The 45,382-nt window shown below is 59.9% G+C and carries 39 protein-coding genes; 14 read left to right on the top strand and 25 right to left on the bottom strand.

Features of this window, described 5'->3' with window-relative positions:
- Nucleotides 1-104 precede the first annotated feature (104 nt).
- The 3 genes from ACTO5E_RS01970 to ACTO5E_RS01960 are packed head-to-tail and all read right to left on the bottom strand — an operon-like array spanning nt 105 to nt 2,236.
- Complete coding sequence (locus ACTO5E_RS01970) at nt 105-1,430, bottom strand: PFL family protein (RefSeq protein ID WP_482301112.1); 1,326 nt, start codon at nt 1,428-1,430, stop codon at nt 105-107.
- A gap of 19 nt (nt 1,431-1,449) precedes the next feature.
- Nucleotides 1,450-1,947 carry a GNAT family N-acetyltransferase gene (locus ACTO5E_RS01965; protein WP_482301109.1) on the bottom strand — a complete coding sequence of 166 codons (498 nt, stop codon included), beginning with the start codon at nt 1,945-1,947 and terminating at the stop codon, nt 1,450-1,452.
- Between the two features lie 7 nt (nt 1,948-1,954).
- Nucleotides 1,955-2,236, bottom strand: coding sequence for an ACT domain-containing protein (locus ACTO5E_RS01960; RefSeq protein ID WP_482301107.1), 282 nt, complete (start codon nt 2,234-2,236; stop codon nt 1,955-1,957).
- Nucleotides 2,237-2,785: 549 nt separating this feature from the next.
- Between ACTO5E_RS01960 and ACTO5E_RS01955 the strand changes: the two genes are divergently transcribed.
- The 5 genes from ACTO5E_RS01955 to ACTO5E_RS01935 all read left to right on the top strand — a co-directional run bounded on the left by ACTO5E_RS01955 (nt 2,786) and on the right by ACTO5E_RS01935 (nt 8,373).
- Entirely contained in the window at nt 2,786-3,661 is an 876-nt protein-coding gene (locus ACTO5E_RS01955; RefSeq protein ID WP_482301105.1) for an aldose 1-epimerase family protein, read from the top strand.
- Nucleotides 3,661-3,975: a MazG-like family protein gene (locus tag ACTO5E_RS01950; RefSeq protein ID WP_482301104.1), complete on the top strand. Its 315-nt coding sequence runs from the start codon at nt 3,661-3,663 to the stop codon at nt 3,973-3,975. The genes ACTO5E_RS01955 and ACTO5E_RS01950 overlap by 1 nt, the downstream gene beginning before the upstream one ends.
- Entirely contained in the window at nt 3,975-4,820 is an 846-nt protein-coding gene (locus ACTO5E_RS01945; RefSeq protein WP_482301102.1) for an HAD family hydrolase, read from the top strand. The genes ACTO5E_RS01950 and ACTO5E_RS01945 overlap by 1 nt, the downstream gene beginning before the upstream one ends.
- A gap of 72 nt (nt 4,821-4,892) precedes the next feature.
- The gene (locus ACTO5E_RS01940; protein WP_482301100.1) at nt 4,893-5,624 is read left to right on the top strand and encodes a PilZ domain-containing protein; all 732 of its coding nucleotides are present in this window, start codon (nt 4,893-4,895) and stop codon (nt 5,622-5,624) included.
- A gap of 565 nt (nt 5,625-6,189) precedes the next feature.
- Complete coding sequence (locus ACTO5E_RS01935) at nt 6,190-8,373, top strand: glycoside hydrolase family 3 N-terminal domain-containing protein (RefSeq protein WP_482301098.1); 2,184 nt, start codon at nt 6,190-6,192, stop codon at nt 8,371-8,373.
- A gap of 216 nt (nt 8,374-8,589) precedes the next feature.
- On the opposite strand, the gene pduL is transcribed toward ACTO5E_RS01935, so the two are convergent.
- The 5 genes from pduL to ACTO5E_RS01910 form a co-directional block, all read right to left on the bottom strand.
- Complete coding sequence (gene pduL, locus ACTO5E_RS01930) at nt 8,590-9,156, bottom strand: phosphate propanoyltransferase (RefSeq protein ID WP_482301096.1); 567 nt, start codon at nt 9,154-9,156, stop codon at nt 8,590-8,592.
- 68 nt (nt 9,157-9,224) lie between these two features.
- A complete protein-coding gene (locus tag ACTO5E_RS01925; protein WP_482301110.1) occupies nt 9,225-9,815 on the bottom strand; it encodes a uracil-DNA glycosylase in 591 nt (196 codons plus the stop codon).
- Nucleotides 9,815-10,894, bottom strand: coding sequence for a lysylphosphatidylglycerol synthase transmembrane domain-containing protein (locus tag ACTO5E_RS01920; RefSeq protein ID WP_482301094.1), 1,080 nt, complete (start codon nt 10,892-10,894; stop codon nt 9,815-9,817). Before ACTO5E_RS01920 ends, ACTO5E_RS01925 begins: the two co-directional genes overlap by 1 nt.
- A 212-nt stretch (nt 10,895-11,106) precedes the next feature.
- On the bottom strand, nt 11,107-12,129 hold the full coding sequence (locus tag ACTO5E_RS01915; RefSeq protein WP_482301092.1) for a rod shape-determining protein: 1,023 nt from the start codon (nt 12,127-12,129) through the stop codon (nt 11,107-11,109).
- A 125-nt stretch (nt 12,130-12,254) separates the two neighbouring features.
- Entirely contained in the window at nt 12,255-13,997 is a 1,743-nt protein-coding gene (locus tag ACTO5E_RS01910) for a leucine-rich repeat protein (protein ID WP_482301090.1), read from the bottom strand.
- A 372-nt stretch (nt 13,998-14,369) separates the two neighbouring features.
- On the opposite strand from ACTO5E_RS01910, the gene ACTO5E_RS01905 reads away from it, so the two are divergent.
- On the top strand, nt 14,370-14,738 hold the full coding sequence (locus ACTO5E_RS01905) for a hypothetical protein (RefSeq protein ID WP_482301088.1): 369 nt from the start codon (nt 14,370-14,372) through the stop codon (nt 14,736-14,738).
- Here the strand turns inward: ACTO5E_RS01905 and ACTO5E_RS01900 are convergent.
- Nucleotides 14,675-16,360 (bottom strand): sensor histidine kinase, encoded by a 1,686-nt coding sequence (locus ACTO5E_RS01900; protein ID WP_482301086.1) that lies wholly within the window; start codon nt 16,358-16,360, stop codon nt 14,675-14,677. The genes ACTO5E_RS01905 and ACTO5E_RS01900 overlap by 64 nt on opposite strands.
- Nucleotides 16,361-16,572: 212 nt before the next feature.
- On the opposite strand from ACTO5E_RS01900, the gene ACTO5E_RS01895 reads away from it, so the two are divergent.
- From ACTO5E_RS01895 to ACTO5E_RS01880, 4 genes are read left to right on the top strand one after another with little or no spacing between them, the layout of a single operon-like run.
- Nucleotides 16,573-18,159, top strand: a complete 1,587-nt coding sequence (locus ACTO5E_RS01895; RefSeq protein WP_482301084.1) for an ABC transporter substrate-binding protein — start codon at nt 16,573-16,575, stop codon at nt 18,157-18,159.
- A gap of 34 nt (nt 18,160-18,193) precedes the next feature.
- Nucleotides 18,194-19,120 carry an ABC transporter permease gene (locus ACTO5E_RS01890; protein ID WP_482301082.1) on the top strand — a complete coding sequence of 309 codons (927 nt, stop codon included), beginning with the start codon at nt 18,194-18,196 and terminating at the stop codon, nt 19,118-19,120.
- Between the two features lie 14 nt (nt 19,121-19,134).
- Nucleotides 19,135-20,022 carry a carbohydrate ABC transporter permease gene (locus ACTO5E_RS01885; protein ID WP_482301080.1) on the top strand — a complete coding sequence of 296 codons (888 nt, stop codon included), beginning with the start codon at nt 19,135-19,137 and terminating at the stop codon, nt 20,020-20,022.
- Nucleotides 20,023-20,044: 22 nt separating this feature from the next.
- On the top strand, nt 20,045-20,851 hold the full coding sequence (locus ACTO5E_RS01880; protein WP_482301078.1) for an alpha/beta hydrolase: 807 nt from the start codon (nt 20,045-20,047) through the stop codon (nt 20,849-20,851).
- A gap of 67 nt (nt 20,852-20,918) precedes the next feature.
- On the opposite strand, the gene ACTO5E_RS01875 is transcribed toward ACTO5E_RS01880, so the two are convergent.
- Nucleotides 20,919-22,469: a response regulator transcription factor gene (locus ACTO5E_RS01875; protein WP_482301077.1), complete on the bottom strand. Its 1,551-nt coding sequence runs from the start codon at nt 22,467-22,469 to the stop codon at nt 20,919-20,921.
- 621 nt (nt 22,470-23,090) lie between these two features.
- Here ACTO5E_RS01875 and ACTO5E_RS01870 point away from each other — a divergent pair.
- Nucleotides 23,091-23,921 (top strand): MBL fold metallo-hydrolase, encoded by an 831-nt coding sequence (locus ACTO5E_RS01870; RefSeq protein WP_482301076.1) that lies wholly within the window; start codon nt 23,091-23,093, stop codon nt 23,919-23,921.
- 166 nt (nt 23,922-24,087) lie between these two features.
- Nucleotides 24,088-25,449, top strand: a complete 1,362-nt coding sequence (locus tag ACTO5E_RS01865; protein WP_482301074.1) for a CitMHS family transporter — start codon at nt 24,088-24,090, stop codon at nt 25,447-25,449.
- A 262-nt stretch (nt 25,450-25,711) separates the two neighbouring features.
- Here ACTO5E_RS01865 and ACTO5E_RS01860 read toward each other — a convergent pair whose 3' ends face one another.
- Nucleotides 25,712-26,413: a CatB-related O-acetyltransferase gene (locus ACTO5E_RS01860; protein WP_482301072.1), complete on the bottom strand. Its 702-nt coding sequence runs from the start codon at nt 26,411-26,413 to the stop codon at nt 25,712-25,714.
- A gap of 622 nt (nt 26,414-27,035) precedes the next feature.
- Here ACTO5E_RS01860 and ACTO5E_RS01855 point away from each other — a divergent pair.
- Nucleotides 27,036-27,404: a GIY-YIG nuclease family protein gene (locus ACTO5E_RS01855; protein ID WP_482301071.1), complete on the top strand. Its 369-nt coding sequence runs from the start codon at nt 27,036-27,038 to the stop codon at nt 27,402-27,404.
- A gap of 44 nt (nt 27,405-27,448) precedes the next feature.
- Here ACTO5E_RS01855 and ACTO5E_RS01850 read toward each other — a convergent pair whose 3' ends face one another.
- The 9 genes from ACTO5E_RS01850 to ACTO5E_RS01810 form a co-directional block, all read right to left on the bottom strand.
- Nucleotides 27,449-27,901 carry a DUF3879 family protein gene (locus ACTO5E_RS01850; RefSeq protein ID WP_482301069.1) on the bottom strand — a complete coding sequence of 151 codons (453 nt, stop codon included), beginning with the start codon at nt 27,899-27,901 and terminating at the stop codon, nt 27,449-27,451.
- Between the two features lie 240 nt (nt 27,902-28,141).
- Nucleotides 28,142-28,798: a hypothetical protein gene (locus ACTO5E_RS01845; protein WP_482301068.1), complete on the bottom strand. Its 657-nt coding sequence runs from the start codon at nt 28,796-28,798 to the stop codon at nt 28,142-28,144.
- Nucleotides 28,795-30,396 carry a helix-turn-helix domain-containing protein gene (locus ACTO5E_RS01840; protein WP_482301066.1) on the bottom strand — a complete coding sequence of 534 codons (1,602 nt, stop codon included), beginning with the start codon at nt 30,394-30,396 and terminating at the stop codon, nt 28,795-28,797. The genes ACTO5E_RS01845 and ACTO5E_RS01840 overlap by 4 nt, the downstream gene beginning before the upstream one ends.
- A 92-nt stretch (nt 30,397-30,488) precedes the next feature.
- Nucleotides 30,489-32,207, bottom strand: coding sequence for a sensor histidine kinase (locus ACTO5E_RS01835; protein ID WP_482301064.1), 1,719 nt, complete (start codon nt 32,205-32,207; stop codon nt 30,489-30,491).
- A 338-nt stretch (nt 32,208-32,545) separates the two neighbouring features.
- The gene (locus ACTO5E_RS01830) at nt 32,546-34,129 is read right to left on the bottom strand and encodes an alpha-amylase family protein (protein WP_482301063.1); all 1,584 of its coding nucleotides are present in this window, start codon (nt 34,127-34,129) and stop codon (nt 32,546-32,548) included.
- A complete protein-coding gene (locus tag ACTO5E_RS01825) occupies nt 34,092-35,042 on the bottom strand; it encodes an adenylyl-sulfate kinase (protein WP_482301062.1) in 951 nt (316 codons plus the stop codon). Before ACTO5E_RS01825 ends, ACTO5E_RS01830 begins: the two co-directional genes overlap by 38 nt.
- Before the next feature lie 182 nt (nt 35,043-35,224).
- Entirely contained in the window at nt 35,225-36,322 is a 1,098-nt protein-coding gene (locus tag ACTO5E_RS01820) for an SGNH/GDSL hydrolase family protein (protein WP_482301060.1), read from the bottom strand.
- Nucleotides 36,319-37,866, bottom strand: a complete 1,548-nt coding sequence (locus ACTO5E_RS01815; RefSeq protein WP_482301058.1) for a sialate O-acetylesterase — start codon at nt 37,864-37,866, stop codon at nt 36,319-36,321. The genes ACTO5E_RS01820 and ACTO5E_RS01815 overlap by 4 nt, the downstream gene beginning before the upstream one ends.
- 13 nt (nt 37,867-37,879) lie before the next feature.
- Nucleotides 37,880-38,734, bottom strand: coding sequence for an alpha/beta fold hydrolase (locus ACTO5E_RS01810; RefSeq protein WP_482301057.1), 855 nt, complete (start codon nt 38,732-38,734; stop codon nt 37,880-37,882).
- A 255-nt stretch (nt 38,735-38,989) separates the two neighbouring features.
- On the opposite strand from ACTO5E_RS01810, the gene ACTO5E_RS01805 reads away from it, so the two are divergent.
- The gene (locus ACTO5E_RS01805; RefSeq protein WP_482301055.1) at nt 38,990-40,204 is read left to right on the top strand and encodes a CE1 family esterase; all 1,215 of its coding nucleotides are present in this window, start codon (nt 38,990-38,992) and stop codon (nt 40,202-40,204) included.
- A gap of 65 nt (nt 40,205-40,269) precedes the next feature.
- On the opposite strand, the gene ACTO5E_RS01800 is transcribed toward ACTO5E_RS01805, so the two are convergent.
- From ACTO5E_RS01800 to ACTO5E_RS01780, 5 genes are all read right to left on the bottom strand, one after another.
- Entirely contained in the window at nt 40,270-41,448 is a 1,179-nt protein-coding gene (locus tag ACTO5E_RS01800) for an ABC transporter ATP-binding protein (RefSeq protein WP_482301053.1), read from the bottom strand.
- Complete coding sequence (locus tag ACTO5E_RS01795) at nt 41,441-42,172, bottom strand: DUF624 domain-containing protein (RefSeq protein WP_482301052.1); 732 nt, start codon at nt 42,170-42,172, stop codon at nt 41,441-41,443. The genes ACTO5E_RS01800 and ACTO5E_RS01795 overlap by 8 nt, the downstream gene beginning before the upstream one ends.
- A gap of 19 nt (nt 42,173-42,191) precedes the next feature.
- Nucleotides 42,192-43,049: a polysaccharide deacetylase family protein gene (locus ACTO5E_RS01790; protein ID WP_482301050.1), complete on the bottom strand. Its 858-nt coding sequence runs from the start codon at nt 43,047-43,049 to the stop codon at nt 42,192-42,194.
- Between the two features lie 203 nt (nt 43,050-43,252).
- A complete protein-coding gene (locus ACTO5E_RS01785; protein ID WP_482301048.1) occupies nt 43,253-44,749 on the bottom strand; it encodes a serine hydrolase domain-containing protein in 1,497 nt (498 codons plus the stop codon).
- Between the two features lie 48 nt (nt 44,750-44,797).
- Nucleotides 44,798-45,382 (bottom strand): carbohydrate ABC transporter permease (locus tag ACTO5E_RS01780; RefSeq protein ID WP_482301046.1); only part of this gene is annotated, 585 nt, incomplete at its 5' end.

Raw genomic sequence — 45,382 nt, 5'->3', positions numbered from 1 at the left:
GGGGAAAGGGCCGAGCCTGTTGGCAAACGCCGTCCCTGGGTGCGGGCAGACGCTTGGGGCTCCCTCTGTTTTCAAACGGCTCCGGCCCGCCCTTCTCCCCCGGGTCAGTTTTTCAGGCTTTGCAGGGGCGCGGGAATTTTGCCCCCCCGGTGAATAAACGCCGCCGGGCTGGCGGTGTTGACAGGCATCACCGGCCCCTGGCCCAGCAGCCCCCCAAAGTCCAGCTCCTCCCCGGCCTGCTTGCCAATGGCGGGGATCACCCGCACGGCGGTGGTTTTGCTGTTCACCATGCCAATCGCCGCCTCGTCGGCAATAATGCCGGAAATGATCTCCGCCGTGGCGTCCCCGGGAATCACGATCATGTCCAGCCCCACCGAGCACACCGCGGTCATGGCCTCCAGCTTGGAGAGGGTCAGACAGCCGCTGCGGGCGGCGGCGATCATGCCCGCGTCCTCTGTCACAGGGATAAACGCCCCGGAGAGCCCCCCCACACTGGACGAGGCCATGACCCCGCCCTTTTTCACCGCGTCGTTCAGCAGGGCCAGGGCCGCTGTGGTGCCGTGGGCCCCGCACTGTTCCAGGCCCATGGCCTCCAAAATGTAGGCGACGCTGTCTCCAATCGCCGGGGTAGGGGCCAGGGACAGGTCTACAATGCCAAAGGGCACGCTCAGCCGCCGGGAGGCCTCCTGGGCCACCAGCTGGCCCATGCGGGTGATTTTGAAGGCCGTGCGCTTGACGAGCTCCGCAATCTCAGTCAGGCTCAGGCCCGCCCCGCTTTTTTTGATGGCCGCCCGCACCACGCCCGGGCCCGAGACCCCTACGTTGACAACGCAGTCCGGCTCGCCCGGACCGTGGAAGGCCCCGGCCATAAAGGGGTTGTCCTCCGGCGCGTTGCAGAACACCACCAGCTTGGCCGCGCCAATGCAATCCCGGTCCGCGGTGAGCTCTGCGGTCTGCCGGACGATTCTGCCCATTTTTTCCACAGCGTCCATGTTGATGCCCGCCTTCGTGCTGCCCACATTGACCGAGGAGCACACCAGCTCCGTCTGGCTCAGGGCCTCCGGGATGCTCTCAATCAGAGCGTAGTCCCCAGGGCCAAAGCCCTTTTGCACCAGAGCCGAGTAGCCGCCGATAAAGTTGACCCCCACCGTGTGGGCGGCCCGGTCCAGGGCCTTGGCAAAGCGAACAGGCGAAGCCCCCGGGCAGGCCCCTGCCACCAGGGCGATGGGCGTGACGGAAATGCGCTTGTTGATAATAGGGATGCCATACTGGCGGCTGATGTCCTCCCCGGTCCTCACCAGGTTTTCGGCATAGCGGCATATTTTGTCATAGACCCGGCCGGCCGCGGCGTCCGGGTCCGGCCCGGCGCAGTCCAGCAGGGAGACGCCCATGGTGATGGTGCGCACGTCCAGGTCCTCGTTGTCTATCATCTCAATGGTCTCTAATATTTCATTGGCGTTCAATTCTTGATTCCCCCTTGATAGGTTGTTTGTCCCAGGCCTTTTCCATCACGTCCCAGCAGAGCACGTCCCCGCTGGGCTGCTTTTCGGTGAGCATATCCGCCACCCGGTATCCCCGCTTCCAGTACAGCGCGGCGGCAGGCAGAGAGGCCTCCAGGCGGATTTTGCCAAATTCTTCCCCAATGGCCCTCTCCGCGAAGTCCAGCAAAGCCCGGCCATAGCCCCTGCCCTGGCGCGCCCGGGGCACATACAGCCGGGTGATTTCATCCTTATGGAGGGTGACGGTGCCCACAGCCTCGGAACCCGCCCACAGCAGATAGACCTCTCCGGCCTGGATGTCAGGCAGGATGGCCTCATCCCTATGCCAGTCCAGGAAGAAATCTACCACGCCTGCCGGGTAATAGCTGGGGTAGACCACCTGAATGGTGCGCCGGGTGATGTCCCCCACAACGGGAAGGTCTTCGGGCAGTGCTTTCCTTATTTCCATAAACGCCTCAAATCCGATGCATCGAGTTGAAAATGTCCTCATGCATCACATGTATCTTTAAGCCCAGCTCCGCCCCCAGAGCATCCATCTGCTCAGAAAGAGCCGCCACGTCCGTTTTGGCTCCCGCCATATCCACCAGCATCACCATAGCAAACAAATCCTGCAAAATCGACTGGGTTACCTCCAGCACATTCACACCGCTCTGGGCGCACATATGGGATACTCTGGCCAGAATGCCTACCATGTCTTTGCCAATGACCGTGATCACCGCTTTTTCACCTTTTATCATAGCTTACAACTTCCTTTCCTGATTCTGTGGAGCAAGGACATTGTTCACGCACCGGCAGCTGCGCCGCCTGGTTCGCAAAAACACAAACCGCGTTCATGATACTATTATGAGGGACAGGAGGAGAGATGTCAAGGGAAGTTTTTTGCCCGGGCTTCGGAAGGCAGGCTGCCGGCCTGGGGTTCTCCCCAAGTCTGCTGCAAAAAACGACAGAATAAGGCGCGGAGAGGCAAATGGAAAACTGCGGCGAAAGGTTGTCAGAAGCAAAGCCCCGCAAGCTACGCGGAGCATGATTGGGGGATACCCATATCGTCGTATGCGGAGCGGAAGGAAACCAACCGTTTGCAGACACTGGCAAAGCACCGGAACAAATCAAAAAGAGAGCCCACCGCAAACCCAGAATGTCTCTTGGTTGAACAAACGCGGACGGCCCGGCCTGCGGAAGCCCGCTATTCTTTTTTTAAGCCGGACGCTCCCCTCCCCCTTCCTCCCCTTGCATCTCCCGGCCCCCTCTGTTATAATGGTAGAAAACTGCCGAAAGGTGTGGTCAACATGATCTATGAACGAAGCAACCGCCGCTTTACCGCCCGGGTGGACTCTCTGGGCGCTCAGCTCCTCTCCCTTCAGGACGCCTCTGGCTTTGAGTATATCTGGCGCGGAGACGAGGCCTATTGGCGGGAGCACGCCCCGGTGCTGTTCCCCATTGTGGGCGCGCTCCGGCAGGGGAAAAGCCGCATCAACGGCCAGTGGTATGAGATGGCCCGCCACGGCTTTGCCAAGCGCTGCCAGTTTGCCCTGGCCGGTCAAACCGAGGACAGTATCAGCCTGCGCCTGACCCCCAGCCAGGAGACCCGGGCCCAGTACCCCTTTGATTTTGCTTTTACCGTGGACTATACGCTGACCGAAGAGGGCGTTTCCACCCGGTTCACGGTGGAAAACCCCGGCAGCCGCCCCCTGCCCTTTGCCGTGGGGGGACACCCGGGCTTTTCTGTGCCGGTCAACGAGGACGCTGCCTTTGAGGACTACATCATCCGCTTCGACAGCCCCGAGGATCAGGCCTGCCCGGTGATTGACCTGCAGGCCGGCCTGATCGACTGGGACAAGGAGGGCTTCCGGCTGACAGGAAGCGAAATCCCTCTGCGCCACTCCCTGTTCTATCAGGACGCGCTGGTGTTCGAGGGCCTGCGCTCCCATACCGTGCAGATTGTCAACCCCAAAACCGGCAAGGGCGTGGAGATGGACTTCTCCGGCTTCCCCATGCTGGGCGTCTGGTCCGCGGTGAACGACGGCCCCTATGTGTGCCTGGAGCCCTGGACCGGCTGCGCCACCCTGACCAGCGAGGGGGACGAATTCACAGAGAAAAAGGGCATGACCATGCTCCCGCCCGGAGAGCGGGCAGTCTATGGCTTTGCCGTGAGGGTGCTGTAATGGCGGCGGACTGGAAGCTTTTGCAGAAGCAGGCCTACCAGAACAAGCTGGACCACCATTTTAATGTGACAGACGTGAACCTGGAATTCTGCTACCTCTACGGGGAGATGGCTGAGGCCCACCACGCCTGGATGGACCAGAAGCCCGACCTGGGGGAGGAGCTGGCGGACATTGCCATCTACCTTTTGGGTCTGGCGGAAATTCTGGGGGTAGACCTGGAGGACGAGGTTGTGAGAAAAATGGATATCAACCGCCGCCGTCGCTATGAAAAAACAGCGGAGGGCTGGCGGAAATACATGGTGGAGGACGAATAATGGAGATCAGGCTGCTGGCATTTGACCTGGACGGCACCACCATTGTCAACCACCGGGAGCTGCCCGAAAGAAACCGCCAGGCGCTGCTGGCCGCGGCGGAGCAGGGGGTGGTTCTGGCGCCCGCCACAGGCCGTATGCGGGACTTTCTGCCGGAATCCATCCGGGCGCTGCCGGTGCGGTACGCCATCACCTCCAACGGGGGCGCGGTGTATGACCTGCAAACCGGGGAGGCTCTGGCGGAGGAGCTCATACCCAGCGGGCAGGCCCTGGCAATTCATCAGATTCTCAAAGAATACGACATTTTTATCGAATATTACACCCGGGGCCACGCGGTCACCAGCCGGGCCCTGTGGGAGCGGGCCCTGACCGAGCTGCTGCCCCCCCGCAAGCACTGGCTGGCAAAGGGAAAAAACTATGAGCTGGCGGAGGACCTGGAAGCCCTGTTTCGGCAGGGGCTGTGCCCGGAGAAGGTGAACCTGCCCTGTCTGACAGAGGACCAGAGCCGGGAAATCCGGCGGAGGCTGGCGGCTTTGGGAGGGCTGCGGCCCACCTCCTCCATTCCGGACAATCTGGAAATCAACAGCGAGAGAGCCCACAAGGGCCGGGCCCTGCTGATGCTGGCCGGCCGGCTGGGCCTTTGCCCGGACCAGCTGATGGCTGTGGGCGACAACGGCAACGATGTGACCATGCTGGAGGCTGCGGCATATTCTGTGGCAGTAGAGAACGGGTCGGCCCAGGCAAAGGCAGCGGCAAAAATGATAACCGCCCCCCACGACCAGAACGGCCTGGCCCAGGCGGTGGAGAGGCTCATCCTCCGCGGGGGCGCCCCACTGGCTGGGGCTTGACTTTTCCAGGGGGATTTCGTATAATATTCCTAACGAAGTTTATGGTCCGCACAGGCGGAAAAGGTGGTATTTATGGGCTTTTTTCAAAAACTCTTTGGCAAAGAAAAGGAGGCCCCGGAGGTCAAGGCCCCTGCGGCCGGCTCCGGGGTGGCCGAGCAGCTCCCCGAGCTCACCGAGGGTCTGTCTTTGGACGTAGTCACGGAAGACGGCAAGCTGATGCTCACCGGCCGGGTCTCCAACGTCAACGGCGCCAGCCTGACATTGGAGCGCCTGCCCGGCTGGCTCTCTTTTGAGACCTGCCCTGTGGGAGACCGGGTGGCCATCCGGGGGTTCAGCAGGCAGATGGTCGCGTTCAATCTCAGCGGCGTGGTGGCCGAGTCCAACCGCATTGTCTTTCGGGTGAAGAACCTGAAGGTAGAGCATGTCATCAACCAGCGCATGAGCTTCCGCCTGCCGGTGAACACCCACGCCTCCCTGTACCGGGCGGACGACGAGCGCTTCAACCGGCCGGAGGAGTGCGTTCTGGTGGACGTGAGCACCGGCGGGGCCTGTGTGGAGACCGAGTACATACACCCCGAGGAGGAGGTTTTGCAGCTGCGCTTCAAGCTGGAGGACTATCCTGTCATGACCTTCCGGGGGCAGATTGTCCGGGGCGCGGAGTACACGGCGGGCCGCTACCGCTACGGCGTGCTGTTTGCCCAGCTGAAGCCCGAGGAGCTTACCACCCTCACCCGCACCCTCTACAACATACAAACCGGCAACCGCCGGGAATGGAGCCGCGGCATGGAGGGCACCTGGTCCTAGCGGGGAGCCCCCGCCGGCAATTCGCGAAGCGCGTCGCGGGGAGCCCCCGCTGGCAATTCGCGAAGCGCGTCGGCTGGCCGATGCTGCAGTTTGCAAGCGGGAAGGCTCGTAATCGCGGTTTGTAGCGGCCGTTTACCGATGGTCCTGGCGGGGAGCCCCGCTGGCAATTCGCGAAGCGCGTCGGCTGGCCGACGCTGCAGTTTGCAGGCGGGAAGGCTCGTAATCGCGGTTTGTAGCGGCCGTTTGCCGATAGCTTTTTGGGGCTCGCTGGTTTGACTATATTACATTTCTGTTGACGCGGCCCCCGCCGTTGATTAAGTTGCGTTCTGTTGGCGCGGCCGCGTTCCCATTTCACGGCTTCCATGCTGGCTGACGCGACTATAACTTTCCTAGAAGTTCGCACTTTGTTGATGCTGTGTACACAATTCCACAATCGAATTCCAGTCTTATTTGACGCAGACGCGCTCTGCGTCACTGTTTTTTGCGTCAAAAACGTCCCAAAAGGCACACGGCTCGGCATGGTTTCAGGGCCTTGACCATAAAAAATCGGAAGGCAGGCTAAAAAATGAAGTACCAAGATCCAAGTTTGACCCCGGCTCAACGGGCTGCAGACCTGCTCCCCCGCCTCAGTCTGCGGGAGAAGGTGGGCCAGCTGAATCAACGGCTTACCGGCTTTGCCTGCTATCAGGTGGAGCGGGGCCGTGTCCGGCTGAGCCAGGAATTGATAGACGAGGTGCAGCGTTTTCACGGCCTGGGCTGTCTTTACGGCCTGTACCGGGCCGACCCCTGGTCCCGCCGGGACTTCTCCAACGGCCTTGCCGGCCCGCTGATGAAGCAGGCCTACAACGCCGTCCAGCGCCTGGTGCTGGAGCACTCCCCCCACCGCATCCCCATGCTTATGAGCAGCGAATGTCCCCACGGCCACCAGGCGTTGAACGGCTACCTGCTGCCGGTCAACCTGGCCTGCGGCGCGGCCTGGGACCCGGAGCTGGTGAAAAGGGCTTACGCTGTCTGCGGGGCTCAGCTGCGGGAGCTGGGGGTGGACCTGGCCCTGGTCTCCATGCTGGACGTGCTGCGGGACCCCCGCTGGGGCCGCAGCGAGGAGTGCTACAGCGAGGACCCCTTTCTCTGCGCCGCCCTGGCCCGGGCGGCGGTGGCCGGGTGCCGCACCGGGGGCACAGAGGTAGTGGCCAAGCATTTCTGCGCCCAGGGAGAGACCACCGGCGGAGTCAACGCCAGCGCCGCCCGCATTGGCCCCCGGGAGCTCCGGGAGGTCCACCTGCCCCCTGCCCGGGCCGCTGTTGAGGCAGGAGCCCAGGGGATTATGGCCGCGTATAATGAGATTGACGGGGTGTTCTGCCATGCCAACCGGGAGCTGCTCACAGGCATTCTCCGGGAGGAGCTGGGCTTCACCGGCCTGGTGATGGCAGACGGCGTGGCGGTGGACCGGCTGACGGAGTTCACCGGAAGCCCTGCCGCGTCTGCCGCCCTGGCCCTTAACGCCGGTGTGCAGATGAGCCTGTGGGACCGGGCTTTCTCCGCCCTGGAGGAGGCGGTGGAGCAGGGGCTGGCGTCTGAGGAGGCTGTAGACCGGGCCGTGCTGGCGGTGCTGGAGCTGAAATTCCGGCGGGGCCTGTTCGAGCGCCCCTTTCTGGAGGAGGAGCCACCCAAGCTCTACGCCTATTCCCAGCATCCCGAGAGCCTGCAGCTGGCCCGGGAGAGCGTGGTCCTGCTGAAAAACCAGGGGGTTCTGCCCCTGAAGGGCGCGCCAAGCATCGCGGTGCTGGGCCCCAACGGCAACGCCCTGTACAACCAGCTGGGGGACTACACCCCGCCCCAGCCCCAAGGGAGCGGGGTCACGGTGTACCAGGGCCTGCGCGCCCTTTTGGGAGACCGGGTGGGTTATGCCCAGGGCTGCTCTCTGTGCGGAGAGGACGAGAGCGGCTTTGCCCCGGCCCTGGCTCTGGCGGAAAGCAGCGACCTGATACTGCTGGTACTGGGCGGCTCCTCCAGCCGGTTTGGCCATGTGCGGTTTGACGCCAACGGCGCCGCCTTAGTTGACCATAATGACAGCTCGGTTGACGGTAACCCCTCTCAGGACACGTTGGAAATGGACTGTGGGGAGGGCGTGGACTGCCCCTCTCTCCGTCTGCCGGGGGTGCAGGAAAAGCTGGCTGAGGCTGTCTTCTCCCTGGGCAAGCCTGTGGTGACCTTGATCATTGCCGGACGCCCCTACGCCATCCCCCGGCTGGCGGAGAGGTCAGAGGCTCTGCTGTACAGCTTTTACCCCGGCCCTATGGGAGGCCAGGCGTTGGCGGAGATTCTCACCGGGCGGATCGACCCCAGCGGCCGCCTGCCTGTCACCCTGCCCCAAAGCGTGGGGGGCCTGCCCTGCGCCTATAATCACAAGGCCTCCTATCAGCCTGCCCAGGCCCCTTTATACCCCTTTGGCTTTGGGCTGAGCTATACCCAGTTTCAGGCAGAGGGCCTGGCTCTTGAGGAGGAGCCTCTTCAGGTTAAGTTTACCATAACAAATACCGGCGAGAGAGTAGGCACAGCGGCGCCTCAAATCTATTTCCGGCGGCTGGCCGGTCCCACTGTCCCCCGGGTGAAGGAGCTGGCGGGCTTTTGCCGGGTAGAGCTGGCCCCGGGGGAGAGCCGGGCCTGCGCCATCCCTCTGGGGCCTCTCCCCCGCCCGGCCCGTATATGGTTGGAGCTGGGCCCCCACGCCAAGCTTGAGCTGAAATAAAAGCCCGGCAGCATGGGTGTCCTGTCTGTGATTCCCCAGAAATCTCACCGGTAAGAAAAACTGTGCGGGATGCACGGCCTTGCCGCAGGGCGCGTCCTGTAAGCCACAGACCGCGCCCCATTTAACCATTCACTTCCAGAGCAATCGCTGAAAACAGCCGCAAAAAGCCCCAGGACCGCTTCATCCGCAGTCCCGGGGCCTGTTTGTTATGTTCTTTTACAGAATAATCTCTCCGTCCACCGTGCCGGGCAGAGCGGCGGCGTTGGACTCATCCGTGTCCACATGCATGGCCAGGGCATAGTTGGGGCTGACCCGGCACACCACGTCGCCAAAAACCAAAGCACGGCCATTGTAGTCCACCTTCACCGACACAATCTGCTTGTCGGCGACCCCGGCCTCCTGGGCCTCCTGGGGGTTGAAGTGGATGTGGCGTTTGGCGGCAATCACGCCCTTTTCAATGGCGACCTCGCCGGCAGGGCCCTTCAGGGTGCAGCCGGGGGTGCCCTCCAGGTCTCCGGACTCCCGGATGGGGGCGGTGACCCCCAGCTTGCGGGCGTCGGTGAGGGAAATCTCCACCTGGGTCTCAGAGCGGGTGGGGCCCAGAATGGACATGGACATGGAGCCCTTGGGGCCAATGACCTCCACCTTTTCGGCGCAGGCAAACTGACCCGGCTGAGACAGGTCCTTCTTATTGGTAAGGGCAGCGTCCGGCCCAAACAGGGCGGCAAGGTCCGCCTGGGACACATGCACATGGTGGGCGGAAGTTTCAACCATAACCTTCATAGCAACGTCCTCCAGTCAAATAATTTCTGTGACTATTATACTACCCGCAGGGCAAAAAAGCAACCGCTTTATCCCATATTTTGCAATTTTGCCACATCGCAGCCCAGCTGGTCAATCTTCTCACGCAGCTTCAAAAAGTCCTCCAGCGCGGCGGGCTTCTGGCCGGGGTTGCGCAGCAGGGCGGCGGGGTGCAGAGTCGCCATCATCAGCACCCCGTTTTTTTCCACAAAAATGCCGTGCTCCTTTGTAATCTTGATGTCCGGCTTCATCAGGCGCATGGCCGCAACCCTGCCCAGGCACACCACAATTTGGGGCCGCAGCAGGGCAAACTGGTTGCGCAGCCAGGGAATACAGGCCTCCTGCTCCTCAGGCAGGGGGTCCCGGTTCTGGGGCGGGCGGCACTTGACAATGTTGGCAATGTACACATTGGTCCTCCGGTCCAGGTCCACCGCGGCCAGATACTTATCCAGCAGCTGCCCGCCCCGGCCCACAAAGGGCTCGCCCAGCAGGTCCTCGTTTTCTCCTGGACCCTCCCCCACAAACATCACCCGGGCACGGGGGTTCCCCACCCCGAACACCACCTGCCGCCGCCCCTGGCACAGGCCGCATTTCTGGCAGCTCAGGCAGGCTGTCTCCAAATCCTGCCAGTTCTGGAACATCATCCTCCATTCCTCCCCTCCGCCTGGCAGGCAGACTCGCCGGCGTTCTCCCTGCGCTTGTACAAAAACTGGTCCGCCACCACCAGCAGGGCCCCGGCGATCACCACCAGATAGTAGGTGAAGAACCGCCAGACCATCACAGCCGCGTACAGGTCGTTGTTGACAAAATAGGGCCGCAGAAAGCTGGAAAAGCCGATCTCCTGAGCCCCGGAGGCCCCCGGCATGGGCATAAAGGACACCGAGGCCTGCAGCAGGCTCTGGATGGCCACCAGCTCCACATATCCCGCCTGACCGTAGCCAAAGGCCCGGTAGACAAAATAGAGCACGCTCATTTGCAGAATGAACTGGGGGATGGACAGCAGAATGCCCCAGACCACCGCCTTTTTCTTCTCTTTGAAATCGTCGGTGTAGCTGTCAAAGTCGGCCTGAAATTTGTCAATGGTCTCGAGAATATGAAAGCGTTGGGACAGCCTTTGAAACCTGCCTGCCAGAAATTTCACAAACCGGCACAGGGCCCCCAGCACAGGGCGGCAGAACATGGACCCGAAAAACACAATAGACCCGCCGTTGATGCACAGCCCCACAATAATGATGGGGAGGATGCCCGGGTTTTCCCGGGAAATTTTGCCATACAACAGCAGAAGGCTCACCAGCGAGCACAGCACAAAGGCGCATTGGTAGCAGAAAAATTTCATGATCAGCACTGCCGTGGACAGGCCCACAGGGATTTTGTCCCGCCGGAGATAGGCCGCCTGCATGGGCTGGCCCCCGGTGGAGCTGGGGGTGATGTAGGAGTAATAGATGCCGATGAGGCTGATTTTCATGCTGGTCCTCATGCGCATGGGGATGTTCTGGCTGCGCATAAGCAGCAGAACCACGCCCCCCTCGAAGAAGAAAAACACCACGCTCACCACCACGGCAATGGTAAGAAAACCGGGGGTCAGGTGGGTGATGGTGTAAAACACGCTGGCAAACTGGCGGTTGAACACCCCGAACAGCACCACCGCCGCAATGGTGGCAATAATGTACAGCATGGCCCAGGGTATCTTCTTTTTCTTTTTAACCGGCTGTTGGTCCATGGAACACGGTCCTTTCCTGATGTAATCGGCTGCGGTCCGCCTCCCGGGGCCGCTGTCCCCCTGCCTGCGCCATAGAGCCAGAGGCTTCCCGGGCAGGGGCTGTGCAGCCGGCCCAAAAACAGAGGGGCGGCGCTGGCTATAAGCATACAGGGGCCCCTTTACGGTCCCCTTAAGCAAAAGCTTACCATTCTCTTACTTTTTTATGTACTCCCTTAAGAATAGGACATCAGCGGGTTGATGCGCCCATGCTCCCCCCGGTCCAGCTTGTCAATATATTTGATGGCCCGCCCGGCCCCCAGCACCACGCAGCTGGCCGGGTCGTCAAAGGTCACAACAGGGATTTTCGTCTTCTTCCACAGCAGGGTGCTCAAGCCGTACAGATTGGCCGAGCCCCCGGTAAGGTAGATGCCGTCGGTAAAAATGTCCGCCAGCAGCTCAGGGGGGGTCTGCTCCAGGGTGGCCTGCACGGTGCGCACAATGGCAATGGCAGGCTCAATCAACGCCTCAATCATCTCGTCCGAGGTCATCACCGTGGTGGTGGGCAGGCCGGTCACCGCGTCCAGGCCCTTGAGCACATAGGTGCTCAGCTGGCGGCGGGGGTAGGCGCAGCCAATGGCAATTTTGGCGGCCTCGGCCATGCGGTCCCCAATAATCAGGCTGAATTTGCGGCGGACATACTTGACAATGGCCTCGTTGAAGTCGTCGCCGGCAATGTGGGTGGAATTGGCAATGGCAATGCCGTTGAGAGAGATGACCGCCATGTCGGTGGTTCCCTCCCCCACGTCCACAATCATGCAGCCGTGGGGCGCGGAAATATCCACCCCCGCCCCAATGGCCGCGGCCACCGGCTCCTCAATCAGGCAGACCTTGCGCACCCCGGCGGAGCCGATCGCGTCCACCACAGCCCGCTTCTCCACCTCGGTCACCCCGCAGGGCACACTGACCACCACCCGGGGGGCAAACAGCCTGCCCCGCCCCACCTGGTGCAGATAGTGGGCAATCAGGTGCTCGGCCAGGGTCAGGTCCGAGATCACGCCGTTGCACAAGGGGTGGGCCACCGTGACCCGGTCGGAGGTGCGGCCCAGCATACCATAGGCCTCGGTGCCAATGGCAATAATCTCGTCCGTCATATTGTCCACGGCAATAATGGAGGGCTCGTTCAAAACGATGCCCTTACCGTCCTGGTAAATTTTGAACCGGGCGGTGCCCAGGTCGATGGCAATGTCGGTGCCCATAGCAAGGCGACCCCTTTCATGCAAGTGGTATAGTCATCTTATTATAGCACAACTCTTAGTAGGTTTCAACTCCCTGGAACAGATTCCCACGAAAAAGACCCCGGCAGCAGCCAGGGCCTTTCTCATTATTGGTAAGCCTTGTAAAGGAAGGAGACGATCTCCGCCCGGGTGCACTTGCGGTTGGGGCTGAAAGCGGTGCCCGCGGCGTTGGTGCCGCCGGTGATGCCCTCCTTTGCGGCCCAGTTGGCGGGCTTGTCGTAGTACACGCCGGTTTTGATGTCGTTGAACTTGTTGAAGCGGGGCGGCGTGGGCCTGCCCTTTGCCGCGTAGAGGAAGGTGACAATCTGCCCCCGGCTGCAGTCCTGGGTGGGGCTGAAGGTGGTGCCCGCGGCGTTGGTGCCCCCAGTGATGTTGTTCTCCACAGCCCACAGCACGGCCTTGTAGTAGTAGGCGGAGGGGCTCACGTCCCAGAAGGGGTTGCCGGCGCTCTGGGGCTCTGGCCGGCCTGAGGCCGCCCACAGGAAGAACACCGCCTGGGAGCGGTCGCAGATGTCTTTCGACCCAAAGCGGTTCACCGACTTGCCGCTGGTGATGCCGTTCTGCACCGCCCAGTTCACCGCCTGGTAGAACCAGTCGCTGGGCCGCACATCGTCAAACCTTTTGGGAGCAGGCGTGGGCGTGCCCACCGGGTCAGGGGTGGCGGTGGATCCCGGGGTGGGGGTCTCCGCCGGTTCAGGGGTGGCCGTAGGCTCAGGCGTGGGGGTCTCCGTTGGCTCGGGGGTGGGCTGGGCAAAGGGGTCCCAGTCGTCCTCGGGTTCGCTGCCGGGGGCCTGCACATCGTAGCCGTATTTGATGGCGAACCGCTTGATATCGGAAGAATCCGAATACAAAACAGTCTGGCCGGGTACGCCCAGGGAGCTTTCTTCATAGCGCTCATCGATGGTGCAGTTCGGGTTGGGAATGACCACAGTTTTCAGGCTTTTGCAGTTCCAATAGCAGGGTGCGTTCAAAAAGGTGACAGACGCGGGAATATCCAGCCGGGTCAAGGAAGAGCAGAGGCCGAACGCCCTATACTCTATGCTCTCCAGGGTATCCGAAAGCTTGATACGTTCCAGCGATCTGCACTCGTCAAAGCAGACCATTGGCAGAGCCTTGCCCCCGCCAAGCATGACTACAGTTTTCAAGTCGCTGCAATTTGAGAAGGCGCCCCTCTCGATAGTGGAAACAGAAGCGGGGATGACCAGCGTTTCCATCCCGCAGCCAGTGAAGGCCTCCGGCCCAATCGACTCCAGCCCGTCATGCAGGGTGAGGCTTTTCAATGCTGAGTCATCCTGAAAGGCTTCCTCGCCAATGGTTTTGACGGATGCCGGGATGTCAATGGCAGTGACCCCACAGGCCCAGAAAGCCCTTTTTCCAATGCTGGTCAAGGTGCTGGGCAGTGTGACGCTGCGCAACTTGTGGGTATAGAAAAACGCACTGTTCCCCAAAGTCTCAACACCCTCAGGGATGTCGATGCTCTGAAGGTGATCGTTGCTGGCAAAGGCGGAGCCGTCGATATGGGTCAGAGTATGGGGCAGCGAGATCTCGGTGAACTCCATATAGCTGAACGCCGATTCGCCAATGCCGGTAGCGCCTTCTCCAACCACCACCTTTTTGATCTGGCTCTTGTAATTTTTCCACGGGGTGGCCTCGCCAATGTCCCCCGTGCCCGAGATGGTCAGCACCCCGGTGTCGGTGTTGATCACATAGCGCAGGTTTTCGCCGCACAGGCCGCTGTACTCCTCTGCGCTGGCTGTCAGCCCTGCAGGCGTCAGGCCGCACAGCAGGCTCAGAGCCAGCAGCAGGGACAGAGCTCTTCTTTTCATCATGCTTTCCCTCCTGTTTTTTGCCGGGAGCCTGCAATAAAGTGTACCTTTTGACAAACTGGCGTGATTTTGCAAAATATTGAAATTCCTTCTGGCGGGGACTTGCGTATTGGTGCAAAATGTGGTATAATTTAAATATTCCGACAATATAATGGGAAGCTTGCAAAAAGTACACCTTTTGCAAGCTTCCCATTTTTTTGCAGCAAAAAACTCCCCTTCCGGCCCTTCGCACCCTGTTTGCTGTCAGATTGTGTCTGAAAAAAGCAAAAAAACCGGTTTCCGCCTATAATAACATGGGCTTTTTTCTTTTGTGCTATTGAAAAAGCCAGACAATTAAGGTAAGATAATTTCACACTTTCATAGGAGGAATGCTCAATGAACAACGATGAACTTGAAGCCGCAAAGCCCCGCTATTGGAGAGAGTCCAGCCTGGAGGCCGTCCATTTTTGCCAAAGGCTCCGGCTGGAAAACGGCGTTACGCTGCTCTACGACGACCAGCGGGGATTGGCCGAGGGCAGCGACGGACGCATATATTACGCTGTCTGCCGGGAGCTGCCAGGGCCTGAGGAGGACATGGAGATTCTCGGGTGGAGCGCGGAGATTGACGAGGAGTTTTTTTGGAATGAGAAAAGAGCCCGGACGCAGCGGCGTCCCGGCTCTTTTCCTTTGCCTTTGGGGCGTCAGTTCTTCTCCCCGCCGCTGCGCCAGGGCAGAATAATCTCCACCACAGAGCGCCCGTCCTGATTGTAAAAGCGCAGGCTGTACTCCACGCCGTACATCAGAGACAGCCGCTTGTGGGTGTTGCGCACGCCAATATGCCCCCCGTCCTCCTGGTCCGCGGCTGTCAGACGGTTCAGGGCCTCCAGGTCCTCGCTGGAAAAGGCCGAGCCGCTGCCGGCCACGGTAAAGCGCACCTGGGGGGGCTCCGCGTCTACAGCCTGGGCCTTAATGGTGACCAGCATCCCCCGGCTGTAGTGGCTGTGCTTTACCGCGTTCTCCACAAAGGTGAGCAGCAGCAGAGGCGGCAGCTCAAAGGCCAGCAGCCCGGGGGGAATCTCCTCGTCCACCGCGCTCTGGGTGCGAAAGCGGATGTTCTGTATTCCCAGATAGTCCTGAATCGAGGCCAGCTCCTTTTCCAGGGGCACGGTAAAGAGGCCGTTTTGAAACAGGTAGCGCACATAGTCCGAGAGCTTGAGGCAGAACTCCTGAATGCGCTCAAACTCCTTTTTTTGGGCCATGCCATAAATCACGCTGAAGGCGTTGACAAAAAAGTGGGGCTTGATTTGCAGCTGAAAATATTCCAGCTGGGTTTTTGCCAGAGAGATCTCCTCCTCATACTGCTCAATCTTCAGCTCGTTAATCTGCCCCACCAAAGCGTCAAAGGCAGACATGGCCATTTCCAGCTCGGCAAAGCCCTTGCGCTTGGCGGTGTGCCGCTCAGAGGCGTAGTCGTTGACATGGCTTTGCAGCCGCTCGAAGGGGGCCTGGATATACCGCTGAAAATAGGTGAGGGTATAGATGGAGAAGACCGCCACAATCAAAAGGGTAAGGGCAAACAGCCACATCACGGTCAGCCAGGCCTGCTGGGCTGCGCCGGGCTTGTCCGCCACAAGCAGGGTCATGTTCCCGTGGGGCAGCACAAACTCTTGCGAATAGCCCTCCCAGTCCTCCTCTGCCGGGTAGGTTTTGCCCCCCTCTGGCGTTACCGGCCTTCGGTTCTGGTCCATCACCAGGTAAAAGCCCTGGTCAGACAGAGGCACCCCTGACATAAAGGAGAGGGCGGAATCGCAGGGCACCCAGCTGGCCGCCACCGCGCCGTTGAGCTGATAGCTCTGCAGCAGATACACGCTGCCGCCGGCAATCACCGGCTCCCAGGCAGGGCTCTCTTTGATGTGGGAGCTGGCCTGCAGGCTCTCTTTAATGGCTTTGCGCAGACGGCTGCACTCCCCATAGTCAGAGCGCCCGTCGTAGCGGAAGACCTCTGTGCCGTTTTTCAGCTCGTAGAAAAAGAAATTGAAGCTCCCCGCGGGAGAGCGGCCCTGAAGCTCCAGCCGGTCGCTCAGCTGCCGGGCGGCCACATTTCTTCCGTGAACGTCCTCTGCGCTAAGCACCTTCTGCACCTCCTCGTTGCTCAGCAGCAGCTCGGTCAGGCTCAGGTTCACGGCGGAGAGGGCGCCGTCCAGCCGGCTCAGCTGCTCCTCCACCGCGTAGACGGTCCGGCCCCACTGGTATTCCCGGGAGCTGTGCAGCGCGGCCGCCAGCCCGGCCAGGCTCACCGCCAGAACCAACAAAAACAGAGACAGCAGCCACAGCAGAATCTTCCGCAGGGCCGGCCTGGGCCCGCGCCCCCTCTTTTGCTCACCCACACGCATTCCTCCTTGGGTTCAGCTGAAAATATTATAACCAAAAGCCCGTTCTCTGACGAGGGGTAAACCGCAAGATGTCCGATTTGTGATAATTTGTGTACCGTTTCCTTATATTTCCCGGGGCACAAAATCTGGTATGATTATTATCACAAATAACCGGCGCGGCCCGCTGACCAATGCGGCCCACTGCCGGAATTTATGGAGGTATGTATATGAAAGCCAAAAAGATCATCAGCCTTTTGCTGGCACTGGCCCTGGTAGCGTCCCTGTTCGCCGGGTGCGGCGGAGACGGCAAGGACAGCTCCAGCCAGGCCCCTGCCAGCAGCAGCGGCGAGAGCCAGACCGGCAGCGGCGCCGGAGACGCCAGCTCCCAGGGGGGCGAGGCCGAAGGCACGGGCAAGGTAGACGGCGGCGGCTATGAGGTGAACTACCTTTACATGATCGCCCAGGAGGGCCCCAACCAGAACAAGGTGAACGAGGCCATCAACGAGCTGGCCCAGAAGGAGCTGAACATGAAGGTGAACGTCATCCCCATGACCTGGGGCACCTACAACTCTCAGATCTCCATGATGCTGGCCGCGGGCGAGCCGCTGGACATCTTCCCCGCCTTCTCGGGCAACTTCTCCACCTACATTCAGTCTCAGTATGTGGTGGACATGTCTCAGTATCTGGACGACCTGAAGGACGCCCAGCAGGTGCTGGGCGAGGACTTCAACTGCGGCTACATCGGCGACTTCCTCATCGGCCTGGGCCAGATGAAGGAGCGGGGCTACCCCACGGGCCTGGTGGTGCGCAAGGACATTTTTAACGAGCTGGGCTATAAGGTAGAGGACTTCAACGTCACCGTTGAGGACTACTCCTCCTTCGACCAGCTGGGCAAGCTGTTTGAAAAGGTAAAGGCCGCCCACCCCGAGATGGTCTGCCTGGACGGCACCTCTATCATGGCCCTGCAGACCATTGACTGGTTTGACAACCTGGGCGACAACTTCGGCGTGCTGGAAAACTACGGCCAGACCACCACCATCACCAACTGGTTTGAGTCTGAGCAGTATAAAAACTTCTGCCACATTGGCAGCGACTGGTTCAAAAAGGGCTACTCCTCTCAGGATATTGCCGTGAACTCCGACTCCGGCGAAATCAAGATGAAGGCGGGCAACTGCTTCTCCTTCATCACCGCCATCAAGCCCAACACCGACGTTGAGAAGAAGGCTCAGACCGGCTACGAGGTGGCGGTCATTCCCGTGGGCGGCAACTGCGCCAAAAGCACCTCTGCGGTCACCTCCGCCATGCTCTCTGTGGCCAACTCTGCCCAGGACCCCCAGAAGGCCGTGCAGTTCATGAACTGGACCTATGTGAGCCAGGAGTTCAACGACCTGATCAACTGGGGCATTCAGGGCGAGGACTGGGTGCTGACCGAGGACAACCTGGCAGCCTATCCCGAAGGGGTGGACGCCTCCAGCGTGAGCTATCACAACGACATGGGCTATATCTATCCCAACCAGTTCGCGGGCCATCCCTGGGAGGGCAACCCGGTGGACATCTGGGAGCAGTATGAGAAGTATAACAGCGAGATGATGACCTCTAAGGCCTACGGCTTCACCTTTGACTCCACCCCCGTAACCACCGAGGAGGCCCAGCTGGCCTCGGTGTACGAGCAGTACTCTAAGGACCTGGCCTTTGGCGTGGTGGATGTGGACAGCAAGCTCAAGGAGTTTAACGACGCCTTGTACGCCGCCGGCCTGCAGAAGGTGATGGACGAGAAGCAGCGTCAGCTGGACGAGTGGCTGGCCGCCCAATAAGCCCGCCCAAAAGCCTTGCGCAAGGAGGATGGATATGGAAAAAAAGAAGCTGAGCTTTACCCGGTTCAAGCAGTTCATCCCGCTCTATCTGATGCTTCTGCCCGGGGCGCTGTACCTGTTCATCAACAACTATATCCCCATGGCGGGCATTGTGGTGGCCTTTAAAGCCTACAATGTCAACGACGGGCTGTTTTTCAGCCCCTGGTCCGGCCTGAAGAACTTTGAATATCTGTTTACCACCAACGAGGCCGGCGTCATTATCCGCAACACCCTGCTCTACAATGTGGCGTTCATCATTGTCAACATGGTGATGGGCATTATACTGGCCATCTTCATCTCAGACGTGGTGAACAGCCGGCTGAAAAAGCTGTATCAAAGCTCCATTCTGCTGCCCTTCCTCATCTCCATTGTGGTGGTCAGCTACATTGTGTTCGCCCTGCTGAGCCACGAGAACGGGATGCTGAACAAGAGCCTGCTGCCCCTGTTCGGCCAAGAGCCTGTGCAGTGGTATAACGACACCACCTGGTGGCCCCTGATTCTCATTGTCACCAACTGCTGGAAGGGCGTGGGCTACGGCACCCTCATCTACATCGCGGCCATCGCGGGCATTGACCAGAGCTTTTACGAGGCCGCCGAGCTGGACGGGGCCAGCAAGTGGCAGCAGATCACCCAGATCACCCTGCCCTGCCTGATCCCCTCTATCATCACCCTGCTCATTATGAACATCGGCCGCATTTTCTATTCCGACTTCGGCCTGTTCTATCAGGTGCCCCAGAACTCCGGCTCTTTGTATGAGGTGACCAACACCATCGACACCTATGTATACCGGGCGCTGATGAGCTCGGGCGGCATTGGCCGGTCCTCGGCAGCAGGCCTTTTGCAGTCTGTGGTGGGCTTCACGCTGGTGATGCTCTCCAACTTCATTGTCCGCAAGGCCAGCGCCGAGAACGCGATATTTTAAGGAGGCGGGAAAACATGATTATGTCAAAGGGCCGCAAGGCCTATCAAGCGGTGATCAACATCATCCTGCTCCTGGTGTCTCTGTGCATGATTCTGCCCCTGCTGCTGCTGTTCATGTCCTCCATCACCGAGGAGAACACCCTGGTGGTCAACGGCTATTCCTTCTTCCCCGCCCAGTTCAGCGCGGGAGCCTATGAGTACATTCTGCAGAACGCCGCCACGGTGTTCCGGGCCTACGGCATCACCGTGCTGGTGACCGTCATCGGCACTGCGGGCAGCATCATCCTGTCCTCGCTGATGGCCTTCCCCCTCTCCCTCAAGGAGCTGCCCGGCCGGCGGGTGATCACCTTTTATGTGTTCTTCACCATGCTGTTCTCCGGCGGGCTGGTCCCCTCCTACATCATGTGGACCACGGTGTTCGGCATTCGCAACAGCCTGTGGGCCTACATCTTCCCCAACTTTCTGCTGGGGGCCTTCAATGTCATTCTGGTGCGCACCTTCTTCACCACAAGCATTCCCACCGACATTTATGAGGCCGCCAACATTGACGGGGCGGGCTATATGACCATCTACTGGAAGATTGTGCTGCCCCTGGGCAAGCCCATTCTGGTGACCATCGGCCTGTTCACCGGCCTGACCTACTGGAACGACTGGACCAACGGCCTGTACTACATCAACAAGTCCAGCATGTTCAGCATTCAGACCCTTCTCAACCGGATGATTCAGGACATTCAGGCCCTGGCGGCCCATTCCACCGCCAACTCCGGCGCCCTGATGCAGATTCCTCAGGTGTCCATCCGCATGGCCATTGCCTTTGTGGCCATTCTGCCCATTCTGCTGGTGTATCCCTTTTTGCAAAAGTATTTCGCCAGCGGCATCATGCTGGGCGCCGTGAAGGGCTGAAATCATTACGGAGGTCAAGAAAATGGCAAAATTCACCTGCAATTTTATCTCCTATACCCTCAAGCGCACCGTGGACATCACCGTCATCGTGCCCACTGTCACCATACCCGAGTCTATGGGCATGACCGGGGGCGCGCCCTGCCGCCACACCCCGGCGGAGAAGTTCCCGGCGCTGTACCTGCTGCACGGCATGGGCAACAACCATGCCACCTGGACCGGCTACACCAATGTGGAGCTGTTTGCCGAGGAGCGGCAGATTGCGGTGGTGAATCTCTCCGCCGAAAACAAGAGCTATGTCAACCTGTGCGGCGACGACTTCTTCACCTTTGTCTCAGAGGAGCTGCCGGACTTTGTGTGCGGCATGTTCCCGGTTGCCAGAGAGCCGGAGCACACCTATATTGCGGGGCTCTCTATGGGCGGCTACGGCGCCCTGGTCCATGCCCTGAACCACCCGGAGCGGTTCAAGGCCTTTGGGGCCTTCTCGGCGGCGGTGCAGCTGAACCCGGCGGCCCTGGTCTCCGGCGGAGCGGACGCTACCCAGCAGAAGCCCGCCGACCCGGCCCTGGACCCCCTCTCTCTGGCGGAGAAGCTGGCCGGAGAGGGCAAAGCCTTCCCCAAGGCCTACATTGCCTGCGGGGCCAAGGACTTTCTGTTTGAGGCCAATGTGGCCTTCCGGGACCAGCTGCAAAAGCTGGGCGCGGACCTGACCTGGGACGAGCACCCGGACTATGGCCACGAGTGGCGGTTCTGGAACCTGGAAATCGAGAGGTTCCTGGACTGGCTGCCCCGGACCGACGGCTATGCCAAGGCCGGAAAAAGGCAGATTTAGCGAAAAGGAAACCAAGAAAAAATCCGAGAAAGGGCGGGCCCTCCCAAAGGGGGCCTGCCCTTTTCCCTTATCCCCCGCCCCGCCGCCGGTATTCCACAGGCGTCAGGCCGGTCTTCTCCCGAAACACATGGGAGAAGTAGGAGATATTGTCATACCCCACCCCCATAGCCACCTCGTTTACCGGCACATTGGTGTGGGCCAGCAGCTTTTTGGCCTCGTTCATGCGGATGTCCTGCAGATAGCCCCCAATGGAGAGGCCGGTCTCCTTTTTGAACACCCGGGCCAGGTAGTCGGGGTTGAGAAAAAACACCTTCGCCAAAACGCCCCGGGTCACGTCCTCCTGGTAGTGGGCGTTGATGTACTCCTTCATCTTGCCCACCGCCGAGTGGGACTCCTTCATGTACTCCATATAGTCCCCCGCGGTGCGCACCACATAGCACAAATACCGCTTCATGTGGCTGATGGAGAACAGAGAGCGTTCCCGCAGGGTGTCGAAGCGGCGGTCGGAGAACAGGGCGTGGGCCTGAATCTGCCTTTGCCCCAGAACCGTGTGCACCATCTGCATCAGGTCGATGCGCATGGCCTTGATGTAGGGCATGTTCACCTGCTCCCGGGCCGACAGCCGGTCCAGGTGGGCGCAGATATCCTCCTCCAGCTCCTGAATGCGGCCGGCGGTGAGCAGCGTGCTCCACTCCTGCACCCTTGGGCCAGAGGTATAGGGAATGCTACGCTTCACATAGTCCCCCGCCCGGCACACCACCCCCTGGCTGCACACATCGTCCGCCAGACAGTCCTTCACCCGGGCAAAGGCCTGGGGGGCGTCCTCCAGGGCAATGCCTGTGACATAGTAGAAGTTGCCCCAGCAGGACAGATAGTCCTTGATAAAGGCCTCAAGCCGCCGCAGGGCCCGGTCAAGAGCCCCGGGCCTCACGCCGGAGAACACCGCGCACTGGGCCCCGTCCCACAGGGGCACAATGGCCTCAAGGGACATTTTTTCCTCACCCGCCAGCTCGTCCAGCACATTGCGCATGGCATACCTTTTCCAGTTTCCCACTGCCTCCGACCCATCCGCCAGAGAGCAGGCGCACAGGGCAAAGGCCCCGTCCTCCCCATAGTGGGCCGCGCCCTCCTCCGCCGGGGCGGGCGAGCCCCCGGTCAGCAGCCGCAGCCAGTAGTTCCGCTTCTGTTCCAGCTGAAGCCCCGGCAGATTCCGGCGCACGCTGGCCAGGCTGCGCAGGCGGCGGGCCTCCTCTACAGCGGCGGCAAGGCGCTCCTGCAGCGCCGGGTAGGCGATGGGCTTGAGAAAATAGTCGAAGCTGTGCAGCTCCACCGCCTTCTGGGCATAGTTAAAGTTGGCAAAGCCGGTGCAGAACAGGGTGACCACCTCCATCTGGTTGTCCCGCACCCATTCCAGCAGCTCCAGGCCGCTGCCCCCGGGCATTTCAATGTCTGTCACCATCACCCCGATGTCCCGGCTTTGCAGCAGCTCCTTGGCCCGCTGGCTGGTCTGGGCCACATAGACCTCCTCCAGGCCCAGGGCCGCAAAATCCACGCCGTCGGCAATGCCCTCTACCACATCCAGCTCGTCGTCCACCAGCAGGACGTCCAATCCGCTCACCCCCCGGCTCCTATTATCGTCCCTTTTATTTTAGCACATCCGCGGGCTGAAATCCAGTCTCTGTTTTGGGGGCAGGGGACAAATCCCCGCCGCCCCTTGCCTGAGGCAGAAAGGACCGTCTGTGATGGAACCGGTACCACAGCTTTTGCCGTTGACACGGCCGCGAAGCCCAAGATTACGTTCATCGTCCTGGCCCAATCCGACTGGGGCTGGCTCTGACAGGAGAACCTGCCCCGGCAGGCTGTCCATTGAAAAAAAACACAGGGTGCAAAGCCCCCTTTGGGGGTTTGGGGGAATGTCTTCTTCTTTTTCTTTTTTTTCTTCTTTATCTTATATGTCTATCGTTTCTCCTAACGTTTTCACTGTCGTTTTTACTATCACTTTTACTATCGTTTTCACTGACATTTTTACTGACGCTTTTGCTGTCATCTGCTCAGTCTTTTCCCCTGCCGCTTTCCCGGGCTCTGGCTACAAGCTCCATCTTTTAACAGAATTAGTCTGAAAAATGCTATTGTTTTTTCCCGAAAAGTGATATAATGTACCTAAAGCAGCCCTGTCCCGCCGGGCGTCCGGCCCGGTACAGCGGCGCAGTCAACAAGATAAGGTATGGAGGAAACGCAAATGGAGTATCGCAGCGCAAACATCACCGAGCGCGGTTTCATGTATGGCAAATGGATGACCGCGCCCAACACCTGGACCATCACCTTTGGAGGCGGGGTCTACAGCTACCTGATTATTGGCGAGGAGAAGGCTCTGCTGTTCGACACGGCCTACGGCATGGGCAACCTGCGGGAGTTTGTGGAGGGCATTACCCAAAAGCCGGTGATTGTGGTGAACTCTCACGGCCACTTTGACCACACCGGCGGCAACCCCTGGTGGGAGGAGGTCTACGCCGGGCCCGGCGCCGAGGCCACCATGAAGAAAGCCTTCAGCCCGGAGATGCAGGAGGACTTTAACAAAAAGCCCTTCCCCGATTACCAGGTACATACGGTGCGCGAGGGCCATGTCTTTGACCTGGGCGGCCGGCAGCTGGAGGTCATTGAGATTCCCGCCCACCACGAGAGCAGCATTGCCCTGCTGGACCGGTCCAACCGGGCTCTTTACAGCGGCGATGAGCTGGAGGCCGGGCAGGTGCTCCTCTTTGTCCGCAACGAGCTGCTGCCTCTGAAAGAGGTGGTGACCAGCCACATGGCCAACATGAACAAGCTGAAGGCCCATTGGGATGAGTTCGACGTCATCTACCCGGCCCACAACGGCCCGGGGCTTCACAAGAGCTATATTGACGACTATATTGCCCTGGCCCAGCATGTTCTGGCCGGCGACGCCCAGATTATGCCGGACCTGGCCGGGTTTGGCTGGGCCCCCAGCGTGGAGGGGAGCCAGTTCGCCAGCCTGGGCGCCCTGGAACGGGCCCAGTATGGCGGCGCCTCCTTCATCTATGTAAAGGAGTAATCCCACGGCAGCCATGTCCTGCCGGTACAATAAGCTACAAGGGCGGCGCGCAGAACGCGCCCCCGGCCCTGACGGGGGATTTGCCCGCCCAGGGCATGTCCCAAAAGAATAAACGGAGAGCGACCCCTGGGGCAGGGGCCGTTTTCCTGTGGAAGGAGAGGTTTCCATGCTGGCTTTTCTGGGCTTTCTCACAGTAGCCCTGATGCTTGCGCTGATTATCTGGAAGAAGCTGACCCCCACTGTGGCCTTAATCGCGGCGCCGCTGGTGACAGGGCTCATCTCCTGCGGCTTTACGGTCACCGACCCGGAGGCCGCGCCCGGCCGCATCGACTTTCTGCAAAACGCCAAAAACCTGGGGGGCATGATCGTCGGGGCCCAGGGCATTGGCTCGGTGGCGGCTACCGGGGTTATGTTCCTGTTTTCCATTCTGTTTTTCGGCATTCTCACCGACGCGGGGACCTTCCGGCCGATCATCAGGGGCATCATCCGGCGCATGGGCGGCAACCCGGTGCTCATCACCCTGGGCACGGCTCTGCTGGCCATGTGCGTCCACCTGGACGGCTCCGGCGCGGTGACCTTTCTCATCTGCGTGCCTCCCCTGGTCCCCCTGTATGACGCCATGAGCATGAGGCGCACCACCCTGGCCACCACCGTGGCCCTGGCGGCGGGCACCATGAACATCCTCCCCTGGGGCGGGCCTACCATACGGGCCGCCAGCGCTTTGGGGGCCGGGGACCCGGTGGGTTTTTTTCTGCCGGTGCTGCCCGCAGTGGGGGTGGGCCTGGCCTGCGTGCTGGGCTTTGCGGCCATGCTGGGCCTGTGGGAGAAATCCCGGGCCGGCCGGCTGGCCCCGGCGGGAGGGGCCTATCAGGAGCAGGAGCTGAGCCCGGAGCAGCAGGCGCTGCTTCGTCCCCGGCTGTTCTGGGTCAACATCGGGCTCATTGTGCTGGCCATTGCCAGCCTGCTGCTCTCGGGACTGGCCCCGGCAGTGGTGTTTATGATATTTTATGTGCTGGCCACGGTAATCAACTACCCCAATGTGGACCAGTCTAAGGCCCGGGTGGACGCCCATGCCCAGAGCGCCATGATGATGTGCTCGGTGCTGTTTGCGGCCGGGTGCTTCTGCGGCATTATGAAGGGCTCGGGGATGATTGACGCCATGGCCAAGGCCCTGGTCTCGGTGATGCCGGACTCTCTGGCCCGGTTCTTCCCGGCCATCACCGGGGTGATCTCCATGCCCGCCTCCCTGGTGTTCGACCCGGACTCCTTCTACTACGGGGTGCTGCCCATTCTGGGCGAGACTGCCAAGGGCTTTGGGGTGGACCCGCTGATGGTGGGCCGGGCGGCTATTCTGGGCCAGATGACCACCGGCTTCCCGGTGTCCCCGCTCTCCCCCGCCACCTTTTTGCTGGTGGGCCTTGCCGGGGTGGACCTGGGAGAGCACCAGAAAAGGACCATCCCCTTTGCCCTGGCGTTGACCCTGATCATGCTGGCTGTAGCCATGCTGACCGGCGGCGTGAGCTTATAGGGACATCTGCCAGGCCCTTCCCCGCACCGCTCCCCTTGTTTGACGGGGAGCAGCAGAGGGGCGCATCCCCCCTCGCCAGTCAAAGAATAAACAGCGCGCGCCAGCCCGAGAGAATGGGTTGGTGTGCGCTGTTTGCCATTCAGGAGTTGTAGAATAAGATAGTACGCCAGTCTGAAATACTGTCGTTGATATTGCCGCAAGGCCCTGTCGCTGGCAAAAAGATATTCGAAAGCTCTGGCGCAAGGCCTGCCGCTATAGGCTCTTACCCTCTGTCAGAGGCAGGGGAGAAGCTGCCCAAAGGGGCCGTCCCCTTTCCCAGCCGGTCCTTCAGCCATTGCCGGACCCTTTCCAGGTCCGGGTCGCAGAGCAGGGGGAGAATCTCCGTCAGCTCCGCCGGGGGCAGGTCCCACCAGCGGAAGGCCAGCAGAAGGCTGGTCGGCTCTGGGTCAAACCGGCATTTCAGCTGCCTGGCGGGGTTGCCGCCAAACACCGTATAGGGAGGAACATCCTTTGCCACCACCGAACAGGCGGCAATGATCGCCCCGTCCCCCACCTTGAAGCCGGGCAAAATCACGCTTTCCCGGCCGATCCACACATCGTTGCCAATCACCGTGTCGCCCTTGCGGGGCAGCTGGGCCATATGGGGCGGGGTATTCTCCTGCCATGCGCCGCCCATCACGGCAAAGGGGTAGGTGGTTACACTGCTGACCCGGTGGTTGGCAGGCCCCATGATAAATTTTGTGCCAGAGGCAATGGCGCAGAATTTCCCAATTACCAGCCTGTCCCCGAATTCCGGGTGGTTGAACAGCACATTGTTCTTTTCAAACCCGGCAGGGTCGTTCTGGTCGTCGTAATAGGTGTACTCTCCCACCAGAATGTTGGGAGCCTGGACCACGTTTTTGATAAAGCACGAGGTTTTATATTCGTTTGGAAAGACCGCGTTGGGGTCTGGAATCCTTGTCATATACAATTAGGGCTTGTTTGAAAATAGAGGGAATGACGATTTTTTACCCAAAAGGGGTTCATTTCAAGGAAAAAACCGCAAGGCAATCTTCCGATTGGCGAGGATTTTTGACGCAGAAAGGGGCCCCTTCTGGGTAAAAAGACGGCGTTTCCGATTTTTCAAACAAGCCCTACCCTTTCTGTTTTTTTATCACCTCCCTTCCTTCGCAAAGTATGATGGCGACCGCCCGTTTTTTTCTCAGCTCTCTCCTCATTTTGCCGCTTCTCCATGCCTTTCCTTTTACTCTCTATATTTTATTATAGCACACCTGGCGGTGGGCAAGTCGCGGGGCCGCGAAGCGACACGCTACCGGCATCTACACTTTGGGCTTGTTCCCCGCGCAAAGCAGTTTGTAGTTATTATAGCATAGGGGCCGGGTTTGTCAACCCTTTGCCCCTTTCGCAAATTATGATGTAGGCGCTCCCTGGAAGTACCGGGGCCCTGAGCGTGAATCATAATAAAACAGCCCGATCGGCCGCGCCGTCTTGGGACAACGGCTTGCAACCGCGGCGGAGTTATGGTATACTTGGCGGGACAGAAGGGGGGCCTGTCAGTATCATGATGGGAAGGAGGAAAGCCCACAATGGAGCATGAAAAGAAGAAAGCGCTGCGCGCCCAGTATGACCAGCGGAGGCCTGACATGGGCATTGTCTGCTGGAAGGCCGGGGAGAAAATGTGGATCGCTGTCTCGAAGGACGCCAACGCGGACTATAACGGCAGCCTGTTTCAGCTGAAGCTCGGGTCCTGGCCCAACCGGGAAATGCAGAGGGCCTACACGGAAAACCCGGATGCCTTTACCTGGTCCCTGCTGAAAAAGCTGGACTATAAGGAGCGGGACGAGGACCACAGCGACGACCTGGAGCTGCTGTATCTGATGTGCATGGAGGAGTACCCCCAGGCAAGAAATAGGCCTTGCTGGGAGCGGCAATTTTCCAGGCAAGGCGGCGCATAACAGCAGGGCCGGGGGGATTTCCCCGGCCCTGCTTTCTGATTATCTTACGCTGTAACGTCTATGCCCTGCCGGTAGCTGTCCAGAATACTGGTGTCAAAGGGGGTTCCCCAGCTCCACCCCGGGTTGTGCTGGCGGACAAACCCGGCAAGCCGTTGGGCCTCGCTGTGGAACATTTCGTTCAGGGTCCAGGACGCGCTCAGCCGCTCTTCCGGCGGGAGGGACAGGGTATAGCTCCGAATGGCCCCGCTGATATCCTCCCCGTCGCTGACCCCATAGCCGTTCTTCATATGCTCAAAGGCAATCTGCCTGACCTGCCTCGCCGCGCTTTCGTCCACAGGAACGATTTTGCGATAGTCTCCGGCGTGGTTCAGGCTCATGCCAGGGGTGCCGTAGGGGTTGACATGGGGCCTGGCCTGCTGGCCCTGGGCAAGCTCGCCCAGCCTTTGCTGCTGCCGACTTTGTACAAGTCGGCTTTGTACAATCTGGTTGACTGTCATGAAAAGACCTCCTTGCCAAAAACCGCTTGCGCCGCCTGTTCGCCTGAGCGGCTCCTTACTTATATTGTCGGCTGTTTGGGGTAAAAAAGTAAGGCCTTCTTTTGAAAATGACGCGTCCTGCCAAGCTATTTATTTCAGGGGCCTTGCGGGCTCTCCCAGAGGCTCGGCCCTTCCACGGAGCAGGCGGGTGGTATTCTCCCCTGCATGATATCCCGCGAAAGGGCCCGTCTTCCGGGGGCGTCAATTCTGCTTCACCAATTCCTTCATCCACGCCACAGCCGGGTCCAGGTTCTGGGCGTTGGCCGCCACCCCTATAATCACGTCCCCGGTGTAGTAGCCTGCCTGGTGAAGGGGGGAGCCGGGCTTCAGCCATATGCCCGCCACCACCTTTCTGCCGCCCTGGCCCTCATAGGTATAGAGCGCATGGCCGGCCAGGTCCTCCTGCTCAATAAACAGGCTCAGGTCCACAAAGGCCTCCTGAGAGGCATAGGAGGCGAAAACCGCCTCGTCCGCGGCAAACAGGTCCAAATCTCCAATGCCGAACAGCGCCGCCAGCACCTGAACCGTCTCCCCGTCTGCGGAGGTGTAGCTGTCGTAGCGCAGGGTATAGCCTGCCGACACGTCTACGGTTCTGCCCTGCATGTCCTCCCCGGTCTGCTCCAAAAGCCCGGTCAGCACGGCGCTGTCTCCCGAATCGTCCGCGTTGACCAGCACAGCGTACACAGCGGCGTTGCTCCTGCCCGCGTTCAGGGCAACGGTGAGCACAGCCAACGCCGCCACGCTGAGCAGAACGATCAGCGGCAGCTTATAATAGTCCCACACAAACTCAAGCCGGCGGTTTTTTTCCAGCCCCTTCAGGGTTTTGATATCCTGGCGGATCTGCCCGGTCCATCTCATTTGCTTCCATCCCCATTTCGTTTTCCCGCGCACCATTCCACCGGGCTCATTCCACACAGCTTGCGAAACACCGTGGAAAAGTAAGAGATATTGTCGTAGCCCACCTCGCTGGCCACCTCGGTGACCGTGGCGTTGGTGGAGAGCAGCAGCCGTTTGGCCTCCTCAATGCGCAGCTGGTTGATATACTCCCGCAGGCTCATGCCCACCTCTGCCCGAAACCGCTTGGACAGGTAGTTGGGGGTGATATACGCCACAGCCGCCACCGCGTCCCGGTCAATGTCCTCCTTGTAGTGGGCCATGATAAACCGCTTTACATTGCCGATAATATCATCCCCCTCGCTTTTGCTTCGCAGGGCGCCGCTGACATAGTCGTACAAAAAGGAGGCGTAGTTGACCATGTCCACAGGAGAGCGGTTGGCGTTGCGGTCCAGCCGGCGGAGCTCCTCGTTCTGAAAAAGGACCCGGATGGGCATGTTGTTGTCCCGCAGGCAGCTGTGAAAGGCCTGAAGAATGTCCTGATGGAGCAAAAACATCAGGCTGCCGTTGTCGCTGTGGCTGTGGGATATTTTTTCCAACGCCCCGGACACCAGCGCAAGATATTTCTCCCGGTCGTTCTCCTTGACCATGCGCATAATCTGCACCTCGTCAATCAGGGAGGTGGTCGCGCTGGTAATATTGCGCACATCCCGCAGAAAATAGATGCTGCCCCCGTGCAGCATCACCTTGGGGATCTGCTCCCGGAGCTCGGCCGCCTCGGCCGCGGCCTGGTAGAGAGGGCGTTCGTCGCCAATGAGGCACACAGGCATCAGGGTGAGGTGCAGAGAGCACAGGCGGAAAAACTCCCGGGCCCTTTGAAAGCAGTCCTCCTCCGAGTGCTGGTCCGCCCGCATAAAGGTGGTGGTCCATATATACCGCTCTCCCACATTGACAATGGTGGAGGAGCAGCCGATGTGCCCGGTAAGCACCTCCTCGGCCAGACGGCTGTAGGTGTAGGCCAGCAGCTCCCTCTCCCAGCCGTTTTCGCTGTTTTTGGTGGTCTCCGCCTCCATCATAACCAGGCGCACAGGCATATCCGCCTCAAGGCAGGCCAGCCCGCTGCGGACAAGAAGCTTCTCGATTCTGTCCCGGTTTGTGCCGTAAAAGCCGTCGTGTATCTGCCGCAGCACATTGTTCTGCATGGTGTCCCGGGCGCTTTGGTCCTCCCCCTTTTCCGACTGGGCCAGATGCTCGTTCACCGAGGAGATCATCCGAAGCAGCGCCTCGTTCAGCTCGTCAAAGTCAATGGGCTTGGTGAGATAATTGGTAGCCCCATAGCGGACAGCCTCTCTGGCATACTCAAAGTCCTCATAGCAGGTGAGAAACGCGAACTCCGTATAGACGCTGTTTTCATAGATATACTTCAGCACCTCAATGCCCGAGACCTTCGGCATACCAATATCGCAGAGGATCAGCTCCGGGCGTTCTCTTTCGATAATGCCGATAGCGGCTTCTCCGTTATAGGCCCGCCGAATACATTGAATCCCCAGCTCCTGGCAGTTGAGCTGGCTTTGAATCACGTCTATGTTAGAGATGTCGTCGTCGCATACCAATAGCTTCACGTTAATCGCCATGCGATACGGAATTGGCACAAAAGGCGGTGAAAAAGCAGCCTTTTCTGCCCGGTATCGTTCCTTTCTTCGTATTTTTCACACTACTTCTCCCCTTTGGCTCCCTCTCCGGCGGGAATCCATATCACCGCCTTGGCGCCGGTTTCGGTGTTGAGCAGGCGCAGCGAGGCCTGGCGGTGATAGGAATACCGCAGCGTGTAGCGGATATTGGTGAGCCCCAGATGCTCCTTTGGGGGGAGCTCTCCCTCGGGCAGCTCGCCGTTGAAGTTGTCCAGCACCTCCTGTGGAAAGCCGCCGCCATTGTCCTCTACAGAAAGGGCATAGCCCGAAAGGCCGTTCTGCCGGGCAGGGCGGCAGTCGATGCGCAGCAGCAGGGGCTTATACAGGTCCAGGGCGTGCTTGAAGGCGTTTTCCACCAGGGTGAACAGCACCAAAAACGGGATGCGCAGCCCCCGGACCTCCTCCATGCACGCAATGGTGTAATCCACGCTGCCCGGAAAGCGGATCTGCTGCATCTCCATATAGTTAACAATATGGCTCAGCTCCTCGGCAACCGGCACCATGTCGCTTTGAATATTCATCATATAGCGCATATACCGGCCCAGCGCCTGCACAAAGGCCCGAATATCCTCCACCCGGTTCTGATAGGTCATATTGGAGACCGTGGTGATGGCGTTGAGATAAAAATGGGGCTTGAGCTGCGCCCGGACGATTTGCAGCTGATACTCCTGCTCCCGAATCGTCTTGTCGTAGGACTCGATGCGCAGGTTCTGTATCTGGTCGGCCATGCTGTTGAAGCTCTCAAACAGAATTTCAAATTCCGTGCTGCCCGGCTCCTGGCTGATCCGGTACTGGATGTTTCCGCCGCCAATCTCCTTGTGGGCATGCAGCAGGTGCTTCACCGGGTTGTCCACCTTTTCCCGCAGAACCGTGATCAGGGTGACAATCAGCAAAATGCAGACCATACTGGAAACCAGCAGCGCGCTGCCCACTAACCGGGTCCCCTTGTCAAAAAAGCTGGCGCTCTGCACCCCCCAGACCAGCTCGCCGTCGATTGCCGGAAAGGGCACCGACACGGTGATTCTGTCCCTGCGGCTGCCCAGCCCTCCGCCGCCGGCGTCCCAAAGCTCGTCAGACCAGTCTACGCTGCCCCCGGCAAACAGGCGGCCGCTCTGGGTGGCAATCAACAGCGAGTTTTCCGCCTCCATGGCAGAGGCCAACTTCTGAAAGTCGAAATTGGACACGCGGCTGATAGAGCCCACCCGATATTTCCCCACGGAGATGCTCTTGATAAAGCAGGCCTCTCCCGCCACCTCTGTCACATACCATGCGGCGTCGTTCAGGCTGGTGACATAGCCCCCCGCCTCCTCCTGGGCATACCGCTTCAGATGCAGCACCCTTTTGGCGCCCAGGCTGGTGGGGGCGGTGAACAGAAGCTTTTCTGTCTTCGTGTCCAGAATATACAAGCAGTCCGCGTCTCTGCTCACCTGCAGCTTGTCCTCCAGGGCGGACTGGCATGTTCGCTCCGCCTGAAAGGACAGGACCGCGTTTTCGTTGGTCACCACCACATTGGTATACACGGTCAGAAGCAGCTCCCTGATGTGCTCATGAATGGTGTCCAGGCGGCTTTCTGTGGTGCGCACCCATAGGGTCAGCGCGTTTTCATGCAGCTCCTGCAGCTGCCGGTTGCTCTGAGAAAAATAGAACGCATTGGTCCACACCAGAAAAAGCAGCACGGTTAATAGGACAGACACCAGCAAAGCCACAACGGACCTTCTCCAGGAACGCAGAACCTTTTTCATGTGAATCTCACCCATTCCCTGCCGTTCATCCCTGCTTTCCTATTATATCATAAATCTGTTCGGAGAAGTCCGGCGCTGTGACTTGGCATCGCCAAGTCATGCGCAGCAAAAGAGAAGCGCTTCGCGCTTCAGGGCTTCTCCTTGTGTTCGTCAGAACACATTATATCATAAATCTGTTCGGAGAAGTCCGGCGCTGTGACTTGGCATCGCCAAGTCATGCGCAGCAAAAGAGAAGCGCTTGGCGCTTCAGGGCTTCTCCCTGTGTTCGTCAGAACACATTTCGTCAGAACACATTATATCTCAGCTTTGAAATGAATGCAAACCAGAAGCCTGCCAGGCTACTGCCTCATAAACACAGCCTCGCCCTCCGGCCCAGAAACCGCCACCTGAAAGGAGGCGTCCGCCAGGTCGGCGCACAGCGATGCGCTGTGCCCGCCCGCTGTCCAGCGCACCGTCAGCCCGCTTCCCTGAGAGGAAAAGCGGATGTCCGCCTCTGGGGCAAAGGCCGGGTGCCGGCTGCGCAGCCTCAGCAGCCGGAGCTGCTCCTTCACCACCTCCCGCTCCCCTGCCGCTGCCATTGCCTGGGCGGAAAGGTTGGTGCGGTTGATCTCCTTGTGTCCTCCCGCTCCGGCCCGCTTCATGGCCTCATAGTCATTCTTTCCCGCAAACAGGTCCAGATACCACACCTGGGGCTTGCCGGGCATAAACAGCTGAATGGCCCTGGCCAGCAGCATTTTCCGGTCGTCCTCTCCCAGGGCGCTGTAGTAGGTGGCGTTCACCTGGTAGTAGACGTTTTTTGCCCCGTGCAGGTCCTTCACAAAGCCGCCCCGCTTTACCAGAACGCCGATGAGGCTCTGAATGCGCTCCTCCGGCAGCAGGCCCTGCAGGTCCAGCACCGGGATGCCATCGTGGCAGCCCAGCATGTTGACCGTGCGCATACCGGTTTCTATGACCTCATTGGCCCAGCGCGCCAGGCAGGCCCCGTCCTTCTGCTCAAAGGCGTCCAGCAGCAGGCCGGGCAGAAAGAAGTCGTACACCATATAGCCCTTCTCCGCAATACTGCGGTAGACGCCCTCCTGGTAGCTGGCGTGAATCTCCGGCAGCAGCCGCACCCCCCAGGGCCCGGCCATTTCCGTGATTTGGCTGAGGAGCTCCCAGGAGCCCGGCTCGTTGAGGAAGTTGCGGGCTCCCACCTCCTTGGGGGCATAGGCAAAGGCGTCCAGCCGGACAATTTTCGCCCCATAGCCTGCCAGCCTTTGCAGGGTCCGCCGGTAAAAATCCTGCACCAGCGGAGATTTGATATTCAAATCCATCTGCCCCAGATAATGGGTTCCTCCCTGGTTGTCCCGGTCCACCTGCTGGTAGAAGGTGTTCCAATAGGGCTTTTTGCCGCCCCCGGCCAGCTCTGCCACCAGCACCGGCAGGCCGGGCTTGCGGAAGAACATGCCGCCGATATACTCCGGCAGGGGTTCCAGCACGCCCTCCTGGTTCAGCTCGCCGCAGCCCTCCCAGAATTTGTTCCAGTCAATGAAAAAATCCTTGTAGGCAGAGGCCTCCCCCTTTTCCAGCAGGTCCTGAAACTGGGGCGACTGAACCGAAAGGTGGTTGAGAACAAAGTCCAGCTTTAAATCCACGCCCAGAGCCTGCAGGCTGTCCAGGTCCTCCTGAGAGGCCAGGTCCTCATTCAGGCCGTAGTCGATAATGGAGAAGCCCCGGTCCAGGTCAGAGTGGAACAGGCTGGGGAGGATGTAGAAGGAGGTAAACGCCCCCTGAACCTCCGGGGACTGCAAAAAGCCCACCGCCCCACTTAAATCTCCCCCCAGGCTGTCCGGGTAGGCGTTGAGCATGGGGCCGTTGTCATATGCGCCCGCCCTGTGCGCACCCTCAGCGTCCGGCTTCCATTCTGCGCCTGCACTCGTCATAGCTGATGACCTCCCCTGTCTTTGAAATGATAATGCTGGCAAAGGCCGCCCTCTCATCCAGCTTGGCCTGTTCCAGCTGGATGACCATTGTGATAAAGGGCGTGTCCGCGTTGGAATCCCGCCCTCTGGCCAGCCGGTACTCCCTGGTCTCGGCAGGCGTGTTGTACAGCAGAACGGGAATGTCTACCCCGGAGAAAAGCCCGCTGTTTCCGTGGGTCCACTCCAAAACCAGCGCCGACACCCCGGAAAAGTCCTTTTCCTCATACCACATGGCCGTGTCCTCCCGGCCCAGACGCTTCAGCCAGATTTTGGGCTCGCCGGCCCGGAACCGGGCCAGCACATCGCTGAGCTGGTCATACTCCTGTTCCAGCTCTGTGCCCAGATACCGGCTGAGGGCCTCCTTGCCGGCCTCCTGATAGGGCCTCAGCCAAGGCCAGCGCTCCGCCTGGCCGGGCTCCGGGTCCAGGCCCTGCTCCTGAAGGCTCTTCAAGGCAGCCGCGTTCTCCGGGGAATAGCACCCGGCCTTCAGCATGCCCCGAATGCCTGCCAGCCGGAAGCAGCGCATACGCTCTGCATCGTTCTGGGCGGGAATGCGGCAGGGATAATTGTCTCCGGACAGGGTGTAGGCCCCCACCCCCAGCTGGTTGAGATAATAGGTGAGCAGCGCGGCCACACAGGTCTTTCCCGCTCCGCTGCCCCCGCTGACAGAGACCACGGCCCGGCCCTGCTTCTCCGCCGCCTCCTTTAACAGAGGCAGCATGGCCCGAAAGGCCGCTTGGGCCTTTTTCACCGACTGGGGCCCGATCCACACCCGGTCTCCAGGCATATCTCCCTGGGGAATGTCCTCCGGGGCCTCTGGCGGCTGCCAGTCTGCGCAAGCGTTTTCCAGTCTTTTGATCACTTCATTTGACATGCTTCGCCCTCCAAACTGCGTTCATATTTATTTATCATACTCCCTGGGAGCAGGAGAATACCATCATAAAAGCTCAGAGCATTTTAGATTTTGTTCCCTTTTTTCCCATAGCCGCCGGCAGAAGGGAAAGAGGGGCCTGCCCTCAGGCAGACCCCTCTTTCTATAGGAGGAAACATGAATGTTTACACTTGTTTTATCAGTTTTTCCAGCCGCGCGGCCAGCTCTGCGCCCATGCGCACCTGGGTTTTCAACGAGGGGTGGGACACCGCCCCAAAGCCCTCGGTGAGCAGGTTCACGCCAATCAGCTTAAAGCATGCCACCCGCCGGTCGCCTGTTTCGCGGCAGTATGCCTCTACCACCTCTTTTATATTGTCCCAGAGATAGTAGTCCAACGGCCCCAGGGTGCAGACAATCAGAGCCTCCGGCCCGTTCAGCCGGCGCACGGTTTCTAAAAGCGCCCGGTAGCGGTCAGAAAACCAGGCCTCCTCCTCGTCCGCCACGGCCAGGTCTTGATAGAACCGCACCGGCCCCACATCGTTGGTGCCCAGGTTGATCAGCACAATATCCTTGCGGTTGTGTTCAAAGTCCCAGAGAGCAGGCGCACGGCCCAGCCGCTCGTGGCAGTACAGGTCTGTATACTCATAGACGTCCTCCATCTGCTTGCCGGGGAACCTGGGGTATTTTGCCCTGCCCGCCCCAATGCCGGACACGCTGATCATGTTGAACTCCGCCCCAAGCTTTCTGCCGGCCACTGCGCCGTAGGTCATCCAGCCGTTTTCCTCTGCGGTCTCAAAGAGGGCGTCCCGGTCCGGGGCCTCGTTTCCAAAGCCGCAGGTGATGGAGTCCCCGATGAACTCAATGGCAAGGCCCTTTTGGCGGGAATCCACAGGCCGCAGCTCCCCGTCTGTTTCCAGCGCAAGAAGCCCGGTCTTTCCCCGCATGTTCTCTGAGAGCTTGACCATGCGCAGGGTATGCGCCCCCTGCTCCCCGTCAAACAGGTCGTACCAGGCCTCCCGCTGGGCGCACTTGAACCGGCAGGTCAGGGTCTCCCCGTCCTCTCCCACCACCCCCACGCAGGGGTAGTCCACAGGAGCGTCCGGGGGCATTGGCAGCCTGTCCTCATAGGCAAGAATCCGCGCCCGGAGCCGCGTCCCCTCAAAGGCCACCGTAAAACCGGAGCAGGTCCAGTTAAAGAACAAAGCCTGGGTCTCCGTGTCAAAGAAGGTGCGGCCATGACATTTTACCATCTGGCCCAGGCTGCTTGCGGAATAGCTTTTCATGGGGCTTCCTCCTCTACCAGGGCTGTGAAGGGGAACGCCGGAAGCCCCGCGCTGTTGAACAGGGGCATCTCGCAAAAGTTCTGCTCTCCCAGCTCAATTTGCACCGGCTTGCCCCCGCGGAAGGCCTCGCAGGTGAGCAGCAGCCGGCCGCCCGCCACAGACACAGCGGGGAAGACCTCCTCGCCCTCTACCGTGACGCGGAGGGCCTGCCCCGGCTCCCCCTTCAGCACAAGCCCGCCGCCCCCGTCTTTGAACGCCACAGAAATCCTGTCGCCCTCCCGGGACGCGCCCATGTACCGGGGGCTGTCCGCCAGAATGTCCTCGCCGTACACATATTTTCTTGCCAGCAGGGCCAAACGCTCGCCCACCGGCTTCTTTTTTCTCACATGAATATTGATTTTGTCGCCAGCGTCCATAATACACACATTGTGCACTCCCGCAAGGGCGTCGGCCGCTGCCCGCTGCTTGGCCCGCATGACGTTGTAATGCTTGGCCCCTGTAATGCCCCGGCCCTGGAAGGGCGCAAGCTCCACCTGCAAAAAGGGCAGCTCCTTTCCCCACAGCCTTCGCCAGCTCTGTATCAGGGTTTTCATGCTCTCGTCGTAGAAGTCCTGCCAGCCCCGAAAGTCGTCGTCCTCCCCCTGATACCAGACCACGCCCCGCACCGCGTAGGGGGCCACCTTTTTCAGCATGTTTTCATACAGCCCGCCGGGACGGACCGCTCCCCGGGGGCCCACCATGTACGGGGTGTAGTCCATGGGAGGCGGAGGCGGCGGGGCTCCGTTTTTGAAAAGCTCCTCCAGGCCAATGCCCATCATAAAGTCGTTCATCCGCTTTTGCTCCTCCGGAGGGGGCTCCCGCTGGGGCTGGTCGGAGAGGGCAAAGTATTTTTGCAGGTCAAGGGCCCTGCAGCCCTCCTGATACCAATCCAGCACCGGCTTCAGCGCAGGGTTGGCCTTTATGTCCTCTGGGTCTGTCCAGGCGGCGGCAGGCGTGCCCCCCCAGTTGACCCCGATGAAGCCCACCGGAACCCCCAGGCTTTCCCGCAGCTTTCGACCCATATAGGCCGCTGCCGCGCTGAACATCCCCCGGTTCTCCCTGCCCGACCAGGCGCGCCAAAAGCCCTCGTCCGGGTAGGGCTCCTTTTCCACACAGCCCACGAAATTTGCCTGGGGATAGCGGATAAAGCGCAGCCCCGGGTCCTCCCCGGTCTGGTACATCTCCTCTGCATCCTGGTCAAACTTCAGATGGAACTCCATATTGGACTGCCCGCCGGCCAGCCAGACCTCGCCCACGGCCACATCCTGAAATGTCAGCCGCTCCCCGGTCAGCTGGGAGGAGACTGTCATCTCCGTCCGCTCTGTTGCCGGCATGGGGGGCAGCAGGGCCCTCCACCGGCCCCCCTCCGCCCTGACAGTCTGCCGGCTGCCGCCCAGAGCAACGGTCACCTGGTCGTCTCTCACGCTTCTGCCCCACACCGGGACAGGCTCGTCTCGCTGCAGCACCATGTGCTCGCCAAAAATCAATGCAACCTGCAATTTCATGCGCTCATCCCCTTTACAAAATCCTTCCCTCCGTGTCCTTAAAGAACCTGTCGCAGTCCCGGGCCGCCATCTCCGGGCATTCGTCCGCGCCGCCGTGGCCCAGGTGCTGATAGGTCAGCAGCGAGGCCCCGGGTATGGTCTGGGCGATTTGCAGGGCGTCCTCCGCTTTGGCCAGGGGGTCCAGACCGCCGTTCCAAATGAGAACCGGCACCGGGATTTTGGACAGCTTTTCATAAAAATCCTCCCGGGAGACCGCGCCGCAGCAGCTCATGTCCCCCTGGTTGCGCACCGTGAACTCCTCCCTGGTCCGGCTCATCAGAATCTCTGTGTGCTCCTTATGGTTTGCGGCCCTGCGCGCCAGACGCTGAGGGTTGTTGGTGGGCCAGCTTTCCATCCAGGCCATTTTTTCCAGAGCCTCATAGTTTCCCACCAGCTGGTCCGGGTCCGGGGCCTGGAAGGGCGGGCGGGCCTCGCCGCTGTCATGATACTGGGCAATTCCGTCCACGCACACAAAGCCCCGAAGGAGCTCCGGCCTGTGGAAGGCAATATGCCACCCGGCCCAGTTGCCGTGGGACACCCCGGTGTAGTAGAAGCTGGGAATGCCCATTGCCCCGGCAAACCGGATGAGATCCTCCCCCCAAATTCTGGTGAAGTTCTGGGGCGTGGGGCCGTCAATATGGCTGGACCTGCCATAGCCCCGCATATACACCAGGAAGGTATGATAGTCGTAGGGCTCCTTGCCCAGCAGCTCCATGTGGCAGTCTGTCAGAAAGAAATTCTGGGTGGAGAGCAGGTATTTGTCCCCGCTTCCAAATTCCTTGTAGGCCAGGGTCACGTCCCCCAGGTCTATGGTTTTTATTTCACTCATCCGCAATTCCTCCATATTCGTCGTTTGGGGCCTCTTGAAAATAATTATAGCAAGCCGGACCGCGCCGGCAATATCAGAAAAAGTGAACCGGCTTTTGATTTTGTTGCCGGTTTTGCACTGGCCGGGATTTTTTATTGCAAATGAAGTGTACATATTTTAAGGCAAGGCCGGCCTGGATTATGGCAGAATAGAAGGGGAAAAGACCGTGAACAGCAATCGGCGCAACGCAGAACCCATGTAGAAGGAGGAAAAACTATGCCAGAAATCAGAGAGCCGGACCGGTTGGACAAGCTTTTGGACAAGCAGTTTGTCATGACCGACGCAGGCCGGATCGACCGGATTCGGGACCTGTACACCACATTCAACGACAAGGTGGACCTGGACGCCCTGAAGCAGGGCGGCTACATTGACGCAGTAGACAAAATGATGGAGCCCATTACCATGAGCCTGGACGACCACGCCCCGGAGGTGGTGGCCTATTGGGCCAAGCAGGGGATGGTCAAGGAGTTTCACGGCCAGAATGACGTGATGAGCTGGACAGAGTATGAGGCCCGCACCGGCTACCATTGGGAAGACACGGAGGGCCAGGCCCCCCAGAACACCCGGAAGCTGTGGAACTCCTTTGTGCCTGTCTCCGCCTTCCGGCCGGAGAACCGGGACCGGAAATACCCCGCGGTGGTGGTGCTGCACGGCGGCTTTAACCCCATCAGCGTCATCGATGGCTGGGGCTGGGTGCAGGAGGCGGCCAGGCGGGAGTGGATTGTCATTGCGCCCTCTTTGGAGCTGGACGACATCATTGCCGAAATACTGGAAAAGGCGGAGCAGCTGTACCCCATTGACAAGAGCCGGGTGTATGCCTGCGGCTTCTCCTATGGCGGCTTCATGTCCAACCTGCTGGGCAACAAGCGCCCCGACCTTTTCGCCGCCGTGGCCCCCTGCGGCGCGCCCATATCCAACGGCTTTTGCGAAAAAGCCCTGGGCCCTGAGCCCCAGACTCCCTTTGACGGCGTATCCAGAGCCGGGAAGATGGGCGTCTACATGCCTGTTATGAACATTTATGGCAACCTGGACGGCTTCCGCTTCCCCTTCTATGATTTCAAGGATTACTTCACCGGGGAGAGCGGCACAAAGGACCTGATCGACGGCGTCAACGCCTGGGCGCGGGTCAACCATGCCGCCGGGATTTCTCTGGACGCGGTTATGGCCCTGAAGGACCGGGAGGACGTCTCGGTTGAGGAAAAATGCATTGGCCTGCCCTTGGAGCCGGACTGCCGGGAGACCATAGAGCGGGACGGCATCACCAGCTATATTGCCAGCCTGAAAAGCGAAGACGGCATTGTGCGCACCCGGATTATGTGCACCATGAACATGCCCCACTGGCCCACCCCGGAGATGTCCCGGCAGGCCTTTGCGTTCTTCTCCCACTTCTCCCGGAACCCGGAGACCGGGGAGAGCGTTTATCACCCATAAGCCATACAAATAGCACGGAGCGGGGAAAGCCTCCCCGCTCCGTTTTTGTCTCCGCTCTGTCTGCGCTACAAAATGCGCGCCTCTGTCTCCGGGTCGAACAGGTGCAGCCTCTGGGGGCTCCACGCCATCCCCACCCTCTCTCCCGGGCGGTATCTGTCAAAGCGGGTGGCCGGGACCACCGCCAGCAGCTCTTGTCCCTCTGCTTTTAAATGGACATGCAGCTCCGCCTCCACCGGGTCCGCCTGGCTGACCACTGCCGGGATTCCGGCCTCCCCCATGGAGATGTGAACCGGGCGGACCCCCAGAATCACCCTGCGCCCATTGTCCTGGGGGGTGAGGGCCGCGCATCTCTTTTCCGGCAGCGGAAGCTCCTGCCCCAGGGCCTCCACCGTCCAGCCCTTTTCCCTCCGCCGCAGAGCCGCGGACCGGATGATATTCATGGGCGGCGTGCCCACAAAGGCCGCTGTGTACAGGTTGGCCGGCCGGTTGAACAGGTCCCGGGGCGGGCCGATCTGCTCTATTCTGCCGTTCTGCATCACTACAATCCGGTCTCCCAAGGCAAAGGCCTCCTCCTGGTCATGGGTCACATAGACAAAGGTGGCGCCCAGCCTCTGGTGCAGCGACTTGACCAGGCCCCGCAGCCTGCGGCGCAGAACCGGGTCCAGGTTGCTGAAGGGCTCGTCCATAAGGAACAGCCTGGGGCGGCGCACCAGGGCCCGGCCTATGGCTATGCGCTGCCGCTGGCCCCCGGAGAGCTCCCGGGGGTAGCGGTTCAAAACCCCCTCCAGCTCCATCAGCCCCGCCACCTCCTCTACCTGACGCTGAAGCTGCTCTCTGGGAACATGCTGGCTTTTCAGGGGAAAGGCCAGGTTTTCATACACCGTATAGTTGGGGTAGAGGGAATAGTTCTGAAAAATCATGGCAATGTCCCGCTGCTCCGGGGGCAGCTCCACAATAGAGCGGCCGTCCAGCAGAATGTCCCCGGCAGACACCTCTTCCAGACCGGCGATCATCCGCAGGACCGTGGACTTGCCGCAGCCGGAGGGGCCCAGAAGCACCACGAATTCCCCCCGCTGGATTTCCAGGTCAAAGCCCTGTACTGCCAGCACCCCTTCGTTTGTGGTGTAGGGCTGGCTCTCCTGCCGCTGCCGGATGGCCTTTGCCCGCTTTCTGCCAAACAGCAGGCCCTCTACCTTTGCAAAGGGGTATACCTTTACCAGTCCCCGCAGGCTGAGCTCACTCATCTTCCGCCCCGCTTTCCGGCTCGTCATACAGCCTTGCCATTTCCAGACTGGGCATGGAGGCCGGGCCCTCTCCGCTGCTGCCGTCTCCGGCCCCCTCCTCCTCTGTCTGGGCAAGGCCCCTGTCGGCCATAAATTTCTGCAGCTGCTTTTCCACCCCGCCGCAGATCAGGTCCATATACAGCCCTGGAAGAATCAGCAGCACAATGGGGTAAAAATCGATCAGCAGCGCCACCAGCACCAGCAAAACCAGCCGCAGAAGGGTCTTCAGGGGATTCTGTCCGGCAAAGTACAGGGCCATGCGCAGATACATCCCTATGCCGCCCTCAAACCGGGAGAGGGCAAAGGGCAGGTGGAGCGTTGCCGCCGCCCAGACCAGGGCAATGACGCAGCCAATAAGAAAGTAGGCCACCCCAAAATTGTTTTGCTGCTGCATCCGCCAGCCGTACCACAGGGTAAAGGACAGCAGCCCGCCGCTGCCCAGCGCAATCAGCGAAAGGGGCAGGCCCTTTCTCAGAGAGCCCTTCAGCGCGCGGAAATAATCCCCCGCCACCCCGTTGCCGTTCTCCCGGATGACCTTGGTGGTGGTATGAAAAAGGGCGGCTGTGGCCGGAATGACCGTGACCACCGGTAGGCAGCACAGCACCCAGAAAAAGCTGACGATCATCATGTTGGCAATGCGGACCATGGCGGACATCAGCGGATTGTCGTACTGAAAGGCTCCCATATTCTCTCCCCCGCTCCACTCAGATTCCCGGACTCTCCACCACCGCCGTCCCGCCGGCCGGGATGCGGCAGCTGCTTTTGCCCACCTGAATCCACAGGTCCGTGCAGGTGGGGTTGTAGATCTTGCTGCCGTCCGCAGAGTATATCCTCTGCCGGAAGGCCAGGATATATGCCGCCAGCTCGGTATTTCCCGCAAACCAGACGTCCTGAGAAAAGCCGGACACATAGCGCAGCAGCTTCTCCATTACATCCCAGTTTCCGTCTGCGTCAAACTCATAGGCATGGCCCCAAAGGTAGAACAAGGCCGGACCAAAGGCCGGGCCCTCACAGAATTTCTCCGCCAGGGGCATCAGCTCCGGGTCATTGTGGTGGCAGGTGGGATGCCACTCCAGCATGTCCTCCGGGATGGAGAAGCTGTGGGTCGACTCCACCGTGCGGGCCCCGATATAGCCTGCCAGCCTTAAAAGCTCCTTCACATTTCCGTCATAGGCGCCAAAGGGGTAGGCGAAAAAGCGCACCAAAGCGCCGGACAGCCGTTCCAGGGCCCGGCGGTCCTCCACCAGCTCGTACATTGCCATGGGCGTGCCCACATTCTGCAAAAAGGAATGCCACAGGCTGTGCCCCGCCACCTCGTGGCCCTGGTAGAGGGTCCCGACCTCCTCCTCCGTCACCTTGGAGATATCCGTCTCCCGCCCGGAGACCACCGCATTGCCCTGAAAGCCCAGTATGCCGGCGTTCAGGTTAAAGGTTCCCTTAACGCCGTATTGGTTGAACAGCTCCACCAGACGCCTGTCCTGCACCACGCCGTCGTCATAGCTGAAGGTCATGGCCTTCTTCTTGCCGCCGGGGTACAGCATAAAATCGTTTCTCTGTCCCATAATACAGGGTCCTCCCTTGCTTTACAAGGGATAGGCATAATCCTCCAAACAGAATTATGCCTATCCCTCTCTGTATTCTCAAGCTCTGCTTATATCGCAAACGCACTTGAAAACCGGTATTTACCGATTTTCAGGCAGGGCGGCGCGGGCACGCCTGAGCCGCCTGGTTCAAAAGAGGTATCACTTCTTTTGAACTGGGTTAACTATACCTGCTCCGCGCGAATGGCGTCCTCCTCTTTTCTGGGGAAGGGGAACGCGGAATTGGTGCTCTCCTCCACGTCGATCTTTGTGCCGTCGAATTTGAACAACAGCTTCTTGGTCAGGCAGGTCTCTGTCCAACGGCAGACCACCTGGAAGACGTTTTCCTCCAGCCACCCGCCGCTGGCCACCAGCAGCTGGGTCTGGGCGTCGGGGGTCTTCACCAGGTTGGTAAAACGCCCGCCATAGGTGGCCACGCGAATCGCCTCTTTGCTGCCGTCCGGCTGGGTGACATTCCACACGCAGCCATAGCAGTCAAAGTCAAAGGAGAACTCGCTGACCTGAATGCTCTTGGAACGGCCCATGAAGCTGCGCATCTCAGGGGACAGCTCGCCGTTTGTGACCTTGTATTTTTTGCCGGAAATGGACTCGATCCGGGGGCTGAAGGGCCGGCAGACAGGGTTGGGGGTGTTCAGGCTGGCCAGCTTACGGACCAGCCTGTCTCTGGCCTCCTCATTCTCCGGCACATCTCCGCTGCCGATCTTCTCCAAAAAGTCCCAGGTCAGGTCCAGGGTGGTCTGGGCCCAATGTGCGCCCACCGCAGTCTCGGTGATGGCGATGATCATATCCTGCTCAGGGCACACAATGGTGAACTGGCCCATAGCCCCGTCCGCCCGGTAGACGCCCTTGGGCTTGCACATCCAAATCTGGAAGCCGTAGCCCAGGAAATTGTCAAAGGCCTGGGGGTTGTTGATGGACTCTGTGGCAGACTCGTTCTGAAGGGTGGTGGCCAGCTTCACATAGTCCTCGGCCAGGATGCGCTCCCCCTCCCAAACGCCGCCGTCCGCATACAGCTTCATCAGGCGCAGGTTGTCCTCTGTGGTAGCCAGCAGGCCGCCCCCGCCGGTCTCCATGCCGTCGGCCATGCAATACCAGCGCAGGTTCTCCGGGTCAATGCCGATTTTGTGGAACAGATGCTGGCTGAGAAACGCGTGCAGCCCCAGGCCGGTCTTTTTGCGCACAATGGCGCCCAGCATGGTAGAGCCCACTGAATTGTACATAAAGGTGGTGCCGGGCTCATGGTTCACAGGCGTGTGCAAAAAGTCGCGAATCCAGTTCTCCGAGTTTCTGGGCATTTCATCCATGCCGTTGCCCATGCACAGCACGTCCCGCACCTTCAGGGCCTTCAGGTTCTCGCTGGGGTCCTGGGGGGCCTCCTCCGGAAAAATGTCAATCAGCCGCTCGTCCAGCTTCAGCAGGCCCTGGGTGTAGGCAATGCCCACTGCCGTGGCCGCATAGGTTTTGGTGTGGGACTGAAGCCCGTGGCGCAGGTTGGGGGCATAGGGCGCCCACCAGCCCTCGGCGCACACCTTGCCATGCCGCATAATCATCAGGCCGTGCATCTCTGTGTTGCTGTGCTCCAATGTGTCGATATAATGGAGGATGTCCTCGCTTTTGATTCCTACAGCCTCCGGCGTGGTTCTTTCAAATTCCTTGCGCATACTGAAATCCCTCTCTTTTCTTTTATATAATTTCTTATGTCATGCTTATTAACCCTTTACGCCGCCTACCACCATGCCCCGCACCAGCTCCTTCTGGATGAAGGGGTAGACGCACAGAATGGGCAGAATGGCAATGATGGCAATGGCCATGCGCGCGCCCTCGGTGGGCATGGACTTATAGGCCAGAGCGGCGGACTCGGCGGCAGTGTCGCCGGACTTGAGGAAAGCGATGTTGTCCATCAGCTTCTTCAGGTAGACCTGGATGGTGTAAAGCTTGGTGTCGGAAATGTAGTACAGGCCGTTGGTCCAGTTGTTCCAGTAGCCCAGGGCGGCGAACAGGCCAATGGTGGTCATAACCGGCTTTGACAGCGGCACCATAATCCGGGCGTAAATTCCCAGGTCATTGGCCCCGTCCAGCCGGGCCGCCTCAATAATGGAATAGGGTATGTTGGCATTGTAATAGTTGCGGACCATCAGCACGTTCATGGCGCCCATCAGGCTGCCGGGAAGAATCAGGGCCCAGATGGTGTTCTTGATGTGGAAGATGCTGGTCCAGATGATGTAGCTGGCGGTGAGGCCCCCGTTGAACAGCACGGTGAAGAACAGGATAAAGGCGAACACATTCCGGTATTT

The organism is Acutalibacter sp. (genome assembly GCF_056800975.1).
The sequence above is the reverse complement of the archived record's forward strand: the minus strand, read 5'-3'. Positions and strand labels throughout refer to the sequence as shown.

Bases quoted from the DNA above. Each gene is read 5' to 3' on its own strand.
- ACTO5E_RS01860 (WP_482301072.1), bottom strand. From the start codon at position 26,413: ATGACAAGGATTCCAGACCCCAACGCGGTCTTTCCAAACGAATATAAA.
- ACTO5E_RS01785 (WP_482301048.1), bottom strand. From the start codon at position 44,749: ATGCGCAAGGAATTTGAAAGAACCACGCCGGAGGCTGTAGGAATCAAA.
- ACTO5E_RS01965 (WP_482301109.1), bottom strand. From the start codon at position 1,947: ATGGAAATAAGGAAAGCACTGCCCGAAGACCTTCCCGTTGTGGGGGAC.
- ACTO5E_RS01895 (WP_482301084.1), top strand. From the start codon at position 16,573: ATGAAAGCCAAAAAGATCATCAGCCTTTTGCTGGCACTGGCCCTGGTA.
- ACTO5E_RS01795 (WP_482301052.1), bottom strand. From the start codon at position 42,172: ATGGGAGCCTTTCAGTACGACAATCCGCTGATGTCCGCCATGGTCCGC.
- pduL (WP_482301096.1), bottom strand. From the start codon at position 9,156: ATGAAGGTTATGGTTGAAACTTCCGCCCACCATGTGCATGTGTCCCAG.
- ACTO5E_RS01835 (WP_482301064.1), bottom strand. From the start codon at position 32,207: ATGAAAAAGGTTCTGCGTTCCTGGAGAAGGTCCGTTGTGGCTTTGCTG.
- ACTO5E_RS01950 (WP_482301104.1), top strand. From the start codon at position 3,661: ATGGCGGCGGACTGGAAGCTTTTGCAGAAGCAGGCCTACCAGAACAAG.
- ACTO5E_RS01850 (WP_482301069.1), bottom strand. From the start codon at position 27,901: ATGACAGTCAACCAGATTGTACAAAGCCGACTTGTACAAAGTCGGCAG.
- ACTO5E_RS01940 (WP_482301100.1), top strand. From the start codon at position 4,893: ATGGGCTTTTTTCAAAAACTCTTTGGCAAAGAAAAGGAGGCCCCGGAG.
- ACTO5E_RS01885 (WP_482301080.1), top strand. From the start codon at position 19,135: ATGATTATGTCAAAGGGCCGCAAGGCCTATCAAGCGGTGATCAACATC.
- ACTO5E_RS01910 (WP_482301090.1), bottom strand. From the start codon at position 13,997: ATGATGAAAAGAAGAGCTCTGTCCCTGCTGCTGGCTCTGAGCCTGCTG.
- ACTO5E_RS01870 (WP_482301076.1), top strand. From the start codon at position 23,091: ATGGAGTATCGCAGCGCAAACATCACCGAGCGCGGTTTCATGTATGGC.
- ACTO5E_RS01820 (WP_482301060.1), bottom strand. From the start codon at position 36,322: ATGAAAAGCTATTCCGCAAGCAGCCTGGGCCAGATGGTAAAATGTCAT.
- ACTO5E_RS01880 (WP_482301078.1), top strand. From the start codon at position 20,045: ATGGCAAAATTCACCTGCAATTTTATCTCCTATACCCTCAAGCGCACC.
- ACTO5E_RS01810 (WP_482301057.1), bottom strand. From the start codon at position 38,734: ATGAGTGAAATAAAAACCATAGACCTGGGGGACGTGACCCTGGCCTAC.
- ACTO5E_RS01935 (WP_482301098.1), top strand. From the start codon at position 6,190: ATGAAGTACCAAGATCCAAGTTTGACCCCGGCTCAACGGGCTGCAGAC.
- ACTO5E_RS01790 (WP_482301050.1), bottom strand. From the start codon at position 43,049: ATGGGACAGAGAAACGATTTTATGCTGTACCCCGGCGGCAAGAAGAAG.
- ACTO5E_RS01815 (WP_482301058.1), bottom strand. From the start codon at position 37,866: ATGAAATTGCAGGTTGCATTGATTTTTGGCGAGCACATGGTGCTGCAG.
- ACTO5E_RS01960 (WP_482301107.1), bottom strand. From the start codon at position 2,236: ATGATAAAAGGTGAAAAAGCGGTGATCACGGTCATTGGCAAAGACATG.
- ACTO5E_RS01920 (WP_482301094.1), bottom strand. From the start codon at position 10,894: ATGGACCAACAGCCGGTTAAAAAGAAAAAGAAGATACCCTGGGCCATG.
- ACTO5E_RS01830 (WP_482301063.1), bottom strand. From the start codon at position 34,129: ATGACGAGTGCAGGCGCAGAATGGAAGCCGGACGCTGAGGGTGCGCAC.
- ACTO5E_RS01890 (WP_482301082.1), top strand. From the start codon at position 18,194: ATGGAAAAAAAGAAGCTGAGCTTTACCCGGTTCAAGCAGTTCATCCCG.
- ACTO5E_RS01955 (WP_482301105.1), top strand. From the start codon at position 2,786: ATGATCTATGAACGAAGCAACCGCCGCTTTACCGCCCGGGTGGACTCT.
- ACTO5E_RS01915 (WP_482301092.1), bottom strand. From the start codon at position 12,129: ATGGGCACCGACATTGCCATCGACCTGGGCACCGCCCGGTTCAAAATT.
- ACTO5E_RS01970 (WP_482301112.1), bottom strand. From the start codon at position 1,430: ATGATAGACAACGAGGACCTGGACGTGCGCACCATCACCATGGGCGTC.
- ACTO5E_RS01805 (WP_482301055.1), top strand. From the start codon at position 38,990: ATGCCAGAAATCAGAGAGCCGGACCGGTTGGACAAGCTTTTGGACAAG.
- ACTO5E_RS01855 (WP_482301071.1), top strand. From the start codon at position 27,036: ATGGAGCATGAAAAGAAGAAAGCGCTGCGCGCCCAGTATGACCAGCGG.
- ACTO5E_RS01825 (WP_482301062.1), bottom strand. From the start codon at position 35,042: ATGTCAAATGAAGTGATCAAAAGACTGGAAAACGCTTGCGCAGACTGG.
- ACTO5E_RS01845 (WP_482301068.1), bottom strand. From the start codon at position 28,798: ATGAGATGGACCGGGCAGATCCGCCAGGATATCAAAACCCTGAAGGGG.
- ACTO5E_RS01865 (WP_482301074.1), top strand. From the start codon at position 24,088: ATGCTGGCTTTTCTGGGCTTTCTCACAGTAGCCCTGATGCTTGCGCTG.
- ACTO5E_RS01945 (WP_482301102.1), top strand. From the start codon at position 3,975: ATGGAGATCAGGCTGCTGGCATTTGACCTGGACGGCACCACCATTGTC.
- ACTO5E_RS01800 (WP_482301053.1), bottom strand. From the start codon at position 41,448: ATGAGTGAGCTCAGCCTGCGGGGACTGGTAAAGGTATACCCCTTTGCA.
- ACTO5E_RS01925 (WP_482301110.1), bottom strand. From the start codon at position 9,815: ATGTTCCAGAACTGGCAGGATTTGGAGACAGCCTGCCTGAGCTGCCAG.
- ACTO5E_RS01905 (WP_482301088.1), top strand. From the start codon at position 14,370: ATGAACAACGATGAACTTGAAGCCGCAAAGCCCCGCTATTGGAGAGAG.